Origin of the sequence: Microbacterium sp. NPDC076768 (assembly GCF_040687205.1) — a bacterium.
In the GTDB taxonomy this organism is placed as follows: domain Bacteria; phylum Actinomycetota; class Actinomycetes; order Actinomycetales; family Microbacteriaceae; genus Microbacterium.
In genome coordinates this window covers 1-54,002 of record NZ_JBFBMU010000001.1, presented here as the reverse complement: position 1 = coordinate 54,002, position 54,002 = coordinate 1, and the positions used below count along the sequence as shown (strand labels likewise).

The following is a 54,002-nucleotide window of genomic DNA, read 5'->3' as shown; positions in this document are numbered from 1 at the left end:
CAGCGTCGCACGACAGATACTGCGGCCGGCAGGAGGTGTGGGCAGGATCGAAGAGTGGCGGCTCACGGCGCTGGGCGCGCGGCGGCGTGCTGAACGTGCATGGCGAGCAATACGAGGACGATGAAGAGGATGCAGACCATGAACGAGCAGACACCACCCCTCGCCGTGGCGATCATTCCGGCGCGCGGCGGATCCAAACAGATACCGCGCAAAAACCTGGAGCGCGTCGGCGGCGTCCCACTGGTGGAACGCGCGGTTCGCGCGGCACACGCCGCGGCAGGCATTGACCTGGTCGTGGTTTCCACAGATAATGCCGAGATAGCGGCTGTGGCATCAGCAGCTGGCGCGCGCGTCATCGATCGCCCTGCCGAGATCGCCGGCGACACCGCGACTTCTGAGAGCGCGATTCTGCATGTGCTTGATGAACTCGAGGCGGAAGGCACCCGCGTGGATGTCGTGGCTTTCCTGCAGGCCACCTCCCCGTTCATCCCACATGATGCCCTCGCGCTGGCGGTGCAGGAAGTGCGCGCCGATCGGGCAGACAGCATGTTCGCCGCGCACGAGACCTTCGGATTTCTGTGGCGAGAAGACGCTGAGGGTCATGCCGTGGCGATAAACCACGAGGCCGCTCACCGCCCTCGTCGACAAGACCGAGAACCGCACCACCTCGAAACCGGGGCGTTCTACGTCTTCCGTGCCGACGGGTTCCGCCACAGCAAGCATCGCTTCTTCGGCCGGACCCGGATCGCGGCCGTGCCGGAGTGGACGGCGATCGAGATCGACGATGCAGATCAGCTCCGTGTTGCCCGTGCGCTTGCCGCACTGCATGAGGCGGCAGACCCGATCCGCGTTCACGCGGTGGTGACCGATTTCGATGGCGTTCACACCGACGACACGGCGATCATCGACGATGCAGGTCGCGAGCAGGTGCGAGTCAGCCGCGAAGACGGCATGGGGGTGGCGATGCTGCGCAGGGCGGGTATCCCGATGCTGATTTTGTCGACGGAAGTGAATCCGGTCGTCCGCGCACGCGCTGACAAGCTCCGGGTGCCTGTACTGCACGGCATCGAAGACAAAGAAAAGGCATTGCGGGCCTGGGCGCAGGAAAACGACGTCTCGTTGCGCGACACTGCCTACCTCGGAAACGACGTCAACGACCTGCCGGCCATGCGGATCGTCGGATGGCCGATAGCCGTCGCCAACGCGCACCCCAGCGTGCTCGCCGAGGCACGGATAGTGCTGAGTCGTCGCGGCGGAGAAGGCGCGGTGCGCGAGCTGGTCGAGAGAGTGTTGGCCAGCTGACTGAGGCCGGTAACCCTGGCGTTGTGCGGCGTTCACCCTCGCCCCGTATTCAAGAGGGAGGGGATGAATTCTCGCTCGATGACCGGAGGAACCATGACTGTCAGCATCGGCTCACGTGTGATTGGCGGCGGGCGTCCTGCCTACGTCATCGCCGAAATCGGACTGAATCACAATGGCGATGTAGAGATCGCGAAGCGGCTCATCGACGTCGCGGCGCGCGCGGGTGCCGATGCCGTCAAATTTCAGAAACGTACTCCGGAAATCTCCACCCCCGAGCACATGCGAGATGTTCCGCGTGAGACGCCGTGGGGCGTCATGAGCTACCTCGACTACCGCCGTCGGGTGGAATTCGGGCGCGAGGAATATGTCGCGATTGGCGACCACGCGACCCTGCTGGGGCTGGACTGGTTCGCCTCGCCGTGGGACGTCCCCAGCGTCGATTTCCTTGAAGATCTCAACGTCGTTGCACATAAGGTCGCCTCGGCGAGCCTCACCGATACCGAGCTGCTTACCCGTTTGCGCGAGACGGGGAAGCCCGTCATGCTCTCTACCGGAATGTCGACCATCGAGCAGATCGACCGCGCTCTCGACACTCTTGGCACCGACCGGGTCGTGCTCATGCACGCGACCTCGACGTATCCGTTGGAGCCGGAAGAGGCGAACCTGCGGGTGATCGCCACCCTGCGGGATCGCTATGCCGGAGTGCCCGTCGGCTATTCCGGTCACGAGCGCGGACTGCAGATTTCGCTCGCTGCTGTGGCCATCGGTGCGGTAGCCGTCGAGCGTCACATCACGCTGGACCGCACCATGTGGGGCTCTGACCATGCGGCATCTCTTGAGCCCACAGGACTGGAGCACCTGGTGCGTGACATTCGTGTGATCGAGCGTGCGCTGGGTGACGGAGTCAAGCGCGTGTTTGACAGTGAGCGTGCGCCGATGGCGAAGCTGCGTCGCATCCCGGCATGAGCAACTCTGGTATTCGCGTCGTCGCCATTGCCGACGCAGACTCATTCGTGAAATGGGCGGCATCGCTTCTTGGCTCAGTGCCGGGAGTACGCGCGCACCTGCTTCTGGTGCGCACGCCGCTCACCGTCAGCGGCGAACAGCAGCGCACAGCCCTCGTGGGCAGCAGCTTCGAGTCAAAAGATGTCACCCGAGTGGGTTTCGACGAGCTCTCCGGTTGGCTGGCCGGACAGCGACCCGATGCGGTCGTGCTGGCGGGACGAGGGCCATTCGTGCGGCTGATGGGTCGGGTAATCGACTCGTTGGTGCACCGTCCTGTCGTCATCTCAGGATTTCCGGGGATGGCGATTCCGGCCCAGCGAGGCGCACTCGAATACCGCAAGCACGCTGACCTCCTGGTGCTGCACTCTCACCGTGAAGTGCGCGCCTTCAACGAACTGGGGCGCCGCATCGGCGTGCAGGTGCCGACCGCTCTCGCGACGCTTCCCTTCGCGAAGCGGCGGCAAAGAATACTGCGGCCAGAGCGGATCCGTCTGGATGCTCTCGGGATGCACGGTGGCGGTGCCACGGTCGTTGAACGCCCGGAGCGCACTGCCTCGGAGCTTTCTGCTGCGGTGCGACCGGCCGCCACAGATATCGTTTTCGCCACCCAAGCGATGGTTCCTGCAACGCGCGCGGATCGGGCAGAGATCGCCGCCATGCTCGTTCGCGCTGCCGAGGCAGATTCGCGGCGGAGGGTAGTGGTGAAGCTGCGGTCGCGGCCGGGGGAGTCGGAAGCGCACCTCGAACATGAGCCATATCGAGCGCTGTTACCCGACCGGCTGCCCGAGAATCTCGTCTTCTCCTATGGCTCGATGGCCAGTGCTCTGGATAGAGCGGCAGGGCTGGTCACGGTGAGTTCAACTGCAGCAATCGAGGCGACAGCACTCGGCGTGCCCGTGATCGCCCTCGACTCATTCGGGGTGAGCAAGACCCTGCTCAACACGGTGTTCGTGGGGAGTGGCCTGCTGGGTGGACGCAACGAAGTTGTGGCAGGTCGATTCCGGCATGCGCATCCTGCCTGGCTTCGAGACAACTACTTTCACCCCGAGGCGGAGTCGACCTGGTGGGAACGAGTTGAACAACTTGTCGCGCTGCGCCGAGCCGGAGCGTTGCCAGCCAGACGCGTGCCGGCAGCCCGCGGGGGTGGGATCCACGAGGCCTGGCATCGGGTGAGCGTGCTCGGATCAGAGGATCGCAGTCTGCAAGGTGCTGTGGCGCTTGCCTGGGGTGCGCCTGCCGTGCGGGCGCTCGCCGCGCTCCGCCGAGCCCGAGCCTCAGACGGCGGCACATGGGCAGACCCGTCGACGGATTACACGCTGGAACCGAACCCGTTCGAAGATTCCATCCGTCGCTGAGCTACCCCCAAAACCCAGACCATCCGTGCTGCGCCCCGCGCGTTGCCGTCCGCCACGCGGCAGCCCACACGAATGGTCTGGGTTTTGATGAGGTGCCAGGTCATGGAAAGAAATAGACCTGGCGGGAAGTGTGGGGGTTGGGTAGCGTCGAAGACATCGCGGCGATCCGGGCGGTCCCGGGCCACAGCTCATACCTGATGGCGTTGCGGGTTCGACTCCCGCCGTCGCGTCCAATCGATTGTGAACAAGGTTCCGTTGCGGCGTATTGGCTAACGAGGAAGCTGCCGAAGGCTGTCATCCACAGGAAACGAGACTTCGTAGTAGACCTGCGGCGCGCTCATGTCGCCCCAGTCGTCTTTCTTCACACGAATCCGCAATGGCGATGCCTCGGCGATGCGCACGCGCAACCAGGCGCCGCTCTCCAGCCGCAATTCATGCGGCTCAGCGAGGTATCCCAATCCGCGCCCGTCGAGCACCTCTTCCGCTCGCATCCAGTCCACGACCTCCGTCACCGGCCGGCCCAACAGATCGATAGCGACGAATCCGTCGTCGACGGGCTTGATCCATCCCACTCGCTCGCCGTCTTCCGTGCGGCGGTGCTCGATCCAGTCGGCGTCCATCTGGTCAGTATGCCTGTTGGATGAGAGCGCCGATGGCACCGACATCGTCGTTCGCCTGTGGTGAGTCGGAAGCGTTCGCAGGGTGTCGTCTCTTGGACGAAAGTCTAGTCAGGCCCGTTTTTGCGGCCAGGAGCGCAGGGGAAGATAGACGCATGCCCTCCGCCCATCGTCCAGGTCTTCGCGTCTCGTCGAATCTCACGATTCCTGAGGCTGAGCTGGCGTGGCGCTTTTCGCGATCATCCGGCCCAGGCGGCCAGGGCGTCAACACGGCGGACTCCCGCGTGGAACTCGTGTGGGATGCAGCGCGTTCGAGTGCCCTCACCTCGCATCAGCGCGATCGGCTTTTGGAGCGTTTGTCTGCTCGGCTGGTCGACGGGGTGCTGACGATCACCGCGTCCGAGCATCGCGCGCAGCTGCGCAACAGGGATGCGGCTCGCGTTCGGCTCGCGTCGCTTGTTGCCGATGCGCTGCGTCCCCCCGCTCCACAGCGCCGTGCGACCAAACCGAGCCGGGGATCGAAAGAGCGAAGGTTGAAGGCGAAGCAACGCCGTGGCGACGTAAAAGGCTTACGTCGTCCACCTCACGATTCGTAGCGTCAGTCTTTCCCGCCACCGCGCACGATCTCGAGTCCAGCGCCGGCGAATTGCCGAAGCGTGGCGTCGGGAAGAAAGGCTCTCGTCAGGGCTCCACCGATGCGGGTGAGGTCACTCTCATCGCGGAAGAGCAGGTACATGGTTTCGTACCTGGGGTGGAATTTCTGCTTGAACTTATGCAGTGATCCGAACCCGTAAACCGGCTCCAAAGCCTCGGCGAGTCGATCGCTGAGCACGGCGATCATGCCGGCGTCCGGCGGATAGTCGTGTGCGAGTGGTGCCCCGGAGAGGGACATAATCTGCGCGCCCTCTTCAGAGAATTGCTTTGCGGATGAGCCGATGAGGTACTCCATCACTGGACCGAATCCGCCGTCGCGCCGACGCATCAAATCCAGCGTCCATCCGCGCACGGCACCGTCGTTGCCGTACACAGGCAACCAGGAGAGGAAACCATCGACGTCGCCATTCGGGGCGAGCGCCAGCGCGAGCCGCACATCAGGATCTTCTGCTTCATCAAGGGTGCCAAGGGTGAACCGCATCTCCGGGAGGTCTTTATCGCCCACCCACGCTTCGGAGATTGCGCGCAGTTGCTGTTGCACTCCCCACGACTCCGCTTTCAGATGCGTCATCCGGAAAGTCATTTCTTCACGCCCTGCTTTGTTGAGCGAGGTGCGTACTGAGCTCCACTGCTTGCCGGTGAAGGCGAGTCCTGGCAGGTCGACGATGGTGTCGTCGGCGACCACGATTCTGCGCCAGGTAGACGGCACTGCCGCAAGCGTCGCTTCGTCAGCGCTGAAGAAGCACGGCACCAGGCCGTCTTGTTCTGCGGCCCGGATAAACTCGTTGACCGCTTCTGCGCGCGTCTCCGCTGGCCCAATCGGATCAGCCAGCGCGAGCGCAACGCCGTTCCTCCGCTGGTACGCCACGATGCCGCCAGACACTCGGGCGTAGCTGTTTCCGTCCCAGGTCGTCATCCACGAAAGCGTGCCGCCACCGTGTGTGCGCAACTCGTTCTTCATGTCTTCGGCGGTCGGTGCGGGCTGGATGCCAAGCTTCGCGCGACGGCGGGCACGGAACGCTCGACGTACCCACAAGAGGTACGCGATGACTATGAGCCAGAGGAACCCGTTCGCGAGCGAAAGCTCGGTCTCTCCGTCCCATGTCACATCGAGCTGGGCCTGACTGGTGGAGGTGATCAGCGTCAGCACGAGGGCAGCAACGGCCACGTTGAAGACACCGAGCACAAGCGCGAGCACCCACGCCCAACGTCGCCCTCGCCGCAGCCCGTTAACGAGCAGCAGAATCACGACGAGGTCGATCGCGAGGTCGATGAAACCACCGGATGCGGGGTCTGTCTTACCAAAAGGGCCGTCTGTGGGGACGAAAGCCGTGATGATCTCCACCGCGCTGAGCACGGCGATAGAAAGCACGGCAATCAGCCGTTGCTCGCGGACGGTGGTGTGTCGCACGCGCAGTGACCGGTCAACGACGAGGATCAGCAGCACCGCCAACAGGTGTTCGAGGTCGGCGAGTTTGCCCCAGAACAGCATCGCGATGAACAAAAAGCCGAGCAGAATCAGCCAGCCACGCACCCGCCACGGCGGACGGAAAAGCCCGATGGCTGCGGCCATGCACGCCATCGTGCCCCCAGAGGCTCCGACATCGAGCGCCTGGGCTTGCGTGGCAGCCCATGCCCACGGGAAGGCGGAAAGCAAGAGCAGCACCAGAGCGGTTGCGAAGATCGCGAAGAGCTGGCCGATCCAGTAGTAGGCGAGCGCAACGCGTGAGCCGCGACGGAACTCGAGGTACGCCATGCCCCAAAAACCCGCGATGGTGAACAGATAGACCCACGGCTGGTTCACGAAGAACGTGCCGGTGAGCGGGGTCCACCACTTGCCGTCTGCGAGGTTGGGGAGGCCGTAGGCCACCTGTGAGAAGAGCGCTGAGTTTTCAAAAGGTGCCCAGAGGCCGCTCCAGATCACGCCAGCCGCGAGGATCAGCCCGATCATTGTGAGCGTCGCGGGTATGCGTCGCACCACAGCCAACGCAGGATGCGGCGAAAGGGAGCGCTCCGCTGTCTCAGTCATGCGATCAGCGTAGCGAGGGACTCAGCGGTGCGTCAGCCGCAAGCCTCACTCGGAGCGCAGCGCGTGCCGCAGCTTTGTGATCTCCTCGTCTGTCATGCCGCCGCTGCGAAGATACTCGGCGGCACCACCATGGTTCAGCGCGATCCAGTCGATGGCCGTCTCAATGGCGGAAGCTGGTGCCTCCGTCGCGAGCGCTTTGATGGCAGGAGTGAGCGGAACACCCATTGAGGTGATCAGCCCGGTGAGGGCTTCGGAGAACCCACCAGCGAGGTTCTTCGTCGTCTGCGTGTAATCCCCGACGATTGCGCTGCGTGGTACTTCGGCCAGCATGAGCAGGATCGCGACAGCGAGACCCGTGCGGTCTTTCCCTGCAGTGCAGTGGATCAAAACACCAGGACGATCGGCGCCGAAAGAGCTGAGCACCGTCTGAGCTACCTGGGCGAACTGTGCGGCGTTGTCTTGCAAGATCCCGATGTAGAGCTGTTCCAGCGTCGGAACCTTTTGCAGAATCTCCGCCAGCTGTGTCACGGAGAGCCCTGACTTCCCAGCGGCCGGCAGCATCTGCTTCACCATCTCGTCCATCGCACCGCCCTGCATGGGCAGAGCGAACAGGCGCACACTGCCATCGGTGGGGAGCCGGTCGGGTGCACGATCGCGTTCGCTGTCGGTGCGCAGGTCGATCACCGTGCCGATCTCGAGGTCGTTCAGTGACTGCAGTCCGGCATCGGTCAGAGAGGCGAGGGCATCGGAGCGAAAGATGCGTCCGGATGCGAGGGCGCCGCCCCCTGAAATCGGAAGGCCAGCGACCTCGCGAGCATTGTGTGTTCCTGGCAGTATCGACGTCGTTTCTCTCATCGTTTTGTCCCTCTCCCTGGACTCGATTTCAGCGTATCGGGACGTCGCATTAGCCGTTGACGGCTTTCTCGATCGCTTCTTCCAGGTCGTCCCACTCTTGAAGATCGGCGCGCTGACCGTCGACAAAGAAGGTGGGAGTGCTGTTCACCTCAAGACCCTCGCCATCGGCCTTGTCAGAGAGCACCCGCTCAGCTGTCGCTGGGTCGATTATCGCCGCGTCGTACGCCGCCATGTCCAGCCCCAGGTCTTCCGCGAAGGCTCGGAACACTTCAGGTGTCTCCTCTGAGTTCTCGGCCCACTGCGTCTGAGTTTCAAAGAGGCGGGCGTACATGTCTTCGAATCGATCCTGCTGAGCGGCGGCCTCGGCCGCCAGCGCAGCCTGCATCGAGTTCACGTGTCCAGGCAACGGAAAGTAGCGCACCACGTAGGTGATGTCGCCCTCGTACTTCTCGCGAAGCTCTTCCACGACGGGGTAGAAAGCTCCGCACGCCTCGCACTCAAAATCGAGGAACTCCACGACAGTAACCGCGTCGGCGCCCCCGTCATCGAGCACGTGGGAATCGGTGCGTACCGTCTGTAACGGCTCGCCGCTTGCGGTTGGCGTGGGTTTCGCCTGTTGGTTTATTGCAAAAACGATGCCCACTATTGCCAGGACAACAGCGACGGCGATGGCGATCAGGGTCGCTTTGACAGAGTTCTTCATGGAGTCTCCAAATACACGGGTACGACAGGGAAAAGGTGCCGTGAGTAACGGCGGGATCGCTGCCGAGGTTTCAGGTACGGGAGATCGAGAGCTGCGTGAGAGTGAGGAGCGGGGTAGCGACCTGTGCGCCGGAGCGAGTCAGGTGCGGCGCCGCTATCTGAGGTTCTCTGGACCTCAGCGGCGGGGAAAAACGGCCAAGAATCCGCCGGAACGCCAATACCAACACGAGGCAACCGAGGGCGAAGCAGCAAAGCGCAGTGAGCAGGCCGCCGCTTACGTCAGAAGCAGGTGCGTCAGACACGAGTGCGTCGCTCAGACCAGCGACCGCGAGGTCACCCACGGCGGGTGCCACGCTGTCGGACTGTGAAACACCGACGCTGACGCTCTCTGTCGCGTGTGCGTTTGCGGGGCTGTGGACACTCGTCCAGACTCCCACCAGCACCAAGAGCGCGAGGGCAACGGCGGTGATCACCTGAGTGAGGATCATCCGCTCGGCGCGCGTTCGCGGCAACGAGTCTGGCGGTGAGGGCAACATTTCCCGCGCAGTCTAGCAACGCCGCCTCTGCCTGTTCTGCGTCCGGGCCACCGCTGGGGTGCCTACACTGGAGGGGTGGCGAGACTACTGATCATCGGCGGATTCCTCGCCGCCGTCTTCTGGGTATTCAGCATCGTTGACTGCGCTGTGCAGCCGGCGACGCGGCATCGTGGCGTGTCCAAGCCCGCCTGGATCGCGATCGTAGTGTTGCTTCCGGTGATCGGCGGCGTGCTCTGGTTCGTGATCGGCCGTCGCCGCGCAAACGACTCAGGGACACGCCCCGTAATCGGTCCAGACGATGACCCCGCGTTCCTGCGCAGCATCAACAAAGAAGAGCAGGACGAGCGCATTCGTCGCCTCGAAGAAGAACTCGCCAAGTTGGACGAGGAGACAGACGAGCCCCCGGCCGCGGATCCGCGCCCGTGACCTCGTCGCCAGCGGCAGAAGCCGCGGCACAACTGATCGTCGACCTCGTCGCTCACGGTGTGCGCGACGTCGTTGTCTGCCCAGGCTCACGATCCCAAGCACTTGCGCTCGCCGCGGTGCGCTTCGCTGACGAGGGTCTTCTGCGGGTCCACGTGCGCATTGACGAGCGGGTGGCGGGCTTCACTGCCCTCGGAATCGGTCGAGAGACGGGCGTGCCTGCCGCCGTTGTCTGCACCTCAGGAACTGCCGTCGGAAATCTCTTGCCTGCCGTGATGGAGTCTTTCCACTCCGGCGTGCCGATGCTGTTGCTCACCGCGGATCGCCCCCCAGAATTGCGCGGCGTTGGTGCCAACCAGGCGACTACCCAAGAGGGTCTGTTTCAGCCGTGGGTACGAGACCAGATCGACGCCCCTGTTCCGGGAGATGGCGATTGGTCAGGGTTGGCGGAGCGCGCGGTGGCCGCAGCGGTGGGCGCGCAGGAAGTTCCGCACGCACTCGCCGGGGTGGCGGGCCCCGTGCATCTGAATCTGCCTTTCCGAGAGCCGCTTTCTGGTTCTTTTTCCGACATCGTTGCTGTCGAAGGCCCCGCACCCCGCGTCCTGCGCGCCGAGCCGCATGAGCTTCACCGCGGCCCGCGAACTGTCGTTGTTGCTGGCGCTGACGCCGGCGCTGATGCCGAAGAGATCGCCCACGCCGGTGGCTGGCCACTGATTGCCGAGATTGTGAGTGGCGCTCGTTTCGGTCGGCAGATCGTGCACGGATACCGTCGTCTTCTGTCGCGCGCAGACCTGGGAGCCCGTATCGAACGGGTGGTGGTCTTCGGACACCCGACCCTCAGCCGCGAGGTTGCGGCGCTGCTTGCACGCCCAGAAGTCGACGTCATCGCCGTGCACCGCGGTGGTGAGCAGCTGAATCTGAACCACCGCACTCAAGGGGTGGCCGCGGTGGTCGTCGCGCCAGGAGACGCTGATCGTGCATGGCTGGGCGAATGGCTGCACGCTTCGGCGGCAGAGATCGTCGATCTGTCAGAGCGCGCTCCCGACCCTGAGGCTCTCGCCTCTTCTGACTTCGTGGCGCGGCGAGAAGCGGTCAAAGCAGAGCTCGACGCTGTTCGGCGGCCGCTTGACCGCGATCTTCTCGTCGACGCCGTGTGGCGAGCGACGTGGCCGCACGACCGTCTCGTCTTCGGGTCTTCGCGGTTGGTCCGCGTGGCCGATCAGGTGCTCGGGGGCAAGAAGGTGCCGGTGCACGCGAATCGGGGACTTGCGGGGATCGACGGCACGGTGGCGACGGCTACGGGTGTTGCTGTCGCTAGTCAGGCCGCAGGGGCGCCGGGGGTGACCAGGGTTTTGCTGGGCGACCTCGCGTTTTTGCATGACGTGGGCGCCCTGCTCTTTCCGCCGGATGAGGTTGAGCCGCGGCTACAGGTCATCGTGGGTAACGATGGCGGCGGCACGATTTTTGACTCGCTAGAGGTCGCGGCATCCGCGCGTTCAGACGATCTCGATCGCGCCTTCTACACCCCGCATACGGTGCGATTGGAGCACCTCGCGCTCGCGTACGGCTGGGAATATCAGCGAGTGACCACCCGCACAGCACTCGACCAAGCCTTGACGTCACCGCACGGGGGACGCCAGATCATTGAGGTCCCGCTCGCGCGTTGACTGGCAGGATGTGCATATGAACGCGCACAACTGGACGCAGACACTCCGCGTCGATAGCGGGTTTCGTCTCGCCGACGTCGACCCCAACGCCAAGCCCGGCTATTCAGACGGGAAGTCCGATGGGACCCGTGATCTCGCGACCGGCCTCGAAAAGCTGAACGAGCTGCAAGAGCGCCTGTTCGCGCAGAGTCGAGCAGAGGTGGCCAAAGACGCAGTGCTCCTCGTGCTGCAGGCGATGGACTCCGCTGGCAAGGGCGGCATTGTGCGCCACGTCGTCGGTAGCGTCGATCCGCAAGGGGTGGAGCTTGCGGCATTCAAGGCGCCGACAGAGGAAGAACGTGCACACGACTTCCTCTGGCGTATCGAAAAGCGCCTGCCCGCCGCCGGATTCATCGGGGTGTTTGATCGTTCGCACTACGAAGACGTCTTGATCGGGCGGGTGCGTGAGCTCGCTCCTCCGGCAGAGATCGAGCGGAGATACGAGGCCATCAACGAGTTCGAGGCACGTGTCGTGGCATCGGGAACGCGCATCGTCAAGGTGATGCTGCACATTTCGCCAGATGAGCAGAAGTCGCGGCTGATGGAACGACTTGAGCGTCCGGATAAGCACTGGAAGTACAACCCTGGTGACGTCGACGAGCGGCTGCTGTGGCCGGAATACATGCAGGCGTACCAAACGATGTTCGACCGAACCTCAACGGCAGCAGCTCCGTGGCATGTGATTCCGGCGAATGCGAAGTGGTATGCCCGGCTGGCCGTGCAGGAACTCCTGCTCGCTGCTCTCGAAGACATCAACCCGCAGTGGCCCCTTGCGAATTTCGACGTCGAGGCAGAGAAGAAACGTCTGAAGCACAGCTGACTTTACCCGCCTGCTCTCGCTTGGCCGTCGTCAGGCGAGAGCGTCGACGAGCGGACGGAACTTCACTCGCGTCTCGAGCAGCTCGCTTTCCGGATCTGAACCCGCCACGATCCCGGCGCCCGCGTATGCGGTGACGCTGATCGCCTCGTCGGTGGCGGCGAACTGCGCACACCGCAACGCAATAGCCCACTCTCCGTTGCCTGCGCCATCGACCCATCCGACCGGACCGGCGTATCGACCTCGGTCAAACGGCTCGAGGTCGCGGATCGCGGCGATCGCGGATGTCGTTGGGGTGCCGGCGACAGCCGCGGTGGGGTGCAGAACACGCACAAGATCGAGCGCTGATCCTTCGTCGTTCAGTTCGCCCTCCACGTCAGTCGCGAGGTGAAAAAGGTTCGGCAGCTTCAGTAGAAATGGTTGCTCACTCGCGGCGAGGGCGCGCGTGTGCGGTCGCAATGAAGCAAGCACGCTCTGCACCGCGTACTGGTGTTCGTCCAGGTCTTTGGTGCTGGAGGCGAGGTGCGCCGACGCGGCCGTGTCAGCATCGGCGTCAGCGCCGCGTCCGATCGTTCCTGCCAGCACGCGCGCGGTCACGGTGCCATCGTGCACGGTGACGAGTGTTTCGGGGCTGGCGCCGATGAGGCCGTCTACCGCGAAAGCCCAGGTGTCTGGGTAGCCGGTTGACAGTGCGCGCACGAGGCGGCGCAGATCGGAGCCTCCAGGGATCGTGCCGGTCAGGTCGCGCGCGAGCACGACTTTGCTCAGCTCACCGTTCGCGATACGGGTGAGTGCGCCGCGCACCGAGTCTTGATACCCCTGGGGACTCTGGGCCCCTGGGCCGACAGTGCCTGCCCAGTGCGGACCGTACGGGTGCGTCTGAAGCGTCTCGATGCTGTCCTCAGCAGTGCTGAGGCGAATGCGCGTTTCCCAAAAACGATCGCCGTGCCGCCCGAGCACGTGCGAGGGCACGATGAGCACGCTGTCGGCGGCAGAGTTCTCATCAAACGTGAAAGCTCCAAAGGCGACCAGCCCTGTGCCCGGCAGGTCGACGGCGTCAGAGACTTCCGCTTCGCGAGAGATGGTTGCCCACTTCGCGGTCAGAGTAGCCGCACGCGCGGTGTTGCCGTCGGCGGGTTCGCGCAGTTCCATCAGCGCTTCGCCGACCGCAACGATCCCCTCTCCGCGGCGTAGCCAGGCGAGGGGGTGAGCGGGGTCGGCGTAGGCCAACAGATCTTCGACCGGGTCGATCTCTCGGGTCTCCACGACCAGGTGGGTGGTGTGCACGCAATAAGCCTATGCCGCTGGGGAACACGCGGATTCGCTGGTCGTAGGGTGAACGCATGAGTGATCCACGCCCCGCAGCCGGAACCGAGATGATCATCCAGTGGCGCAAGTGGGACGGGGCGCCGCATTGGCGGCACGAGTGCGTGTATTTGGGGGCAGACCAGTGGGGCGACTGGATCGGCCAACCCGACGGGTGGTCTAGCGCACGGCCCGGCGCCCAATTTTTGGCCGGAGGGCCCAATGTCACGCTGATTCCGGCGAGCGGCGACCATGCGGTCACCGTAAATCGGGGGCATCGCAAAGGCATGCGCATCTACATCGATCTGGGGTGGGACGTTGGCTGGTCCGCCGATCCGCTGCTCGTCACGGGGATCGATATGGACCTCGACGTGGTGCGGGTAGAAGGCGCGCGTGGAACCTGGGTCGATGACCGTGATGAGTGGGCAGAACACAGCGCCCAATACGGCTATCCCGCTGAGGTGATGCGCCACTTGGAAGCGCTCGCGCTCGACCTTGAACAACGCGTACGGGCCCAGGCCGCGCCGTTTGATAATGCAACAGCGGATCCGTGGCTTGATCGGCTCGAAGCCATGGCCCTCGCGCCTAGACTGAAGCCGTGACTTCGAACGATGCAAACCGAGCCGATCTCGGTAAGGACCCGAGCCGCGTGAGCGGCATGTTCGACCAAGTCGCCGCAGGGTATGACCGCACCAACACGGCCTTGACTGTCGGCAACGACGTCCTGTGGCGCGCGGCGACGACCCGCGCGGTTGCGCCCAAGCCGGGGGAGCGAATTCTCGACCTCGGCGCGGGGACGGCGTCATCGTCTGCTTCGCTTGCACGCAGTGGCGCTCAGGTCGTCGCCGCCGACTTCTCACCCGGCATGCTTGCCGAGGGAGAGCGTCGGCACGGAGCCATGCGCAACCTGTCTTTTGTGCAGGCGGATGCGACGGATCTGCCCTTTCCTGATGGCGAGTTCGATGCGGTCACCATGTCGTACGCGCTGCGAAACGTCAACGACCCCAAGAAGGCACTGCGCGAGTTGCTGCGAGTGACCAAACCGGGCGGTCGAGTCGTCATCAATGAGTTTTCCACCCCGCCTGGCGAGTTTTTCCGCGGCGCTTACCGCTTTTACAACGCCCAAGTTCTGCCGCGCGTTGCCCGTGTGGCTGGCACCAACGGCGACGCATATGACTATCTGAACGAGTCGATCCGCGACTGGCCAGACCAGAAACAGCTGGCGGCGTGGATGCGAGAGGCCGGGTGGGTCGACGTCGCCCACCGCAACCTCACCTTCGGCATTGTGGCCCTGCACAGAGCGCGCAAGCCAGAGTGAGTCCGTCAGGCAGAATCGTCACAGCTGACGCAGGTAGGCTGGGGTCGTGACTTCGAGCCCCATTGCCCCGGGTTCGCGACTGGCGAGCCGTCTCGGCTTTAGCGATCGCGTCTTCATCGGCCCTGCCGCCAGACGCGTTGCGCGTGCCATCGAAGACGGCTTAGAGCTGGTCGAGACCGGCTTGGCAGAAGACGTCCGTGTGGCAGACCCGCTGGCCGATGCTGCGAGCCGTTACTTGTATGAGGCTGGTGGTAAGCGCATCCGCCCCGTGCTCACGCTTCTCGCCGCCCAACTGGGAGACGGGAACACCGCAGAGGTGATCGATGTCGCGAAGGCGCTAGAGATCACTCATCTCGGTTCGCTCTACCACGACGACGTGATGGACGGAGCAGACAGACGACGGGGCGTTCCAGCGGCGCACGCTGTGTGGGGTAACAACATCGCCATCCTCACCGGAGACATTCTGTTCTCTCGTGCCAGTCAGCTGATGTCGAAGCTGGGCGAACGTGCGGTTCGTCTTCAAGCAGACACCTTTGAGCGTTTGGTCCTCGGTCAGATGCACGAGACCGTGGGCCCGCAAGAAGACGACGATCCCATTGAGTTCTACATTCGCGTGCTGGCAGATAAGACCGGTTCGCTGATCGCTGCGGCGACACAGGGCGGCGTGATTTTCTCGCACGCTCCTGCGGAGTTCGAAGAACCGTTGCGTCAGTACGGCGAGAAGATCGGCGTGGCCTTCCAGCTGCTCGACGATGTGATTGATCTGTCGTCGAAGCCGGAAGAGACAGGCAAGGTTCCTGGAACCGACCTGCGCGCTGGCGTTCCCACGATGCCGTATTTGCTCTTGAAGGCAGAAGACGATGCAGCTTCGGCGGAGCTTGCCGCACGGATCGATGACGGAGTTGCCTTGATCGCTGACGGCGCTGACCCGGCGATTCTTGACGGCGCACTCAATGAGTTGCGCGACCACGCCGTGACACAAAAGACGCTCGAGCTCGCGCATTCCTGGACTCGCGATGCTGTCGCCACTCTTGAGCCCCTCCCTCGCGGAACTGTGCGAGAGGCGCTGACCCGATTCGCTGAAACCCTCGCCGAACGCTCCAGTTGAACCTTTGCGTGCGACCCGTGTGGTTGCACGTCGGTTGCGACGGCATACGAAAGGACCTTCCATGACCAAGCTCAGACTGGCCATCGTCGGTGCAGGCCCCGCCGGCATCTACGCCGCGGACATTCTGTTGAAAGCCGAGCGCAAGTTCGACGTCTCGATTGACCTTTTCGAACAGCTGCCCGCACCCTATGGGCTGGTGCGCTACGGCGTTGCTCCAGACCACCCGCGTATCAAGGGCATCATCACCGCTTTGCGCGACGTGCTCGATCGTGGCGACATCCGCTTGTTTGGCAACGTGCGCTTTGGTGAAGACATCACCCTCGACGATCTCAAGAAGCACTACAACGCGGTGATCTTCGCCACCGGAGCGATCCGCGATACCTCGATGGAGATTCCTGGCATCGACGCCGTAGCTTCCTACGGTGCTGCGGACTACGTCAGCTGGTTCGATGGGCACCCAGACGTGCCGCGCGAATGGCCACTGGATGCCGCAGCTGTCGGTGTGCTCGGCAACGGAAACGTCGCGCTCGACGTCGCCCGCATGCTCGCCAAGCACGCAGAAGACCTTCTTGTCACCGAGGTCCCCACCAATGTCTATGAGGGTCTCAAGGCGAGCGCGGTTACCGACGTGCATGTGTTCGGACGCCGCGGACCGGCGCAGGTGAAGTTCACCCCACTTGAACTTCGCGAACTCGGCGAACTGCGCGACGTTGACATGGTGGTCTACGACGAAGACTTCGACTACGACGACGCCTCCAAAGCGGCGGTGGCCAGCAACAAGCAGGTCATGGTCATCGATCGCATTCTGCAGTCGTGGCGCAAACGCGACTCCGTCAACAATGCCGGAGGCACCGCATCGCGTCGCCTGCACTTGCACTTCTGGGCGAAGCCTGTCGAGATTCGCAAAGACGAGAACGGTCGGGTCGCTGCCCTTGTCTACGAGCGCACCCAACCGGACGGTCAGGGTGGTGCGATCGGCACAGGCGAGATGCGCGAGGTGCCGCTCCAGGCTCTCTATCGCGCGATTGGCTACTTCGGTTCTCCGCTGCCCGGTGTGCCCTTTGATAAGAAGCATGGCGTGATCCCGAACCGCGAAGGACAGGTGCTCGCGAAGGACTCCAACCAACCGGCCACCGGTATCTACGCCACGGGATGGATCAAGCGCGGTCCCGTCGGGCTCATCGGACACACCAAGTCTGATGCGATGGAGACAGTGCGTCACATCATCAACGACCAGGGCTCATGGTGGCACCCAGAAGACCCGTCCGAAGAGGCCATCCCTGCGCTTCTCGCAGAGCGCGGAGTGCGCTGGACCGACCTCGAGGGCTGGCACCGGCTCGACGAGCACGAGATTGCACTCGGTGCGCCAGACGAGCGCGCACGCGTCAAGGTCGTCCCGCGTGACGAGATGGTGCGGGTTTCGCGCGGCGAGTAGCCGTCGTCAGCGCCGTGGAACACCTCGGCTAGCCTGACAGCAGACGGGAGGTGCGGATGTCCACGTGGAGTCCTGACGTACTGGGCGACGAGTTCCAGCAACTCACGCTCGACCTCGGCACAGACGAGCAGGGGCCAGTTGTGGCCACTTTGGTGCGCGCACTCCCGCGGCAACCGAGCTGGTGGGCTCGCGTGAACGGTGACGCGCCGATGCTCGATGGTGTCGACGTGCTCTACATTCACGGCTGGTCCGACTACTTCTTCCAGAAGAGGTTGGCCCGTTTTTGGACCTCGCGGGGAGCCCGGTTCTTTGCACTCGACTTGCGTAAGTACGGTCGCAGCCTGCGCGAATGGCAGACACCGGGCTACATCACCGACCTCGCCATTTATGACGAAGACATCCATGCCGCTTTGACGGCGATGGGGCGCGAGCCTGGTGAGGCCTCGTCGGATCGCCGACTCATTCTGCTGGGGCACTCCACCGGAGGCCTGACGTTGAGCTTGTGGGCTTCACGTCACCCGGGAGCCGCTGACGCACTGATCCTGAACAGCCCATGGTTGGAGTTCCAGTTCGCGCCCGCGAGGGCGGCGATCGCACCGGTAGTGGAGCTCCAGGCCCGGATTTGGCCGATGGAGGCCGCCCCTCAAATTGACCTCGGCTTCTACACGCGCGCCCAGCAGGAGGTGGCCGACGCAGACGATCCGATGGACCCGAATCCCGCGTGGCGACCAGCCCAGACGATGGCGGTCTACGCCGGATGGCTCCACGCTGTTCTGTCCGGTCACAAGGCAGTGGCCTCTGGCCTATCGATCACGGCACCGGTGTGCGTCTTGCTGTCTGCACGGTTCGTCCCGCCAACGCGGTGGTCCCACGACCTCACATCCGCAGACTCTGTACTTGTCGTGGATGACATCGCCAGGGCGGCGCTCCGGCTCGGCCCCAGCGTCACCGTCGAGCGGGTCGACGGCGCACTCCACGACGTCTTTCTTTCGCGCCATGAGGCACGGGAAGAGGCCTATCAGCGGCTGGATCGCTGGGTGACCGGCTGGTCCGCAGTGCTCTGACCCGCTCTAGACGTAGTACATCGCCCGCACGAGGCGCTCAGCATCATCACCATCGCCACGGTAGACCGCGTCACGGAAGTCCACATACACCTGCTGCATCCGCGGGCGATCGGCCGCGAGAACGACCCAATCGCGAAGATTGCGGAACAGCACCATGCTCGCGTCCTCGATCAGGGTTCTGTGTTGCACGTTGCCGCTGTGCTCGCCCAGGTAGGTGAACAGCGCCCAGCGGGCGGTCGAGGTCCTCGGTCCGCTGTCCAGGGCGGCGTACAGGTCGCCGATGAGGCGAACGACGTGCTCACGCTGGGTTGTCGTCAGCCGCGGAACGGCGAGACGGGCGGCGATGGCTGCCTGGTAGCCAGCAAACTCGAGCGACTGTGCGATGGTCTCTGGCGTTACTGCCGTGACCTCGGTGTACCGGCTTGGGTACATCGTGACCATGCCGAGTCGCTCTAAACGCTGAAGAGCTTCGCGAACCGGTGTACGCGACACGTGTAGTTCTTCGGCAACGTCGACGTCGCGAATGCGCTCGCCAGCCGTGAGATCTCCCTCGATGATCTGTCTGCCGATGTGGTGGAAGACTTCTTCGGCCAAGAGCTGCTTGCTCTCGCCGATACTCGTCGATCCGATACTCGTCGATCCGATAGTCCCCATGGATCTTCCCCCAGTTGTCCTTCTACTCCGCGCGACTCACGAGTCACCCGGGAGGGTAACTAAACCATGAAGTTGCGTCGGACGCCAATAAACCCCATCTGATTTCACGAAACGCGTGGGGGCGCGTTCTGAGATTCAGATGGGCTCTGTCTTGCTCGTGGGTTTCCGTGGCCGGCAGATATTCAGGGTCCGCCGACCACGGAGAACGCGCGCGCATGGAACTACCGCGGCCTCGTCCCCACGAGGGCAAGCTCGCAATCCCGAAATCACGGAGCCGTACGACGGCAGTGCGTCACGCGGCGATCGCGTTCTCGGTCGCATTGAGTCGACCGCTTCCAGTCTTAGGTACGTGAACCCATATATCAGTATGCAATCCGTACCTGTGGATACATCTTGTGCTTACCGGTAGTTGATGAACTGCAAGTCGAGGTCGAGATCGGCACCCTTCAGCAGGGTGATCACCGACTGCAGGTCGTCGCGGCTTTTGGACTGTACCCGTAGTTCGTCGCCTTGGATCTGGCTCTTGACGCCCTTCGGGCCCTCATCCCGGATGAGCTTTCCGATCTTCTTGGCGTTCTCTGATGAGATGCCATCTTTGAGAGAAGAAACGATGCGGAACTCCTTGCCGCTAGCGAAGGGGTCTCCCGCTTCGAGGCTCTTCAAGGAGATGCCTCGCTTAATGAGCTTGGTCTGGAACACGTCGAGCACCGCCTTGGCGCGTTCTTCCGTGCTGGCGATGATGAGGATCTGTTCGCCGCTCCAGGCGATCGACGCGCCAGTTCCCTTGAAGTCGTAGCGCTGCTCGACCTCTTTTCGGGCTTGGTTCACGGCGTTCTCTGCCTCTTGGTGGTCCACTTTCGAGACGATGTCAAATGAGCTGTCAGCCATGCCCAAATCTTACTCGGAGCTGGGTGTTTGGTTCCCAGCGGTGCGACGGCCGTCCTTGGAATGGCGCGCATGGAAGCGTTTTCAGCTCGATCGTCTCGATGCCACACTGTCACAGCTTGATATCGAGGTCGCTTTCCGTTGCAAATCTCGTCAATTTCAATGCATACTGTAAGCGCTTGCAGTACTTGCAGGTGATCAGCACTGAGAGAGGCACACACCAATGAAGGTGAACAAGAGAGGGATCGTCGCCGCAGGCGCCATCGCTATCGTTTCGACTCTGACGCTCGCCGGCTGCTCCACCGGGGCCAGCAACGACGACACCTCCGGCTCCGAGGGAGGCGGCACGCTGACTGTATGGGTCGACGCAGAGCGCGTCGACGCTCTTCAGGGAGCAGCGGACTCCTACGAAGACAAAACAGGGGTCACGGTCGACCTCGTCGGTAAGTCAGTCGACGACATGAAAGACGACTTCATTCAGCAGGTCCCCACAGGCAAGGGTCCTGACGTCGTGATGGGCGCGCACGACTGGCTGGGGGAGCTCTCCACGAACGGTGTTGTTGCGCCGATCGAGCTCGGCGACAGCACAGGAGATTACCTCGACGTTGCCCTGCAGGCGGCGACCTACGATGGCACCGTCTACATGCTCCCGTACGCGGTCGAGAACATCGCGGTTCTGCGGAACGCGGATCTTGTCCCCGCTGCGCCGAGCAGCTTCGACGACATGATCTCCCAGGGCACGTTCGTCGTAGAGCAGGGCACTGAAGGAAATCCGTACCACCTGTACCCGTTCCAGACGGCGTTCGGCGCCCCGGTGTTTGGCACTGACGACTCCGGGAGTTACGACGCCACCGACCTCCAGCTCGGCAACGAGGGTGGCTTCACCTTCGCAGAGTGGTTGGGCGAGCAGGGAGCTGCCGGCGTCCTGAACACCGACATCGACGGCGAGATTGCGAAGCAACAGTTCCTTGACGGTACCGCTGCGTTCTGGCTCACAGGGCCGTGGAACGTGGGCGCGGCTGTCGACGCCGGCATCAACGTGGCGATCGATCCAGTGCCGAGCCCCACCGCAGAGACAGCTTCTCCGTTTGCGGGCGTCAAGGGTTTCTTCGTCAGCTCTGAGTCGAAGAACAAGGTTGCAGCGAACGACTTCCTCGTCAACTACATCGGTACCGAAGACGTTCAGCTTTCCCTGTTCGAGGCAGGCAACATCCTGCCCGCGCTGACAGCAGCGGCTGACTCTGCAGCATCTGACCCGATCATCGCTGGCTTCCAGGCTGTCGGTGAGGAGGCAGTGCCCATGCCGGCGATCCCGGCAATGGGCTCGGTCTGGCAGTTCTGGGGCATCGCAGAGGCAGCGATCATCAACGGAGAAGACCCCACGACCACGTGGCAGAAGCTCGTTGACGACGTAACCGCCGCGATCAAGTAACCACGACCGCATCGCTCCTTGGCTGGGTGGGCTTCGCGGCCCACCCAGCCAAGATCATGACGAGGACGACATGACAGAAACAGTCGAGCGCACCGCTCCGCCGACAAAACGCCAACGCCAGGCCACAAAGATCGCAGAGGCAGCGTCGGGCCCCCTTGGCTGGATCCTGCTGAAGATCTTGCTGCTCGCCATTGTCGACGCGGTCGCGCTCTACGCCGTCTTCGTGCTTGCCGCGAACCGGGAGTGGTTGGTTCTCGGCATTGTCGTGGCAGTCGCCGTCCTCGTCAACTACATCTATTTCTCCCGCAAACGCATCGCAGCGAAGTACCTCACCCCCGGAATCATCTTCCTCATCATCTTCCAGGTGTTTACGCTGCTCTACACGGGCTATATCGGGTTCACCAACTACGGCACCGGCCACAATGGGACCAAGGATCAAGCGATCTCCTCACTCCTGGCCTCTGCACAGGAACGGGTCGAAGACTCCCCGAGCTACCCCGTGACGGTGGTCGAGCAATTCGGCACCTATGGCCTGCTCGCAACTGACCCTGATTCCGGGGATGCTCTGCTGGGTACTGCCGAACAGCCTCTGCAAGAGGTCGATGCTGAGTTCGATAACGGGCAAGCCGTCGCGGTCGATGGGTGGACCACGCTGCCATTGGCGACTGTGTTCACGCTTTCCGAGGAACTCGCAGATCTCTCCGTCCCTTTTAGTGACGATCCCAATGAAGGCAGCCTGCGCGCGCCGGATGGGCAGAAGGGCTACCTGTACGTCTCGACGCTGGCGTACGACGAGTCGGCAGACACCATCACTGATACCCGAACGGGAACCGTCTACGCCGATACGGGGGAGGGGGCGTTCACTGCCGACGATGGGGAGCAGCTGCTCCCAGGGTGGCAAACCACTGTCGGCTTCGACAACTTCGTTCGTGCGGTCACCGACTCATCCATTCGCGGGCCGCTCATCTCGGTCACTCTGTGGACCTTCGCCTTCGCCTTCATCTCGGTGGCGACGACATTCTTCCTCGGTCTCCTGCTGGCGTTGGTCTTCAACAACACGCGGATGCGGTTCCGCAATGGGTATCGGATCATCCTGATCCTTCCGTACGCGTTCCCGATGTTCCTCTCGGCGTTGGTGTGGGCAGGCATGATGAATGAGAGCTTCGGTTTCATCAACCAGGTGATCTTCGGCGGAGCTTCTATTCCCTGGCTGACGGATCCAAATCTCGCGAAGTTCTCCGTGCTGTTGGTGAATCTCTGGCTCGGTTTCCCCTACATGTTCCTGGTGTGCATGGGGGCCTTGCAGGGTATTCCGGAGGATGTGAACGAGGCAGCTGTTATGGACGGTGCCAATCCGTGGCAGGTCTTCCGTCGGATCAAGCTTCCGTTGTTGCTTGTGACGGTTGCGCCCCTGCTCATCTCATCGTTCGCCTTCAACTTCAACAATTTCAATCTGATCTACATGTTGACCAAGGGTGGGCCGAGGTTTACCGACGCCTCAATCCCTGTCGGGCACACCGACATCTTGATCTCGATGGTTTACAAGGTGGCCTTTACGGGACAAACCCGCGACTACGGTCTCGCATCTGCGTTCACTATTTTGATCTTCATCGTGGTCGCGGCAATCTCGATCATCAGCTTCCGCAAGACCAAAGCCCTCGAGGAGCTGAACTGAGATGAGTACGGCTATTCCTGCCACCGAAGAGCAGATTCGCGTGTTGCGCCGACGGAGCTTCGGCACCTGGTTTGCCGACACGGGGTGGCGACACCTCGTGGCGGTGCTCGCGAGCGCGTTCGCCCTCTTCCCCCTGCTGTACGTCTTCTCTGCATCCTTGAACCCGCAGGGGACGCTGACTGGATCAAACCAGCTCTTCTCGGCGATCGGGATCGACAGCTATGTTCGAATCCTCAGCGACCCGCAGAACCCCTACGGCACCTGGTTCTTCAATACGCTCCTGATCGCCGTTGTCACAGGAGCTGCGACCGTGTTCATCGGCGCGTGCGCTGCGTATGCCTTCTCGCGTATGCGGTTCGCAGGACGCCGTGTCGGGCTCGTCACCATCGTGGTTGTGCAGATGTTTCCGCAACTGCTGGCAGTGGTGGCTATCTTCCTGCTGATGTCGACGCTGGGGGACTGGTTCCCCGCGATCGGGCTCAACACCCACACTGGATTGATCATGGTGTATCTCGGGGGTGCTCTCGGTGTGAACACCTACCTGATGTACGGGTTCTTCAACACCATCCCGAAAGAGATCGATGAGGCAGCTCGCATCGATGGTGCGGGTCATGCACGCATTTTCTTCACAATCATTCTGCGGCTCGTGTCGCCCATCCTTGCCGTGGTGGGGCTCCTTTCTTTCATCGGCACAGTGAACGAATATGTCGTCGCGAGTGTGATGTTGGTCGACGTAGAACAGCAGACGCTCGTCGTCGGACTCACCAAGCTTGTTGCCAACCCTCGTTACGCGGACTGGTCAGCGTTTTCTGCGGGGGCGGTGATGGCAGCGATCCCTGTGATGATCCTGTTCCTCTTCTTGCAGAAATACATCGTCGGAGGCTTGACCGCCGGAGCGACGAAGGGCTGAGTGGTGCCGTCGTCGTAGCGCCGGTTGTTGCTGCCATAATCGCGAGCACATCCACGAGATACGACAGCACGGAGCGCGATGCGGCGTTGCTCCCGACGTCTGTGTTGTTCGGCCGTAGCGTTGAGGCATGGCACGTGTGGCTGGGCGCAATCTCGCGATGAGCTGGTTTGTGGGCATCGTGTGCGCCGTCGTTGTCGGTGTGCTCGTGTGGCTGGCCCTTCCGCTGTTGCCGGTGCTTGCCGAGCTTGCGGGTGAGGTATTGCGCAACGCACTTCCTTGATATCCCGCAGAGACGGCCGCTCCTGCGTATGGCGACACGTCGGCATGCCTGCGACAGCGGTCGATTGCGCGGCGGTACCCTCAAGATGCACACATCCGATGAGAGGCGCACCCCATGAGTGACCCCGACGTTCCCCAGCCCGAGAAGCCGGCTGACGTTGACGACGTCGTCGGCAGCGCGAACGCCGGCCTTGACGCCGCCGCCGCCGCAAGTGCGGAAGTTCCCGGCGCAGCTGAGACGCCAGAAGGTGAGACGCGAGACGCGGCTGCCGACGCGAAGGCCGATGCTGACCTCGCAGCCTTCGAGGCAGCAGAGCGCGACCATCCAGGCACTTTTGCGCCGCCGCCTCCCGCCGCTGACTCTGCACCGGTCGAGGAGCCTCGAGTCTGGGCAGACGAGCCGCGCGATGACGTACTGGCAGCAGCTGCACCAGTGAGCGAAGAGAGCATCGACTACGCCGCGCACAGCGACACCGCATACAGCGACACCGCATACAGCGATACCGCGTACAGCAATAGCGCGTCGCCCGCGAGCGCCTCCGGTGACAACGCGGAGACGCGTGTTGTGCCGGCCGAGCCATTGGTAGCGTCGGCCGCCGCCCAGCCTCAGCCCATCTTCGTGCAGGCTCCTGAGCCGCCGCGTGATCGCGGAAACCGCGGCATGGCCGGCGCCGTCGGTTTGCTCGCCACGCTGGTATTCGCCGTGCTCTACCTGGGAGCGGCCCTCGGGCTTGCTGCCATCGCCGGTGATGTGAGCGGCGAGAACATCGGAGAGGCAGCACTCGCTCCGTTGACCACGTGGGGCTACTGGACGCCGGTCGTTGTCTTCTTCCTTGGTTTCTGGCTGCTGGGCGCGGTCATCAACCGCGGACGCTGGGGCCTTTGGGTCGTCTTCGGCATCGTCGTCGGTGTCATCGCCTATGCGGGGCATATCCTCGGTCAGCTCTTCGAGGCGCCGTTCTGGAAGCTCACCGCATCGCAGGGGCTCGACCTGGTCGGTGAGCAGCTTCTCGCTCCGCTGGCGATCGCCGCCTTCGTCTTCGCACGTGAGCTGACCATCTGGTTCGGTGCGTGGGTTGCTCGAAGCGGTGCTCGCAAGATCGAGCTGAACGCCGAAGCTCAGCGCGAATACGAGCGCACGCTCGAAGCCGGCCCTACGCTGTCGAGGTAATTACGAACTCCACAACGCCAAACCCCCGCGGGCCTGAGTCCGCGGGGGTTTCGGCTGTCCTTGCGGTAGTGCTCGCGACCATCAGTTTCTTCGCGCTCGCGATCTTCGGACTGGGTGCCGTGAGCGTGGCGACCGATGCCGACATCATCGCGGTGCCGGGTCTCGGCCAGGCGCCGGGAATCATTGGCATGCTCATGGCCGCAACAGTGTTTGCTCTCCTGCTCTGGGCGAAGGTGCGCAAGCCACATCCTTCATATGTGGCGAGTGTGTCGATCGGTTTGTTTGCGGGGCTTGCCCACCTCGTAGCGGTGTGGTGCACCGTTTTGTTCACTACAGGCGGCGTCGTTCTTGCCACAGCGGTAGCGGGGGATCTCGTGCGCGGCGGTGCGAGTGCGGTTTTGGTGCTTGCTGCTGCGATTGCGGGGTGGGGTGGGATTGCACTTCGTCGCACACGTGCGAGCGCGCCGCGTTGGCCGTGGGAGAACGACGACGAGTAGCGTGCCGCGCACGTGACGCCTCACGGCGCCGCTCGATCCGTGCAAATCGCCCCGCCGATGCGAGCGAAATCGCGGCAGAGATTGACGCCGCGCCGTACCCTTGAACGGTGGAGCGTTCGCTAGAGACGCAGGTCGACCAGGCTGTGGAGGCTTGGTTGCGTTGGGTGCCGCGCTGGGAGCCGGCCACTCATCGCGGTCGTGTCGCGCCTTGCCGTCGCTGCCTCGGATCTCCGATTCTCTCTGCTGCCGGAATCGGAGCCAACACTCCTCATGGCGTGCAACATGGCCTCTCCACTCGGATGAAGACAATCGTCGATCACGCGGTCGCGGACTATACGGCCAGAAACCTGCCCATGCTGCAGCGTGAGCTGGATCACCAGGCGGCGCGCAATCGTGCGCGAAGCTACCGGCCTGCCGAAGACCTCGACCCAGAGTTTGACGGCCTGCCGCTTGATCCTGAGCCCGTGCCAGGAGCACCGTTCTTGTTCACGATCGCCGGGCTGGCAGACGAGTCGGCGGCGGCACTGCCCGCACTGCCACCGCTGACGGAAGAGGCGAAAGCGGCTCTGCGGCAGGAGGTCGCGCTCGCAGACGAGTTTGCGAACATGGTCGGGCGTGAGATCTGCGGCATGCTGTTGCGGCACCGAATCTATATTCAAGCGGCGATTTCACAGCATGTGGAACCACAGATTGAAGCGTTGCTCGCAGAACTCACTGATTCTCTTGACTCGCCCTTCGACCCTGAGGCGCCTTAGCCGCCGATCTAATAGGTAGCGCTCATTTGACCGCTACGCGAAGCCGCATTACAGTTAGTCAGGTGTGTGTACGCCTCGGCGTGCGCGCTGGGCGCTGGCTCCATGGCCGGTTTGCCCCCACGGCATACCCACCACACCAAAAGTCCGTCTGTTCAGGCGTGCCGGTGGGTCATGATGTGAAACCCATCACGCTGTCACCGTGCAGCATTATGAGGAGAGAACGTGCCAACTATTCAGCAGTTGGTTCGCAAGGGTCGCTCGCCCAAGGTCACCAAGACCAAGGCGCCAGCACTCAAGTCGAACCCGCAGCAGGCCGGGGTATGCACCCGCGTCTACACCACTACCCCGAAGAAGCCGAACTCGGCGATGCGTAAGGTCGCTCGTGTCAAGCTTCGCAACGGCACTGAGGTCACCGCGTACATCCCCGGTGAGGGACACAACCTGCAGGAGCACTCCTTGGTGCTCGTTCGTGGCGGTCGTGTCAAGGACCTCCCCGGTGTGCGTTACAAAATCGTCCGCGGCGCCCTGGACACCCAGGCAGTCAAGAACCGTAAGCAGGCTCGTTCCCTGTACGGCGCGAAGAAGGGTTGAGTTAAATGCCTCGTAAAGGTCCAGCCCCGAAGCGCCCCGTCGTCAACGACCCGGTATACGGCGCTCCCATTGTCACCTCGCTGGTGAACAAGATTCTTGTTGACGGCAAGAAGTCCTTGGCAGAGTCGATCGTCTACGGTGCCCTCCGCGGTGTCGAGGCGAAGAACAGCCAGGACGCTGTCGCCACGCTCAAGAAGGCGCTCGACAACGTGCGCCCGACTCTTGAGGTTCGCAGCCGCCGTGTTGGTGGCTCGACGTACCAGGTTCCGGTCGAGGTCAAGCCTCACCGCGCCAACACGCTCGCTCTGCGTTGGCTCGTGAGCTACGCAAAGGGTCGTCGTGAAAAGACGATGACTGAGCGTCTGCAGAACGAGATTCTCGACGCGTCGAACGGCCTTGGTGCCGCGGTCAAGCGCCGCGAAGACACCCACAAGATGGCCGAGTCGAACCGCGCGTTCGCTCACTACCGCTGGTAAACCGTAGGCAGGCTCAGAAACGCATCTGCTTTTCTGAGCCTGCCACCCCCTCTTCGCAGTACGAATACTCGAAACGATAAGGACACTCCTGTGGCACAAGACGTGCTCACGGACCTGAACAAGGTCCGCAATATCGGCATCATGGCGCACATCGATGCCGGCAAGACCACGACGACCGAGCGCATCCTGTTCTACACGGGTGTCAACCACAAGCTCGGCGAGACGCACGATGGCGCCTCGACCACCGACTGGATGGAGCAGGAGAAAGAGCGCGGCATTACGATCACGTCTGCCGCCGTGACCTGCTACTGGAACAAGAACCAGATCAACATCATTGACACGCCTGGCCACGTGGACTTCACGGTTGAGGTGGAGCGTTCGCTCCGCGTCCTCGACGGTGCCGTCGCCGTGTTCGATGGCAAGGAGGGCGTTGAGCCCCAGTCTGAGACCGTTTGGCGTCAGGCCGACAAGTACAACGTCCCGCGCATCTGCTTCGTCAACAAGATGGACAAGCTCGGCGCTGACTTCTACTTCACTGTCGACACCATCATCAACCGCCTCGGTGCCAAGCCGCTCGTGATCCAGCTGCCTATCGGCGCGGAGAACGACTTCATCGGTGTTATCGACCTCGTCGAGATGCGGGCCCTCGTTTGGGCCGGTGACTCGAAGGGTGACGTCACCATGGGCGCCTCATACGAGGTTCGTGAGATTCCGGAAGACCTCAAGGAAAAGGCGGACTCTTACCGTCAGCAGCTCCTTGAGACTGTCGCCGAAACTGACGATGCTCTGCTGGAGAAGTTCTTCGGTGGCGAAGAGCTCACGGTCGCCGAGATCAAGGGCGCTATCCGTAAGCTCACGGTCGCTTCCGAGATCTACCCGGTGCTGTGTGGCTCGGCGTTCAAGAACCGTGGCGTTCAGCCGATGCTCGACGCCGTCGTCGATTACCTCCCGAACCCGCTCGACGTGGGCTCGATCGAGGCGCACGACCCCAAGGACTACGACACGATCATCGAGCGTCACCCCGACGCGAACGACCCGTTCGCTGCTCTGGCGTTCAAGGTTGCGGTGCACCCGTTCTTCGGTCGCCTCACCTACGTTCGCGTGTACTCCGGACAGCTGGACTCCGGCTCCGCGGTCATCAACTCGACCAAGGGCAAGAAGGAGCGCATCGGAAAGATTTTCCAGATGCACGCCAACAAGGAGATCCCGGTTCCCTCGGTTACTGCCGGAAACATCTACGCCGTTATCGGTCTGAAGGACACCACCACCGGTGACACCCTGACCGACCCGACGTCGCCGGTCGTCCTCGAGTCGATGACCTTCCCAGAGCCGGTCATCGAGGTCGCTATCGAGCCGAAGACCAAGGCTGACCAGGAGAAGCTGGGTGTCGCCATCCAGAAGCTCGCTGAGGAAGACCCGACGTTCCGCACCGAACTCAACCCCGAGACTGGTCAGACGACCATCAAGGGAATGGGCGAGCTGCACCTCGACATCCTCGTGGATCGTATGAAGCGCGAGTTCAACGTTGAGGCCAACGTCGGAAAGCCCCAGGTCGCGTACCGCGAGACGATCAAGAAGACCGTCGAGAAGCACGATTACACCCACAAGAAGCAGACGGGTGGATCGGGTCAGTTCGCGAAGATCCAGTTCAACATCGAGCCGCTTGACCTCGACTCCGAGAACACCTACGAGTTCGTGAACGCCGTCACCGGTGGTCGCATTCCTCGTGAGTACATCGGATCGATTGACGCTGGTTTCCAGGACGGTATGGCAGTCGGCGTGCTCGCCGGCTACCCGATCGTCGGCGTGAAGGCGACCATCGTTGATGGTGCGGCTCACGACGTTGACTCTTCGGAAATGGCGTTCAAGATTGCCGGATCGATGGGCTTCAAGGAAGCTCTTCGTCGGGCAAACCCGGTGATCCTCGAGCCGCTGATGGCGGTTGAGGTTCGTACTCCTGAGGAGTACATGGGTGACGTCATCGGTGACCTGAACTCGCGTCGCGGCCAGATCCAGTCGATGGAAGACGCTGCTGGCGTCAAGGTCGTCCGGGCGCACGTCCCGCTGTCCGAAATGTTCGGTTACATCGGTGACCTTCGCTCGAAGACTTCGGGTCGCGCCGTCTACTCGATGGAGTTCAACAGCTACGCTGAGGTTCCCCGCGCGGTAGCCGACGAAATCGTCCAGAAGAACCAGGGCGAGTAGCTAATTTTTCTGGGTTCCCGCGGCGTCTAGCACCGCAAAGCGCCGCGGGTTCCCAGGTCCCCTACAACTTCACATTCCCTCTCTACTAAACTGAGAACCTAACCCGTAGAGAACCGGTCGCAAACCAGTGCCCGGTCACCTTTACAACGACGTCCTGAGGAGGACCCAGTGGCTAAGGCCAAGTTCGAGCGGACCAAGCCGCACGTCAACATCGGAACAATCGGTCACGTCGACCACGGCAAGACCACGCTCTCCGCAGCGATCTCGAAGGTGCTTGCTGACAAGTTCCCGTCCGACACCAACGTGCAGCGTGACTTCGCTTCCATCGACTCGGCGCCGGAAGAGCGCCAGCGTGGAATCACCATTAACATCTCGCACATCGAGTACGAGACCCCCAAGCGCCACTACGCGCACGTTGACGCACCCGGCCACGCCGACTACGTCAAGAACATGATCACCGGTGCAGCTCAGATGGACGGCGCGATCCTCGTGGTCGCCGCTACTGACGGCCCGATGGCTCAGACGCGTGAGCACGTGCTGCTCGCCAAGCAGGTTGGCGTTCCGTACCTTCTGGTTGCGCTGAACAAGAGCGACATGGTCGAGGACGAGGAGATCCTGGAGCTCGTTGAGCTCGAGGTTTCCGAGCTGCTCGAGTCGCAGGGCTTCGACGAGAACGCTCCTGTCGTTCGCGTTTCCGCTCTGAAGGCGCTCGAGGGCGACGAGAAGTGGGTCCAGTCGATCCTGGACCTCATGGACGCTGTCGACTCGAACGTTCCTGACCCGGTACGCGACAAGGACAAGCCGTTCCTCATGCCGGTCGAGGACGTCTTCACGATCACTGGTCGTGGAACCGTCGTCACGGGCCGCGCCGAGCGTGGCACGCTGGCCATCAACTCTGAGGTCGAGATCGTTGGACTCCGTCCGACCGTCAAGACCACGGTCACGGGTATCGAGATGTTCCACAAGCAGCTCGACGAGGCATGGGCCGGCGAGAACTGTGGTCTCCTGCTCCGTGGCACGAAGCGTGAAGACGTTGAGCGCGGTCAGGTTATCGTCAAGCCGGGTTCGGTTACGCCGCACACCGACTTCGCCGGTACTGCGTACATCCTTTCCAAGGATGAGGGTGGGCGTCACAACCCGTTCTACACGAACTACCGCCCGCAGTTCTACTTCCGTACCACCGACGTCACCGGCGTCATCACGCTGCCTGAGGGCACCGAGATGGTTATGCCCGGCGACACCACCGACATCACGGTCGAGCTGATTCAGCCGATCGCGATGGAGGACGGCCTCGGCTTCGCCATCCGTGAGGGTGGACGTACCGTTGGTGCTGGAACGGTGACGAAGATCATCAAGTAAGCATCTGCTTCCTTGCAAAGGGGTCGAGCCTTCGGGCTCGGCCCCTTTGTTGTTGTTGCTGCAGGGGTGGCGCTACCCATTCCTCCTGTGGACGGGCACAATGAATGTGATTCATCCGAGCGGGCGCTGGCTGGCCCACATGAAAGGGGTACGCATGGGTATCGATGATGCTCTCAACAAGGGCAAGGACTTGTACGAGCAGAACAAGGACAAGATCGCGGAGGTAGTAAAGAGCGATCAGGCGGAGGACATCAGCGACAAGGTGCTCGACGGCGTCGCCGACTTCGCGAAGCGACTCGCTCCAGGAGCTGCAGACAAGATTGATGAGATTCGGGACACCGCAGACAAGGAAATCGGCAACGAGTAGCTTGTTTCGCGAATTCGAGTGGCGTCCTGTTGTGGGATGCCACTCGAATTTCTCCTTCGATAGGCGTTTCTGTAGACGAACGTCAACACAGCTCTGGCGGATCCACCACCGTATCGAGTAGCATGATGTAGACCGCCTGGGGATCTTGCGGTCGGGAACGCCGAAGGGGTTCGGCCTTCCGTAATACGCGGTTTTCCGCGATCAATCTGGGGATATGCGATTTTGGGGATCATCGTACGACGCGTGCACTCGTTGCGCCTGAGCGTCATCCTGCCTGCACGGCGGCTTCGTCGCCGTGCCCTTGAACGAGGTGTTCGGCGTCCCTTCACGCTGAACTCCTCGCGTTCGGTGTGCCCCCTCGCACTGAACGCCCTCCCCAAGCGGGGCGAGGCATGGGGATGCCTCGCCCCGCTATCCTCATCTCTCTGACGCGGTTTTGGCATCAGCGATGCGGCAGACACGCGGGCGCGACACGCCCGGGTTTGCGCAAGTGAAATCCGCCGTGGCAGAATAGACAGGTTCGATATTTCGTTGCCGCTGTGCGTGCGACGGATCACTGCCAGGGCAGTGCATAGACGGCGTCACCACATGGATGGCGCAGGGTTCTAGGCCGCGGGTAGCAGAGCAACAACCCGACACTCTTCATTGCAAGTGCCTCTGGCGTGCGCGGGAGAGGGTCGGCATCCGGTCGCTTCATAGCGTTCGGCTGACAGAAAAACAGTGGTGCAGCAGATCGGCTCGTAAGGGTCGTTCTCGTGCCGAGGCGCGAACAGCGCCGACGTGCGTCCAATGCCCCAGGGCCACCCGGCCCAGGACGGTAAGACGCTTAAAGAGAGAGAGCAGACAATGGCGGGACAGAAGATCCGCATTCGCCTGAAGTCGTATGACCACGAGGTCATCGACACGTCCGCACGCAAGATCGTCGACACCGTAACCCGTGCGGGTGCGACTGTCGTCGGACCCGTGCCACTTCCGACCGAGAAAAACGTCGTATGTGTCATCCGGTCACCGCACAAGTACAAGGACAGCCGCGAGCACTTTGAGATGCGCACCCACAAGCGTCTGATCGACATTGTCGACCCGACGCCCAAGGCCGTCGACTCGCTGATGCGCCTTGACCTGCCGGCCGATGTCAACATCGAGATCAAGCTCTGAGGTTCGACATGGCTGACATCAACTCCAAGATTTCCAAGGGCATGCTGGGCACGAAGCTCGGTATGACTCAGGTGTGGAACGAAAGCGGCAAGCTTGTTCCCGTCACCGTGATTGAGCTGGCACCGAACGTGGTCACCCAGGTCCGCACGCCCGAGAAGGACGGCTACAACGCCGTGCAGATCGCGTATGGCCAGATTGACCCGCGCAAGGTGAACAAGCCCCGCTCGGCACACTTCGAGGCAGCAGGCGTTACGCCGCGCCGTCACGTCACCGAGATCCGCACCGCGGACGCCGGCGACTACAACCTGGGCCAGGAGCTCACGGTTGACGGAACCTTCGAAGCAGGCCAGCTCGTCGACGTCGTCGGCACGAGCAAGGGTAAGGGCTTCGCCGGTGTCATGAAGCGTCACAACTTCAAGGGCGTCTCCGCTTCGCACGGTTCACACCGCAACCACCGCAAGCCCGGCTCGATCGGCGCATCGTCGACCCCGAGCCGCGTCTTCAAGGGCATGCGCATGGCCGGCCGTATGGGTGGCGAGCGCGTGACCGTCCTCAACCTCACGGTGCACGCCGTCGACATCGAGAAGGGTCTGCTGCTCGTCAAGGGCGCCGTCCCCGGTGCACGTGGCCGCATCGTTTACGTCCGCAACGCAGTGAAGGGTGCCTGATCATGGCTGACTCGACTCTCGCGCTCGACGTCCTCAAGGCAGACGGCAAGAAGGCTGGCTCGATCGAGCTTCCTGCCGCGCTGTTCGACGTCAAGACGAACATTCCCCTTATCCACCAGGTCGTCGTCGCACAGCTTGCGGCGGCTCGCCAGGGCACGCACTCGACCAAGCGTCGTGGCGAGGTCTCCGGTGCTGGCCGCAAGCCCTTCAAGCAGAAGGGCACGGGTAACGCCCGTCAGGGTTCTATCCGCGCGCCGCACATGACCGGTGGTGGCATCGTGCACGGGCCGAAGCCGCGCGACTACTCGCAGCGCACGCCCAAGAAGATGATTGCGGCCGCCCTGCTGGGCGCGCTGAGCGATCGCTTCCGCGGTGACCGTATCCACGTCATCGAGTCCTTCGGGATCAACGGTGCGCCTTCGACCAAGACCGCGGTGAGCTTCCTGTCCACCGTCGCCTCGTCGAAGAACGTGCTTGTTGTCATCGAGCGGGGCGACGACGTGACGCTGAAGAGCATCCGCAACTTGGATCACCTTCACGTGCTGACGTTCGATCAGCTCAACGCCTACGACGTTCTCGTCTCTGACGACATCGTCTTCACCCAGGCCGCTCTCGAGAGCTTCGTTTCGACGAAGATGAACTCACGCATCGCGAGCAAGGCTGCCAACCAGGAGGTCTCCGCATGAGCGAGCAGGCATCTGTTCTCCAGACGGCCCTGAACAAGGACCCGCGCGACGTCATCCTGAAGCCGGTCGTGTCTGAGAAGAGCTACGGTCTCATTGACGAAGGCAAGTACACCTTCCTCGTTGACCCGCGCGCCTCGAAGACCGAGATCAAGCTCGCTATCGAGAAGATCTTCGGCGTCAAGGTCGCTGGGGTCAACACCCTCAACCGCGTCGGCAAGGCTCGCCGCACCCGCTTCGGCACCGGAAAGCGCAAGGACACCAAGCGCGCCATCGTGACCCTGAAGTCGGGCACCATCGACATCTTCACGGCAATCGGCTGATCCGGGGGATAAGGACAATAATGGCTATTCGCAAGTACAAGCCCACGACCCCGGGCCGTCGCGGCTCGTCGGTGGCTGACTTCGCCGAGATCACACGATCGACGCCGGAGAAGTCGCTGCTGCGCCCGCTCTCAAAGACCGGTGGTCGCAACAACCAGGGTCGCATCACGACCCGTCACATCGGTGGTGGCCACAAGCGCCAGTACCGTGTCATCGACTTCCGTCGTAATGACAAGGATGGCGTCAACGCCAAGGTCGCTCACATTGAGTACGACCCCAACCGCACCGCACGCATCGCGCTGCTGCACTACTTCGACGGCGAGAAGCGTTACATCCTCGCTCCGGCGAAGCTGAAGCAGGGCGACGTTGTCGAGTCGGGTTCCGGCGCTGACATCAAGCCTGGCAACAACCTCCCGCTGAAGAACATCCCTACGGGTACGGTCATCCACGCAATCGAGCTTCGCCCAGGCGGCGGCGCAAAGATGGCGCGTTCGGCTGGTGCTTCGGTGCGTCTGGTCGCTAAGGAAGGCAACTTCGCTCAGCTGCGTCTGCCCTCCGGCGAGATCCGCAACGTCGATGCGCGCTGCCGCGCGACCATCGGCGAGGTTGGCAACGCCGAGCAGTCGAACATCAACTGGGGTAAGGCTGGCCGCATGCGCTGGAAGGGCGTCCGCCCGACAGTCCGTGGTGTCGCCATGAACCCGGTCGATCACCCGCACGGTGGTGGTGAAGGTAAGACCTCTGGTGGCCGTCACCCCGTTTCTCCTTGGGGTCAGGCTGAGGGTCGTACCCGTCACGCCAACAAGGAAAGCGACAAGTACATCGTGCGTCGTCGTAACGCCGGCAAGAAGCGTAAGTAGGAGTAAGAGAAGATGCCTCGCAGTCTTAAGAAGGGCCCCTTCGTCGACGATCACCTGCTTCGCAAGGTAGTCGTGCAGAACGAAGCTGGCACCAAAAACGTCATCAAGACCTGGTCACGTCGTTCCATGATCATCCCGGCCATGCTGGGTCACACGATCGCGGTTCACGATGGACGCAAGCACATCCCTGTGTTCGTGTCTGAGACCATGGTCGGTCACAAGTTGGGCGAGTTCGCGCCCACCCGCACCTTCCGCGGCCACGAGAAGGACGACAAGAAGGGGCGGCGCCGCTAATGGTCGAATCGATCGCACGCGTGCGACACATCCGCGTGACCCCTCAGAAGGCTCGTCGTGTCGTTGCGCTCATCAAGGGCAAGCAGGCCCAGGAAGCTCTGGCGATCCTGAAGTTCGCGCAGCAGAGCGCCAGTGAGCCGATCTACAAGCTTGTTGCGTCGGCTATGGCCAACGCGCAGGTGAAGGCTGATCGCGACGGCGAGTTCCTCGACGAGCAGGACCTGTACGTAGCTAACGCATACGTCGACGAGGGAACAACGCTGAAGCGTTTCCAGCCCCGTGCACAGGGTCGCGCTTTCCAGATCAAGAAGCGCACGAGCCACATCACGGTCGTGCTCTCGACGCCTGAGGCGGCTCCGGCCGTCACGAGCGACAGCAACAAGAAGGCGAGCAAGTAATGGGACAGAAGGTAAACCCGTACGGCTTCCGTCTCGGTATCACGACGGACCACGTCTCGCGTTGGTTCTCTGATTCGACGAAGCCGGGTCAGCGCTACGCCGACTACGTCGCCGAAGACATCAAGATCCGTAACCTGCTGAAGACGCAGCTTGACCGCGCCGGTGTCTCGAACATCGAGATCGAGCGCACGAAGGACCGCGTCCGCGTAGACATTCACACTGCCCGTCCCGGCATCGTGATCGGTCGCCGTGGTGCGGAAGCAGAGCGCATCCGTGGAGACCTCGAAAAGCTCTCCGGTAAGCAGATTCAGCTGAACATCCTCGAGGTCAAGAACCCCGAGGCTGACGCTCAGCTCGTTGCACAGGGCATCGCCGAGCAGCTTTCTGCTCGTGTGGCGTTCCGTCGTGCAATGCGTAAGGGTCTGCAGGGCGCTCAGCGCGCCGGCGCCAAGGGCATCCGTGTCCAGGTTGCTGGTCGTCTGGGTGGCGCCGAGATGAGCCGTTCCGAGTTCTACCGCGAAGGTCGTGTGCCGCTGCACACCCTCCGCGCGAACATCGACTACGGCTTCTACGAGGCTCGGACCACGTTCGGCCGCATCGGCGTCAAGGTTTGGATCTACAAGGGCGACCTCACCGCAAAGGAGCTCGCTCGCGAGCAGGCCAATGCGCCCAAGGCTCGTCGTGACGACCGTGGTGGCGACCGCCGCCGTGCCCCGCGCAACGAGGCACCTGTTGCAGAAGGAGCGTCGGCATAATGCTCATCCCCCGTAAGGTCAAGTTCCGCAAGCAGCACCACCCGGGTCGCTCGGGTCAGGCTACCGGCGGCACGAAGGTCTCCTTCGGTGAATACGGTATCCAGGCGCTTACGCCCGCTTACGTGACGAACCGTCAGATCGAGTCCGCTCGTATCGCGATGACCCGTCACATCAAGCGTGGTGGAAAGGTGTGGATCAACATCTACCCCGACCGTCCACTCACCAAGAAGCCTGCTGAAACCCGCATGGGTTCCGGTAAGGGTTCCCCCGAGTGGTGGGTCGCCAACGTCAAGCCGGGCCGCGTCCTCTTTGAGGTCGCGGGTGTCGACGAGGAGCTCGCTCGCGAGGCCCTGACCCGTGCAATTCACAAGCTGCCGTTGAAGGCACGCATCATCAAGCGCGAGGAGGGCGACGCGTAATGGCGATCGGCACCAAGGAGCTCGCTCCGGCAGAGCTCGACACATTCGAAGACCAGCGCCTCGTTGAGGAGCTGCGTAAGGCCAAGGAGGAGTTGTTCAACCTCCGTTTCCAGTCGGCCACAGGCCAGCTGGAAAGCCACGGCCGCATTCGCGCCGTCAAGCGCGACATTGCACGTCTTTACACCGTGATCCGCGAACGCGAGCTGGGCATCCGTGCGACGCCCGCTCCGGTCGAGGCTCCCGCCAAGAAGGCGACTAAGTCGAAGGCGAAGAAGGCGGATTCCGCCGCCGAAAAGGCCGTGGACCCTGCTGAGCCTGTCGAAGCAAAGGAAGAGGCTGAGTAATGGCCACCAAGAAGGAAGCGACTGCGGAGACGCAGGCCGCAGGACACGAGTCGGCAGCACACGATGTGCGCGACTCCGCAGCCCGCGGTTACCGCAAGGCCCGTCGTGGCTACGTTGTCAGCGACAAGATGGACAAGACCATCGTTGTTGAGGTTGAGGACCGCGTAAAGCACCCGCTTTACGGCAAGGTCATCCGCCGCACCTCGAAGGTCAAGGCGCACGATGAGGCGAACTCCGCCGGTATCGGCGACCTGGTCATGATCAACGAGACCCGCCCGTTGAGCGCCACCAAGCGCTGGCGTCTGGTGGAGATTCTGGAGAAGGCCAAGTGATTCAGCAGGAATCCCGACTCAAGGTCGCCGACAACACTGGCGCCAAAGAGCTGCTCACCATCCGCGTTCTCGGTGGCTCGCGCCGCCGTTACGCCGGCCTGGGTGACACCATCGTCGCAACCGTCAAGGACGCGATCCCTGGTGGCAACGTCAAGAAGGGCGACGTCGTCAAGGCGGTCATCGTCCGCACCAAGAAGGAAACGCGCCGCTCTGACGGTTCATACATCAAGTTCGACGAGAACGCCGCAGTGATCCTGAAGAACGACGGGGAGCCCCGCGGCACCCGTATCTTCGGACCGGTCGGTCGTGAGCTTCGTGACAAGAAGTTCATGAAGATCGTCTCGCTGGCGCCGGAGGTCATTTAATCATGGCGAAAATCAAGAAGGGTGACCTGGTTCAGGTCATCACCGGTGCAACGCAGGAGCGTGGCGGCGACCGTGGTAAGCAGGGCAAGGTGCTCGACATCCTTGCTGACAAGAACCGCGTGATCGTCGAAGGCGTGAACTACGTCACCAAGCACACCCGCGTCGGACAGACGCAGCGTGGCTCCAAGACCGGAGGCATCGAGACCGTCGAAGCCTCTATCCACATCTCGAACGTGGCGCTCGTGGACCCCTCCACCAAGAAGCCGACGAAGGTCGGTCACCGGGTGGAAGAGCAGACGAAGGACGGCGTCAAGCGCACCGTCCGTGTGCGCTACGCGAAGACCAGCGGTAAGGACCTCTGATGAGCACCGACACTGCCGCGCCGGCTGGCAAGATCCAGCCGCGCCTGAAGCAGAAGTACAACACCGAGATCAAGAAGGCGATGCAGGAAGAGTTCGGTTACTCGAACGTCATGCAGATTCCTGGCCTGGTCAAGGTTGTCGTGAACACCGGTGTCGGCGAGGCAGCTCGCGACAGCAAGGTGATCGATGGCGCGGTCGACGATCTCACCAAGATCACCGGCCAGAAGCCGATCGTCACGAAGGCCCGCAAGTCCATTGCGCAGTTCAAGCTGCGTGAAGGTCAGGCCATCGGCGCACACGTCACCCTTCGCGGTGACCGTGCGTGGGAGTTCGTGGATCGTCTCGTCTCGCTCGCATTGCCCCGTATCCGCGATTTCCGCGGCCTCTCGGGCAAGCAGTTCGACGGCAACGGAAACTACACCTTCGGTCTCCAGGAGCAGAGTGTGTTCCACGAGATCGATCAGGACAAGATCGACCGAGTTCGCGGTTTCGACATCACTGTCGTCACCACGGCGAAGACGGACGACGAGGGTCGGGCATTGCTCCGTCACCTCGGCTTCCCCTTCCGCTCGGAAGACGCGAAGGCGTAACGCTTTGACAGGCTCAGAGACCTTTTGGTCTCTGAGCCTGTCGTTCGGTCACTGAGCATGTCGAAGTGGCCGTACAATTGAAGATTGCGTGTCATCGCAGGCCGTCTGTCGTGTAACGGCAGCCGGAACCTCATGAACAAAGGAAACTAACAATGACAATGACAGACCCGGTCGCAGACATGCTGACCCGTCTGCGCAACGCGAACTCGGCGCACCACGATTCCGTGACCCTGCCGTCGAGCAAGCTGAAGACGCACATCGCTCAGATCCTCCAGCAGGAGGGCTTTATCGCTGGCTGGGAGACCTCCGCCGCTCGCGTCGGGGAAAACCTGACGCTGACGCTGAAGTACGGCCAGAACCGCGAGCGCTCGATCGTAGGCATCAAGCGTGTCTCGAAGCCTGGCCTCCGCGTTTACGCAAAGTCGACGGAGATCCCTACGGTTCTCGGCGGTCTCGGCGTAGCCATCCTGTCCACCTCCTCCGGTCTTCTCACCGACCGTCAGGCTGAGCAGAAGGGCGTGGGCGGAGAAGTTCTCGCCTACGTGTGGTAATTCGAAATGTCGCGTATTGGACGACTTCCCATCGACGTTCCTGCGGACGTGACCATCTCGGTCAACGGCCGTGAGGTCGCGGTGAAGGGCCCCAAGGGTGAGCTCACCCTGACGGTGGCCAACCCCATCGAGGTCGCGGTCGAGGAGAACCAGATTCTGGTTTCTCGCCCCGACGACGAGCGTGAGTCTCGGTCGCTTCACGGCCTGACCCGCACGCTCATCAACAACAACATCATCGGCGTGACCCAGGGCTACACCAAGGGTCTCGAGGTTGTGGGTACCGGTTACCGCGTGCAGCAGAAGGGCAGCTCGGTTGAGTTTGCTCTCGGCTTCTCGCACCCGGTTCTCATTGACCCGCCCGCCGGCATCACGCTCACGGTCGAGGGCACCACGAAGCTCACCGTCAGCGGGATCGACAAGCAGGCTGTCGGCGAGGCAGCTGCCAACATCCGCAAGATCCGCAAGCCTGAGCCGTACAAGGGCAAGGGTGTGCGTTACGCCGGCGAGGTCGTGCGTCGCAAGGCCGGAAAGAGTGGTAAGTAACCATGGCTCTCAAGTCAAAGTCTGACGCCCGCGCGCGTCGTCACGCCCGCCTTCGCAAGAAGGTTGTGGGCACCGAGGCGCGTCCGCGTCTCGTCGTCAACCGCTCGGCCCGCCACGTCTTCGTGCAGCTGGTCGACGACAGCAAGGGTCACACCGTGGCGTCGGCATCGACGCTCGAGACCGACCTGCGCTCGCTCGAGGGTGACAAGACCGCCAAGGCCCGCAAGGTTGGCGAGCTGCTCGCCGAGCGTGCGAAGGCTGCTGGCGTTTCCGAGGCAGTGTTCGACCGTGGCGGCAACCGCTACGCAGGTCGTGTCGCCGCCATCGCCGACGGCGCCCGCGAGGGGGGTCTGGCACTGTGAGTGACAACAAGGAGAACGAAGTGACCGAAGCGGCTGCTGCCACTTCCGAGACGGCTGCCGGCACCACGCAGGCTGAGCCGGCTCGCGATCAGCGTGACGGACGCCGCGGCGGCCGTGACCGCAACCAGGGTGGCCGCGACCGCAACTCGCGCGACCGTGGTGACAACCAGTTCCTGGAGCGCGTCGTCACCATCAACCGCGTTTCGAAGGTCGTGAAGGGTGGTCGTCGCTTTAGCTTCACCGCACTCGTGGTCGTCGGAGACGGTAACGGTCTGGTGGGCGTTGGCTACGGCAAGGCTCGTGAGGTCCCTCTGGCGATCTCGAAGGGTGTTGAAGAGGCCAAGCGCAACTTCTTCCGCGTGCCGCGCGTCGCCAAGACCATCCCGCACCCCGTGCAGGGTGAGGCGGCCGCTGGTGTGGTCCTGCTTCGTCCGGCCGCTGCCGGTACCGGTGTTATCGCCGGTGGCCCGGTTCGCGCCGTGCTCGAGTGTGCAGGTATCCACGACGTGCTGTCGAAGTCCCTCGGTTCGTCGAACACGATCAACATCGTGCACGCGACGGTGACAGCCCTGAAGCAGCTTGAGGAGCCTCGTGCAGTTGCTGCGCGTCGTGGCCTTGAGTTCGACCAGGTCGCCCCTGCGCGTCTCGTGCGCGCCGAGGCCGACGCCATCGCCGCACAGAAGGTAGGTGCCTGATGGCCGCGCGACTGAAGGTCACGCAGATCAAGTCCAAGGTGAGCGAGAAGCAGAACCAGCGTGACACGCTGCGCAGCCTCGGTCTCAAGCGCATCGGTGACAGCACCGTTCGCCCCGACGACGCGCAGACGCGCGGTTACGTCAAGACCGTCGCACACCTCGTCAAGGTTGAGGAGATCGACTAATGGCTGAGAAGAACGAGGCCGTCGAGGCCGAGAAGGCCCCGAAGAAGGCTGCAGCTCCTAAGGCTGCCGCTGAGAAGAAGCCAGCAGCGAAGAAGGCTCCGGCCAAGACCTCCGCTGCTGCAGCTAAGGCTGAGGCTCCGGCCAAGAAGCCTGCTGCAAAGAAGGCAACGCCCGCGAAGGATGCTCCGGCATCCCGCCCCGGCGTGCTGAAGGTTCACCACCTGCGTCCCGTCCCCGGAGCCAACACCGCTAAGACTCGCGTCGGCCGTGGTGAAGGTTCCAAGGGTAAGACTGCTGGCCGTGGTACCAAGGGCACCAAGGCGCGCAACACCGTTCGCGTTGGCTTTGAGGGTGGGCAGATGCCGCTGCACATGCGCACCCCGAAGCTGCGCGGGTTCAAGAACCCGTTCCGCGTTGAGTACCAGGTTGTAAACCTGGAGAAGCTCGCGGAACTGTACCCCAAGGGTGGCGACGTCACCACGAGCGACCTGGTCGCAAAGGGTGCCGTTCGTAAGAACGAGAAGGTCAAGGTTCTCGGCGGCGGCGACATCGCCGTGAAGCTCACCGTTTCGGTCGACAAGGTCTCGGGTTCTGCCGAGCAGAAGATCGTGGCGGCCGGCGGATCCGTCAAGTAACCGCTACACAAGAGGGGCCGGAGATTCTCCGGCCCCTCTTGTGGTTGCACACCCCGAGACCTCTTTCTGGGCCCGCATTGAGTGGGTTCGGAAGCGGTGGCGAATTCTGGGAACTCCGGATTGCGTTACCCTGGTCTTTCAGCCGTCCTTCGGGAATCGGCAACCTTTTCAGGAGGAACGTCCTTGTTTAGCGCCATCGCGCGGATCTTCCGCACCCCCGACCTCCGTCGGAAGATCGGTTTCACACTCGCCATCATTGCGATCTACCGACTCGGCTCGAACGTGCCAGCGCCGTTCGTAGACTTCCCGAACGTCGAGGAGTGCCTCGCAGCTAATGCCGGCACGGAAGGCCTGCTTGGCCTGGTCAACCTCTTCTCCGGCGGTGCGCTGCTGCAGCTGTCGATCTTCGCGCTCGGCGTCATGCCGTACATCACCGCGACGATCATCACGCAGCTGTTGCGCGTCGTTATCCCGCACTTCGAGGCGCTGCACAAAGAAGGCCAGGCAGGTCAGGCCCGCCTCACGCAGTACACGCGCTACCTCACCATCGCTCTTGCGCTGTTGCAGTCGACGACTCTCGTGACCGTGGCGCGTAGCGGGCAGCTCTTCGGCTCGACCGATCTCGCTGCATGTCAGCAGCTACTGACCAATGACGTGTGGTGGGCGCAGCTGCTCATCATCATGACGATGACCGCCGGAACCGGCCTCATCATGTGGTTCGCGGAGCTTGTGACAGAGCGCGGTATCGGCAACGGAATGTCGTTGCTCATCTTCACTTCCATCGCAGCCACATTCCCTGGCGCGATGGCACTCATCTGGCAGACCCGCGGGTTCGAGGTGTTCCTGCTTGTCTTGCTCGTGGGAATCGTCGTCATCGGGCTTGTCGTCTTCGTTGAGCAGTCTCAAAGACGAATCCCTGTGCAGTACGCGAAGCGGATGGTGGGTCGACGCACCTACGGTGGCACGAACACCTACATCCCGATCAAGGTGAACATGGCCGGCGTGATCCCTGTGATCTTCGCCTCGTCGCTGCTCTACATCCCCGCACTCATTGCGCAGTTCAACACACCCCAGGACGGATCGACTCCGGCCGCCTGGGTCACCTGGATCAGCGCGAACTTCACGACGGGCGATAGCCCGATCTACATGCTCACGTACTTCCTGCTCATCATCGGGTTCACGTACTTCTACGTCGCGATCACGTTCAACCCGGTTGAGGTTGCAGACAACATGAAGAAGTACGGCGGGTTCATCCCCGGTATCCGTGCAGGACGGCCGACGGCCGAGTACCTCGACTACGTGCTCACCCGCATCACGCTTCCTGGTTCTCTGTACCTCGGTCTGATCGCGCTCATCCCGCTCATCGCACTGGCCACCGTTGGCGCTAACCAGAACTTCCCGTTCGGTGGCGCTTCGATCCTCATCATCGTGGGTGTCGGACTTGAGACGGTCAAGCAGATCGATGCGCAGTTGCAGCAGCGCCACTACGAAGGGCTTCTCCGATGACGATTCGAAACGCTCAGCACGAAGGTGCACGACTTCTGATCGTGGGCCCGCAGGGTTCAGGCAAAGGCACACAGGGCGTGCGCATTGCCGAGTCCTTTGGCATCCCGGTCGTCTCAACCGGCGACATCTTTCGCGCGAACATCAAAGAGGGCACGCCGCTCGGCCAGCAGGTGACAGCGATCCTCGACAAGGGCGACCTGGTCCCGGACGAGCTCACCAGCGCGATCGTGCGCGACCGGCTGTCGCAGAGCGACGCCGCCCAGGGATTCCTGCTCGATGGCTACCCCCGCAACACCGCACAGGTGGAGCACCTCGAATCGTTCCTTAAAGATCAGGGAGAGGCGCTCGACGCTGTGATTCTTCTGGATGTGCCGCGCGAGGAGAGCCTCTCACGTCTCACGTTGCGCGCAACCGAGCAGGGGCGCTCCGACGACACACCTGAGGCTATTGGGCACCGTCTGGACATCTACGAGCGCGAGACCGCGCCGATCCTCGAGGTCTACGGCACTAGGGGCATCGTCGACCGCATTGACGGTGTGGGTTCGCTTGATGACATCACTGCACGGATCTTTGCCGCGCTGGAGGCGCGAGGCCTCCGCGTAGCAGCTTCTGCTTCCTGAGATGTTTCGGCGCTCGATCTACAAGACTCCCGCTCAGTTACGAGCGATGGTGGAGCCAGGCCTCATCACTGCTGCGGCGCTGAACGCCGTCCGTCCGCTCATCGTGGCAGGCGCGACGACCCTGGAGCTTGATGCAGTCGCGAATCAGACGATCCTCGCGCGCGGCGCAGAATCGAACTTTCAGATGGTGCGTGGCTATCGCCACACCACGTGCATCTCTGTCAACGATCAGGTCGTTCACGGCATCCCTGGCGGACGGGTGCTGCAGCCCGGCGACATCGTCTCAGTGGACTGCGGAGCGCAGTTTCAGGGCTGGAATGGCGATAGTGCGATCACGGTTGTCATCCCTGACCCTGAGCGCCCTGAGCTGGTCGCACAGCGCCAGGAGCTCTCGCGTGTGACCGAGGGCTCGATGTGGGCTGGCATCGCCGCAATGGCGACTGTCGAGTCGATTGATGAGATCGGCGCTGCAATCCAGGGATATATCGAAGCCCAAGGGGTTTCGGCTGTTTCGGGGGAGCCATACGGAATCCTGCGCGAGTATGTGGGTCACGGCATCGGCCGCAAGATGCACGAAGCGCCCAGCGTTTTCAACTACCGCACGCTCGATCGCGGACCCGATGTGAAACCAGGACTGGTGCTGGCGATCGAACCTATGGTCACCGCCGGGGGAGACGCGACCTTCATCGAAGAGGACGACTGGACCGTCACGACGGTCGACGGCACAGACGGCTCCCATTGGGAACATAGTGTCGCACTGCATGATGGTGGTATATGGGTGCTCACTGCGCCCGATGGCGGAAGAGCCGGACTCGCCCCTTTCGGGGTTGAGCCTCGAGAGATCGGAAAGTAATGGCAGCGGCGAAGAGCAACACGAACTGGTTCGCGATCGGCGTCTCGATCGCCGTTGTTGTAGTACTGGTGGCGATCGCTGGGGTCGTCGTGCTCCTGAACAATCAGGCCACTGCACCCGGCGCGACGCCGGCCGCAAACGACACCTTCAACGCCGAGGAAGGCGCGGTCTCCTTCGGTGATGGCGAAGACACCATCGCGGTATTCGTGGACTTCCAGTGCCCGGCGTGCCAGGCATTTGAGACGCAGTTCGGCGCCGACATGGAAGCAGCGGCTGCTGACGGACGCATCACGCTGGAGTACCACCCAATCGCGATTCTTGATCGGTTCTCCCAGGGGACCGACTACTCCTCTCGCTCGGCAGGTGCAGCTTTCTGCGTCGCCGAGTCCAATCCTGAGGCGTACCTCGACTTCTCCAAGGCGCTGTTCGATAACCAGCCGGCAGAGAACTCGTCTGGTCTGACGAACGACGAGATCGCAGCATTCGCCACTCAGGTTGGTGCTGATGATGCGGTGTCCTGCATCACAGACGAGACGTACCGCAAGTACGGCGCAGCGCAGGCCCAGTCGAACGAGATTGCTTCAACGCCGACAGTCGATGTCAACGGCACGCGGCTCAACTTGCAGGACCCGACAGACCTGCAGAAGTTCACAGACCTGATCAGCTGATCAGGAGGCTTGCCGCCCCGCGCGGTCAAGTTGCCTGATGGCACCGAAGCGTCTAACATAGATCTTTGGTGCCTCTGTGCCTTGATTCGGCGTGTCCGATCGGCATGGCACCAAACCCATCCACCCACCGCAGATCGACCGATCTGCAGAAGCGTCAGCGAGGCTATGGCTAAGAAAGACGGTGTCATCGAGATCGAGGGCGTGATTTCCGAGGCTCTGCCCAACGCAATGTTCCGCGTTGAGCTCAGCAACGGACACAAGGTCCTGGCAACGATCTCCGGCAAGATGCGGCAGAACTACATCCGTATCATCCCCGAGGACCGTGTGGTCGTGGAGCTCAGCCCCTACGACCTAACCCGCGGCCGTATCGTCTACCGCTACCGCTGATCGGTCGAGAAGTAACGGCTGTCTGGGCCCTCGACAGGCTCAGGGACCCACGCAGTACGAAGACAGCGAATAGGAAAAATCATGAAGGTCAACCCCAGCGTTAAGCCCATCTGCGATCACTGCAAGGTGATTCGTCGTCACGGCCGCGTCATGGTGATCTGCAAGAGCAACCCGCGTCACAAGCAGCGCCAGGGCTAAGTCCTGGTTGCGCGGCATCGCTCGCGCACATCTCACAACTGAAAACACGCAACGGCAGGATCAGAACTCGCGCAAGCGGGGGACACCTCGGGCGGAGGCCCGGGCACCGATCCTGTTCCATACCTCCACAACACCCAGGAGAACCGCATGGCACGTCTTGCCGGCGTTGACATCCCGCGCGACAAGCGCGTGGTGATCGCCCTTACCTACATTTACGGCGTCGGCCGTACCCGTTCTGTCGAGATCCTCAAGGCTACTGAGATCGACGAGAGCATCCGCGTGAAGGACCTCAGCGACGAACAGCTGATCACCCTCCGCGACCACATCGAAGGTACCTACAAGGTGGAGGGTGACCTGCGCCGCGAGGTCGCCGCAGACATCCGCCGCAAGGTCGAGATCGGCTCCTACGAGGGCATCCGCCACCGTCGTGGTCTCCCGGTCCGTGGTCAGCGCACCAAGACCAACGCCCGTACCCGCAAGGGCCCGAAGCGCACCGTCGCAGGCAAGAAGAAGGCCCGCTAAACGCGGCCTCAGGGACTAGGAGAACACTTTCATGGCTGCACCCAAGGCCGCCGCGCGCAAGCCGCGCCGCAAGGAAAAGAAGAACATCGCGCTGGGCCAGGCCCACATCAAGTCGACGTTCAACAACACGATCGTTTCGATCACCGACCCGTCTGGCGCTGTTATCAGCTGGGCATCCTCCGGTGGCGTGGGCTTCAAGGGCTCCCGCAAGTCGACTCCCTACGCCGCAGGCCTCGCCGCAGAGTCGGCCGCCCGTCAGGCTCAGGAGCACGGCGTCAAGAAGGTAGACGTTTTGGTCAAGGGACCGGGCTCGGGTCGCGAGACCGCGATCCGTTCGCTGCAGGCCGCTGGCCTCGAGGTGGGTTCGATTCAGGACGTCACCCCGCAGGCGCACAACGGTTGCCGTCCGCCGAAGCGCCGTCGCGTCTGATTCGCGTGTTGAGCCGCTCGGCGCCTTGATGGCACGAGCGGCTCAATGCCCGCATTCGGGCATCGACTTCTAAAACTCAAAACCTCACCACACCACATGTCATATAGCGGACATGTGATCGAAAGGAACACAGAGTGCTTATTGCACAGCGTCCCACACTGACCGAGGAAAAGATCGTCGAGAACCGTAGCCGGTTCATCATCGAGCCTCTGGAGCCCGGCTTCGGATACACGATCGGCAACGCGCTTCGCCGCAGCCTGCTTTCGTCGATTCCCGGTGCTGCTGTCACCAGCGTTCGCATCGACGGCGTGCTGCACGAGTTCAGCACTATCCCCGGTGTGAAGGAGGATGTCACTGAGATCATCCTCAACATCAAGCAGCTTGTCGTCTCGTCAGAGCGCGATGAGCCCATCACGGCTTACCTGCGTAAGACCGGTTCTGGTGAAGTCACCGCCGCTGACATCTCGGCTCCTGCCGGTGTTGAGGTACAGAACCCTGAGCTCGTCATTGCCACGCTGAACGAGACCGCGAAGTTCGAACTCGAACTCACGATCGAGCGTGGCCGTGGCTACGTTTCGGGCACGCAGAACCGCAACGAGTACGCAGAGGCCGGTCAGATTCCGATCGACTCGATCTACTCGCCGGTCCTCAAGGTCAGCTACCGCGTCGACGCGACCCGTGCTGGGGAGCGTACCGACTTCGACAAGCTCATCCTTGATGTCGAAACGAAGTCGTCGATCAGCCCCCGCGACGCTGTCGCTTCGGCTGCGAAGACGCTCACCGAGCTGTTCGGTCTCGCACGCGAGCTGAACGTCGAGGCTGAGGGTATTGAGATCGGCCCGGCGCCGGTGGAGGCAGTGAACTCCAGCGAGCTGTCGATGCCGATTGAAGACCTTGACCTTTCGGTGCGTTCTTACAACTGCCTGAAGCGTGAGGGCATTAACACCGTTTCTGAGCTCGTCGCCCTTTCGGAGACGCAGCTCATGAACATCCGCAATTTCGGCCAGAAGTCGGTCGACGAGGTGCGCGACAAGCTCATCTCGCTCGGTCTGTCGCTCAAGGATTCGGTGCCCGGTTTCGACGGCTCCCACTTCTACGGCGGCAGCGAAGACGAGTCCTTCTGATACCCGACCTTTCTGACCAGGAGCTAGACGATTATGCCCAAGCCCACTAAGGGTCCCCGCCTCGGAGGCGGCCCCGCACACGAGCGCCTCATGCTTGCCAACCTCGCAGCGGCGCTCTACACCCACAAGTCGATCAAGACGACCGAGACCAAGGCCAAGCGCCTTCGTCCGCTCGCTGAGCGTCTGATCACCTTCGCCAAGCGTGGCGACCTGCACGCACGCCGTCGCGTGCTGTCGGTCATCGGTGACAAGGAAGTCGTGCACGTCCTTTTCTCCGAGATCGCACCGCTCGTTGCTGACCGTGAGGGCGGCTACACCCGCATCACGAAGGTTGGCAACCGTAAGGGCGACAACGCTCCGATGGCCGTGATTGAGCTCGTTCTCGAGCCCGTCACGCCGAAGGCGAAGTCGACCAAGAAGGCCGCTGCGCCGAAGGCAGAGAAGGCTCCCGTTGAGGAAGCCCCTGCTGAGGAAGTTGCCGAGGCTGGCGCTGAGTCGCAGGCCGAAGGCGAAGCAGCCGAGGCTGCCGCTGAGGAAGCTGTCGAGAACAAGTCCGAGTAAGGACTTCACTCACGAAGAAGCCCGCCACCCTTTCGAGGGTGGCGGGCTTCTTCGTGTTTCGTGCGGGCTAGCGCGCGCGGAGGTCCTTGCGCAGGATCTTGCCTGACGCAGACTTGGGGATGAGATCGATGAACTCGACCCGGCGCACCTTCTCGTGTGGCGCGACGTGAGTGGCGACATGGGCCATCACGGCCTCCTCGTCGAGTTCGGCGCCCGGCTGCCGCACGACGTATGCCTTGGGGATCTCCTGCCCGTCTTCGTCGGACACTCCGATCACCGCGGCATCAGCGATGCCAGGGTGCTCCAAGAGCACTGCCTCCAGCACGGCTGGGGCTACCTGGTACCCCTTGTACTTGATGAGCTCTTTCAACCGATCAACAATTCGGTAGATGCCATCGGCTGTCACCGTGGCGACGTCACCGGTGTGCAGCCATCCCTCGTCGTCCAGCATTTCTGCCGTCGCGTCTGGGCGGTTCAGGTACCCCTTCATCACCTGGGGGCCACGTACCCAGAGTTCCCCTGGTTCGCTGGCGCCTTCGGGAGGAACGATGATGTCGTGACCTGATTCGGGGTCGACGAGTCTGGCTTCGGTGTTCGGAACCAGCGGCCCGATGCTCGAGCGGTCGACATCGAGACTGCGGTCGGAGATGAGGTTGACTGCGGGGCTGGTTTCGGTCATGCCATAGCCCTGCGTGACGATGCATCCGAGGCGATTGGCGACGGCGGAGGCGAGCGCGCCGTCCAATGGCGCGGCCCCGGAGAAAATGACCTTGATTGACGAAAGGTCGTACTCGTCGATGATGGGGTGCTTGGCGAGTGCGACGGCGATCGGGGGAGCAACGAATACCCAGGTGGTGCGATGCTCTGCGATGATGCGCAGGAACTCTGGCAGGTCGAACCGCGGCATCGTGACCAGCCCCGCGCGCTGATGGAGTGCGAAGTTGAGTAGCACAGTCATGCCGTAGATGTGGAAGAAGGGGAGCACGGCCAGGAGGCGATCGCTGGCACCGACGCTGAGCACGTGTTCGCACTGCGCTACGTTCGCTACGAGATTTCGGTGCGTGAGCATCACGCCCTTTGGCCGCCCTGTTGTGCCCGAGGAGTAGGGGAGTACAGCGAGGTGCGTCGTTGGGTCGAAAGAAACCTCCGGCGCAGGGTGTCCTTCCATGAGGAGGTCGCGAAGAGATGGGTGACCATCTGCGCCGTCCAACACGATGACGTGGTCGGCAGGGAGACCCTGACGCTCGGCAGCGACCAACGCTCCGGGAAGATGGGGGGAGACGGTGATGAGCCAGGTGGCCCCTGCATCGTCGAGCTGATTGGCGATCTCATCCGCTGTGTAAAGAGAGTTGATGGTGGTGGCTGTCGCTCCGGCGCGAAGGATGCCGTGGAATACGGTGGCAAATGCGGGCACGTTCGGGCAGAGCACACCCACCGTGCTCCCAACGCCCACATCGCGCGCCGCGAGAGCGCCAGCGAACAGGTCGATCTGCGCGACCAGTTGGCGGTACGTGGTCTCAGCTCCGCTGACGCCGTCAACGATTGCGACGGTGTCGAGCTCTGCATCTCCGAGACCAGCGAAAAGGTACTCATGAATCGAGACTTCTGGGATCTCGACATCTGGGTAGGTGCTGCGCGTCATAAGATCTCCTTCGATCCTGCGAGTCCGACGTCGTCGTCGAATGCGATCCAGTGTCGCACACAATGGCACCGCGTCCCAGGGTAATTTGCGTCTGAGTTCGGGTGGCACGGAGGCCGAGAGTAGGCTGATCCGGTGAACGACGTACAGGCTGGGACGAGAGGGCCACGAGCCTACGTAACGTTCATCGGAATCGGACTCCTCGCCGGCCTCCTCTCCGGGCTTTTCGGCGTCGGCGGCGGCACAGTCATCGTCCCGTTGCTGGTGCTGCTGCTCCACTTCGACCAGCGCCTTGCGGCAGGAACCTCCCTGGCGGCAATCGTGCCTACTGCGAGCATCGGAGTTATCTCCTACGCGACGACGGGCTCTGTCGCCTGGGTTCCCGCACTCATTCTGGCGGCGGGCGCCGTCGTTGGAGCGCAGATCGGTACCAAGCTCTTGCCGCGCATTTCGCAGACGGCGTTGCGGTGGGGGTTCGTCGGATTCCTGGTCGTCGTCATCGTCAGCCTGTTCTTGGTCATTCCCTCCCGGGATGCTGTGTTCGAACTCAGCTGGCTCACCGGTGTCGCACTGGTCGCCGTGGGGATTGGCACCGGGGTGCTGGCGGGGCTCATTGGGGTTGGCGGCGGTGTGATCGTCGTCCCCGTGCTGATGCTGGCATTCGGCACAAGCGACCTGGTCGCCAAAGGCACCTCGCTGCTGATGATGATCCCGACCGCGATTTCTGGGACCGTCGGAAACCTTCGCAATCGCAATGTCGATATCCGAGCCGCTCTCCTGATCGGACTCTCCGCATGCACCACGACGGCACTCGGCGCATGGCTTGCGACAATCGTTGATCCGACACTTGGCAACATGCTCTTCGCGGCATACCTCGCGGTTATCGCGATACAGATGGCTATCAAAGCAATCAGAGGTCGCAAGCGCCGCTGATTGTGGTGGGTCCTCGGTAGGATCGAGGGGTGGCAGTGAACCAAGACTTGATCGGCCGGGAATTCCCGCCGACCGCCCCGTACCTCGTCGGCCGTGAGAAGGTGCGCGAGTTCGCTCGCGCCGTCTTTGCCGACGCCCCTCAGCACACCGATGTCGACGCTGCTCGCGCAGCAGGGTTCGACGATGTCGTGGCGCCACCGACGTTCGCGATGGTCGTCCAAGACCTCACGCTGCAGCAGCTGCTCGCTGAGCCTGACTCGGGAATAGTGCTCGCGCGCACTATCCACGCCGAACAGCGTTTTGCTTACACGCGACCCATCGTGGCAGGGGACGAACTCACCGCGCAGTTGCGAGTCACCGGTATCCGGATGATGGGCGGCAACGCAATGATCACGAGTGCCGCTGAGGTTGTCGACGCTGACGGAGCCCATGTCGTTACGGCAACGAGCGTGTTGCTCGTCGGCGCGGAGAGCACAGACAAAGGAGAGGCCGCCTGATGGCGTACACCGTCGGAGACGTGATCGCAGAGCGTACCGTGCACCTCACGCGCGAGTCGCTTGTGCGATACGCCGGGGCGTCGGGGGACTTCAATCCCATCCACTATCGTGATGATGTCGCTGAGTCCGTTGGGCTGCCTGGCGTACTCGCCCATGGGATGCTCACGATGGGGATCGTATCGTCGGTTGTGGTCGCCGCGCTCGATCCAGCGGCGCGCATCCTTGACTACGGAGTGCGCTTTACGAAGCCTGTCGTCGTGCATCCAGTTGATGGTGCAGACGTCCGCGTCGTTGCCACAGTGGGTGCTGCCGATAACGAGGTCGCTCGTATCGACCTGAAGGTGACTTCTGGCGAGACGACGGTGCTCGTCAAAGCACAGTTGCGAGTCGCTGTCTGATGCGGTCCTCTGATGCGTGAGATTGAAGCAGTCCGCCTTGCTGAGCTGACCACCCTGCGTACAGGAGCGGCCCCTGAGCGGATGCTGGAGGCGACGACAACTGCTGGACTCGTCGAAGCTCTGCGCGATACCTGGGCGCGGGGCGACGAGTGGTTTGTGCTCGGCGGTGGCTCCAACCTCTTCGTCGGCGATGAGCCGTTCGAGGGCACCGTCATTCGTGTGCGCACAGAGGGCATCGAAGAGCTGCCGTCTCCGCATCAGGGGCGTATTCGTCTGCGCGTGCAGGCAGGCCACGGCTGGGACGCCCTTGTTGCGTACGCTGTGGAGCGCGGATACGCGGGCCTTGAGGCCATGAGCGGAATCCCCGGAACCGTTGGGGCCTCTCCTGTGCAGAACATCGGCGCCTACGGCCAAGAGATCCAGGAGACCCTGGTTGAGGTTGAGCTGATCGATGAGGCGACGGGTGAGATCTCGACGGCGCCCGCTGCCGAGCTGGGCCTGGGATTTCGTACGTCTGTGCTCAAACACCACCACGGAGGTGTGCCGCTCCGGCGCGCAGTGATTCTCTCCGTCACCGTCGACCTGGTTGTCGCAAGCGAGCGCATTGTGCGCGGCGAGCAACTGCGTCGTGCTCTGGGGCTCGTGGATGATGCTCCGGTGCCGCTTCGCTGGGTGCGCGAACGCATTCTGACGACTCGCGCGTCGAAGGGGATGCTGCTGGACGCGGACGACCCAGACACACATGGCGTCGGCTCTTTCTTCCAGAATGCCGTAGTGCCTGCGCCGGTAGCGAGGGCTCTCCCCCCGGAGTGTCCACGTTGGCCGATCGCCCCCGATCTTGACGCGGTGACGGTGATCCCGCTGGCTGCGTACGAGGGGCAGGTGCCCCCTTCCAAGCCCGCCACGGTCTCTGACGTAAAGGTGAGCGCGGCGTGGTTGATCGAGCAGGCAGGCATTCGCAAGGGTTTCAAGCTGCCGCACTCGCGCGCCTCGGTGTCATCGAAGCATGCGCTGGCGCTCACCAACCGCGGGGGTGCGACGGCAGGAGAAGTGGCCGAGCTCGCGCGGTTTATCCAGAGCCGGGTACACGCCGAGTTCGGGCTGGTGCTCCAGCCGGAGCCGGTACTCGTCGGCGTCGAACTTTAGGCCTGAGCCTCTCGCGAGTACACTCGCGGCATGAGCGGACTCACACCGTACCTGTTGTTTCCCGGTAACGCTGCAGAGGCGTTGAATCACTATCAATCTGTGTTTGGCGGCGAGCTGCAGCTGGTCGATTACGCCACAGCCGGGCGGCACGACGGGCCAGGCGATGCGATTGCGCACGGGCAGTTGACCGGACTCGTTGCACTCGCTGCGGCTGACGCGGGAGCTGACGACGACGCTGTGCAGATGAGCGGTATGTTCCTCTCGCTGCTCGGCACTTCCGACGCCGCCACCCTCACTGGCTGGTTCGATCGACTGGCGCAGGATGGTCGCGTGATCGACGCACTGCAGCAGCGTCCATGGGGCGACTTCGACGGCACCCTCATCGACCGCTACGGCATCCGCTGGCTCATCGGCTTCCACCCCGAAGACTGACCCGAGACCCCGGGTAAGCGGGGAAAACACCCCCAGGTGGCGCACAACAGCGGGCGGTTTGTTCGGAAAAAGGGGGGTGAGC

At 62.6% G+C, this 54,002-nt stretch carries 69 protein-coding genes and 1 tRNA gene (1 of these 70 running past the window's edge); 61 read left to right on the top strand and 9 right to left on the bottom strand.

Going from position 1 to position 54,002, the window contains the following annotated elements:
- The 5 genes from AB0O87_RS00350 to AB0O87_RS00330 all read left to right on the top strand — a co-directional run.
- Positions 1-124, top strand: partial view of a polysialyltransferase family glycosyltransferase gene (locus AB0O87_RS00350; protein WP_363510470.1) — the final stretch only. 1,220 nt of this gene lie to the left of the window's left edge; the window shows 124 of its 1,344 coding nt (coding positions 1,221-1,344); its start codon lies off the left edge, out of view; it ends in the stop codon at positions 122-124.
- A gap of 14 nt (positions 125-138) precedes the next feature.
- Entirely contained in the window at positions 139-1,302 is a 1,164-nt protein-coding gene (locus AB0O87_RS00345; protein ID WP_363510467.1) for an acylneuraminate cytidylyltransferase, read from the top strand.
- 93 nt (positions 1,303-1,395) lie between these two features.
- Positions 1,396-2,268, top strand: a complete 873-nt coding sequence (locus AB0O87_RS00340; protein ID WP_363512827.1) for an N-acetylneuraminate synthase family protein — start codon at positions 1,396-1,398, stop codon at positions 2,266-2,268.
- Positions 2,265-3,662 carry a DUF6716 putative glycosyltransferase gene (locus AB0O87_RS00335; protein WP_363510465.1) on the top strand — a complete coding sequence of 466 codons (1,398 nt, stop codon included), beginning with the start codon at positions 2,265-2,267 and terminating at the stop codon, positions 3,660-3,662. The genes AB0O87_RS00340 and AB0O87_RS00335 overlap by 4 nt, the downstream gene beginning before the upstream one ends.
- 157 nt (positions 3,663-3,819) lie before the next feature.
- A tRNA-Met gene (locus AB0O87_RS00330) sits at positions 3,820-3,895 on the top strand.
- 36 nt (positions 3,896-3,931) lie between these two features.
- Here AB0O87_RS00330 and AB0O87_RS00325 read toward each other — a convergent pair.
- Positions 3,932-4,327, bottom strand: coding sequence for a hypothetical protein (locus AB0O87_RS00325; protein WP_363510462.1), 396 nt, complete (start codon positions 4,325-4,327; stop codon positions 3,932-3,934).
- Between the two features lie 107 nt (positions 4,328-4,434).
- Here AB0O87_RS00325 and arfB point away from each other — a divergent pair, with 107 nt between their 5' ends.
- Entirely contained in the window at positions 4,435-4,875 is a 441-nt protein-coding gene (arfB, locus tag AB0O87_RS00320; protein WP_363510460.1) for an alternative ribosome rescue aminoacyl-tRNA hydrolase ArfB, read from the top strand.
- A 2-nt stretch (positions 4,876-4,877) separates the two neighbouring features.
- Here the strand turns inward: arfB and AB0O87_RS00315 are convergent, their stop codons facing one another.
- The 4 genes from AB0O87_RS00315 to AB0O87_RS00300 all read right to left on the bottom strand — a co-directional run bounded on the left by AB0O87_RS00315 (position 4,878) and on the right by AB0O87_RS00300 (position 9,055).
- Complete coding sequence (locus AB0O87_RS00315) at positions 4,878-6,962, bottom strand: DUF2156 domain-containing protein (RefSeq protein WP_363510457.1); 2,085 nt, start codon at positions 6,960-6,962, stop codon at positions 4,878-4,880.
- Between the two features lie 45 nt (positions 6,963-7,007).
- A complete protein-coding gene (locus AB0O87_RS00310; protein WP_363510454.1) occupies positions 7,008-7,817 on the bottom strand; it encodes a tyrosine-protein phosphatase in 810 nt (269 codons plus the stop codon).
- A gap of 49 nt (positions 7,818-7,866) precedes the next feature.
- Positions 7,867-8,520: a thioredoxin domain-containing protein gene (locus tag AB0O87_RS00305; protein WP_363510451.1), complete on the bottom strand. Its 654-nt coding sequence runs from the start codon at positions 8,518-8,520 to the stop codon at positions 7,867-7,869.
- Positions 8,521-8,590: 70 nt separating this feature from the next.
- A complete protein-coding gene (locus AB0O87_RS00300) occupies positions 8,591-9,055 on the bottom strand; it encodes a hypothetical protein (protein WP_363510448.1) in 465 nt (154 codons plus the stop codon).
- 75 nt (positions 9,056-9,130) lie between these two features.
- On the opposite strand from AB0O87_RS00300, the gene AB0O87_RS00295 reads away from it, so the two are divergent.
- Genes AB0O87_RS00295 through AB0O87_RS00285 form a run of 3 tightly spaced genes read left to right on the top strand, consistent with a single transcriptional unit; the run spans position 9,131 to position 12,004 of the window.
- Entirely contained in the window at positions 9,131-9,481 is a 351-nt protein-coding gene (locus AB0O87_RS00295; RefSeq protein ID WP_363510446.1) for a PLDc N-terminal domain-containing protein, read from the top strand.
- Positions 9,478-11,145, top strand: a complete 1,668-nt coding sequence (gene menD / locus AB0O87_RS00290) for a 2-succinyl-5-enolpyruvyl-6-hydroxy-3-cyclohexene-1-carboxylic-acid synthase (RefSeq protein WP_363510443.1) — start codon at positions 9,478-9,480, stop codon at positions 11,143-11,145. Before AB0O87_RS00295 ends, menD begins: the two co-directional genes overlap by 4 nt.
- Positions 11,146-11,161: 16 nt before the next feature.
- Positions 11,162-12,004, top strand: coding sequence for a polyphosphate kinase 2 family protein (locus tag AB0O87_RS00285; protein WP_363510440.1), 843 nt, complete (start codon positions 11,162-11,164; stop codon positions 12,002-12,004).
- Between the two features lie 30 nt (positions 12,005-12,034).
- Here AB0O87_RS00285 and AB0O87_RS00280 read toward each other — a convergent pair whose 3' ends face one another.
- The gene (locus AB0O87_RS00280) at positions 12,035-13,288 is read right to left on the bottom strand and encodes an isochorismate synthase (protein ID WP_363510437.1); all 1,254 of its coding nucleotides are present in this window, start codon (positions 13,286-13,288) and stop codon (positions 12,035-12,037) included.
- Positions 13,289-13,344: 56 nt separating this feature from the next.
- On the opposite strand from AB0O87_RS00280, the gene AB0O87_RS00275 reads away from it, so the two are divergent.
- The 5 genes from AB0O87_RS00275 (at position 13,345) to AB0O87_RS00255 (ending at position 18,231) form a co-directional block, all read left to right on the top strand.
- On the top strand, positions 13,345-13,908 hold the full coding sequence (locus AB0O87_RS00275) for a DUF402 domain-containing protein (protein WP_363510434.1): 564 nt from the start codon (positions 13,345-13,347) through the stop codon (positions 13,906-13,908).
- Positions 13,905-14,624 carry a class I SAM-dependent methyltransferase gene (locus tag AB0O87_RS00270; RefSeq protein WP_363510431.1) on the top strand — a complete coding sequence of 240 codons (720 nt, stop codon included), beginning with the start codon at positions 13,905-13,907 and terminating at the stop codon, positions 14,622-14,624. Before AB0O87_RS00275 ends, AB0O87_RS00270 begins: the two co-directional genes overlap by 4 nt.
- 46 nt (positions 14,625-14,670) lie before the next feature.
- Positions 14,671-15,732, top strand: a complete 1,062-nt coding sequence (locus AB0O87_RS00265; RefSeq protein ID WP_363510428.1) for a polyprenyl synthetase family protein — start codon at positions 14,671-14,673, stop codon at positions 15,730-15,732.
- A gap of 61 nt (positions 15,733-15,793) precedes the next feature.
- Entirely contained in the window at positions 15,794-17,167 is a 1,374-nt protein-coding gene (locus AB0O87_RS00260) for an FAD-dependent oxidoreductase (protein WP_363510425.1), read from the top strand.
- Positions 17,168-17,223: 56 nt separating this feature from the next.
- A complete protein-coding gene (locus AB0O87_RS00255; RefSeq protein WP_363510422.1) occupies positions 17,224-18,231 on the top strand; it encodes an alpha/beta hydrolase in 1,008 nt (335 codons plus the stop codon).
- Between the two features lie 6 nt (positions 18,232-18,237).
- Here the strand turns inward: AB0O87_RS00255 and AB0O87_RS00250 are convergent, their stop codons facing one another.
- Entirely contained in the window at positions 18,238-18,885 is a 648-nt protein-coding gene (locus AB0O87_RS00250; protein ID WP_363510419.1) for a GntR family transcriptional regulator, read from the bottom strand.
- A 399-nt stretch (positions 18,886-19,284) separates the two neighbouring features.
- Positions 19,285-19,773 (bottom strand): YajQ family cyclic di-GMP-binding protein, encoded by a 489-nt coding sequence (locus AB0O87_RS00245; RefSeq protein ID WP_363510417.1) that lies wholly within the window; start codon positions 19,771-19,773, stop codon positions 19,285-19,287.
- Positions 19,774-19,993: 220 nt separating this feature from the next.
- Here AB0O87_RS00245 and AB0O87_RS00240 point away from each other — a divergent pair, with 220 nt between their 5' ends.
- The 42 genes from AB0O87_RS00240 to rplQ all read left to right on the top strand — a co-directional run bounded on the left by AB0O87_RS00240 (position 19,994) and on the right by rplQ (position 48,875).
- Complete coding sequence (locus AB0O87_RS00240; protein WP_363510414.1) at positions 19,994-21,202, top strand: maltose ABC transporter substrate-binding protein; 1,209 nt, start codon at positions 19,994-19,996, stop codon at positions 21,200-21,202.
- A gap of 70 nt (positions 21,203-21,272) precedes the next feature.
- Positions 21,273-22,877 (top strand): ABC transporter permease subunit, encoded by a 1,605-nt coding sequence (locus AB0O87_RS00235; RefSeq protein WP_363510412.1) that lies wholly within the window; start codon positions 21,273-21,275, stop codon positions 22,875-22,877.
- A 1-nt stretch (position 22,878) separates the two neighbouring features.
- The gene (locus AB0O87_RS00230; RefSeq protein WP_363510409.1) at positions 22,879-23,787 is read left to right on the top strand and encodes a sugar ABC transporter permease; all 909 of its coding nucleotides are present in this window, start codon (positions 22,879-22,881) and stop codon (positions 23,785-23,787) included.
- A gap of 127 nt (positions 23,788-23,914) precedes the next feature.
- Positions 23,915-24,067 carry a hypothetical protein gene (locus AB0O87_RS00225; protein ID WP_363510406.1) on the top strand — a complete coding sequence of 51 codons (153 nt, stop codon included), beginning with the start codon at positions 23,915-23,917 and terminating at the stop codon, positions 24,065-24,067.
- Between the two features lie 114 nt (positions 24,068-24,181).
- Positions 24,182-25,237 carry an ABC transporter gene (locus tag AB0O87_RS00220; RefSeq protein WP_363510403.1) on the top strand — a complete coding sequence of 352 codons (1,056 nt, stop codon included), beginning with the start codon at positions 24,182-24,184 and terminating at the stop codon, positions 25,235-25,237.
- Between the two features lie 68 nt (positions 25,238-25,305).
- Entirely contained in the window at positions 25,306-25,734 is a 429-nt protein-coding gene (locus tag AB0O87_RS00215; protein WP_363510400.1) for a hypothetical protein, read from the top strand.
- A 107-nt stretch (positions 25,735-25,841) separates the two neighbouring features.
- Positions 25,842-26,489, top strand: coding sequence for a spermidine/putrescine ABC transporter substrate-binding protein (locus tag AB0O87_RS00210; RefSeq protein WP_363510397.1), 648 nt, complete (start codon positions 25,842-25,844; stop codon positions 26,487-26,489).
- Between the two features lie 222 nt (positions 26,490-26,711).
- Complete coding sequence (gene rpsL, locus AB0O87_RS00205; RefSeq protein ID WP_042538704.1) at positions 26,712-27,080, top strand: 30S ribosomal protein S12; 369 nt, start codon at positions 26,712-26,714, stop codon at positions 27,078-27,080.
- Between the two features lie 5 nt (positions 27,081-27,085).
- On the top strand, positions 27,086-27,556 hold the full coding sequence (rpsG, locus tag AB0O87_RS00200) for a 30S ribosomal protein S7 (protein ID WP_033106048.1): 471 nt from the start codon (positions 27,086-27,088) through the stop codon (positions 27,554-27,556).
- Between the two features lie 90 nt (positions 27,557-27,646).
- Positions 27,647-29,761: an elongation factor G gene (gene fusA, locus AB0O87_RS00195; protein ID WP_363510393.1), complete on the top strand. Its 2,115-nt coding sequence runs from the start codon at positions 27,647-27,649 to the stop codon at positions 29,759-29,761.
- Positions 29,762-29,929: 168 nt separating this feature from the next.
- Positions 29,930-31,120, top strand: coding sequence for an elongation factor Tu (gene tuf, locus AB0O87_RS00190; RefSeq protein WP_363510390.1), 1,191 nt, complete (start codon positions 29,930-29,932; stop codon positions 31,118-31,120).
- A 154-nt stretch (positions 31,121-31,274) separates the two neighbouring features.
- Entirely contained in the window at positions 31,275-31,487 is a 213-nt protein-coding gene (locus AB0O87_RS00185; RefSeq protein ID WP_363510388.1) for a hypothetical protein, read from the top strand.
- A gap of 846 nt (positions 31,488-32,333) precedes the next feature.
- Positions 32,334-32,642 (top strand): 30S ribosomal protein S10, encoded by a 309-nt coding sequence (gene rpsJ / locus AB0O87_RS00180; protein ID WP_017201594.1) that lies wholly within the window; start codon positions 32,334-32,336, stop codon positions 32,640-32,642.
- A gap of 8 nt (positions 32,643-32,650) precedes the next feature.
- Positions 32,651-33,310 (top strand): 50S ribosomal protein L3, encoded by a 660-nt coding sequence (gene rplC, locus AB0O87_RS00175; protein ID WP_363510385.1) that lies wholly within the window; start codon positions 32,651-32,653, stop codon positions 33,308-33,310.
- Positions 33,311-33,312: 2 nt separating this feature from the next.
- On the top strand, positions 33,313-33,996 hold the full coding sequence (gene rplD / locus AB0O87_RS00170) for a 50S ribosomal protein L4 (RefSeq protein WP_363510382.1): 684 nt from the start codon (positions 33,313-33,315) through the stop codon (positions 33,994-33,996).
- Entirely contained in the window at positions 33,993-34,316 is a 324-nt protein-coding gene (gene rplW, locus AB0O87_RS00165) for a 50S ribosomal protein L23 (RefSeq protein ID WP_053097484.1), read from the top strand. The genes rplD and rplW overlap by 4 nt, the downstream gene beginning before the upstream one ends.
- Before the next feature lie 20 nt (positions 34,317-34,336).
- The gene (rplB, locus tag AB0O87_RS00160; protein ID WP_363510379.1) at positions 34,337-35,176 is read left to right on the top strand and encodes a 50S ribosomal protein L2; all 840 of its coding nucleotides are present in this window, start codon (positions 34,337-34,339) and stop codon (positions 35,174-35,176) included.
- Positions 35,177-35,188: 12 nt separating this feature from the next.
- On the top strand, positions 35,189-35,470 hold the full coding sequence (rpsS, locus tag AB0O87_RS00155; RefSeq protein WP_017829205.1) for a 30S ribosomal protein S19: 282 nt from the start codon (positions 35,189-35,191) through the stop codon (positions 35,468-35,470).
- Complete coding sequence (gene rplV, locus AB0O87_RS00150; protein ID WP_363510376.1) at positions 35,470-35,868, top strand: 50S ribosomal protein L22; 399 nt, start codon at positions 35,470-35,472, stop codon at positions 35,866-35,868. Before rpsS ends, rplV begins: the two co-directional genes overlap by 1 nt.
- On the top strand, positions 35,868-36,623 hold the full coding sequence (gene rpsC / locus AB0O87_RS00145) for a 30S ribosomal protein S3 (protein WP_363510373.1): 756 nt from the start codon (positions 35,868-35,870) through the stop codon (positions 36,621-36,623). Before rplV ends, rpsC begins: the two co-directional genes overlap by 1 nt.
- Positions 36,623-37,042 carry a 50S ribosomal protein L16 gene (gene rplP / locus AB0O87_RS00140; RefSeq protein ID WP_017829203.1) on the top strand — a complete coding sequence of 140 codons (420 nt, stop codon included), beginning with the start codon at positions 36,623-36,625 and terminating at the stop codon, positions 37,040-37,042. Before rpsC ends, rplP begins: the two co-directional genes overlap by 1 nt.
- Positions 37,042-37,386, top strand: a complete 345-nt coding sequence (rpmC, locus tag AB0O87_RS00135; RefSeq protein WP_363510370.1) for a 50S ribosomal protein L29 — start codon at positions 37,042-37,044, stop codon at positions 37,384-37,386. The genes rplP and rpmC overlap by 1 nt, the downstream gene beginning before the upstream one ends.
- Positions 37,386-37,718 (top strand): 30S ribosomal protein S17, encoded by a 333-nt coding sequence (gene rpsQ, locus AB0O87_RS00130; RefSeq protein ID WP_363510367.1) that lies wholly within the window; start codon positions 37,386-37,388, stop codon positions 37,716-37,718. Before rpmC ends, rpsQ begins: the two co-directional genes overlap by 1 nt.
- Positions 37,715-38,083, top strand: a complete 369-nt coding sequence (rplN, locus tag AB0O87_RS00125; protein ID WP_363510363.1) for a 50S ribosomal protein L14 — start codon at positions 37,715-37,717, stop codon at positions 38,081-38,083. Before rpsQ ends, rplN begins: the two co-directional genes overlap by 4 nt.
- Before the next feature lie 2 nt (positions 38,084-38,085).
- A complete protein-coding gene (rplX, locus tag AB0O87_RS00120; RefSeq protein WP_363510360.1) occupies positions 38,086-38,445 on the top strand; it encodes a 50S ribosomal protein L24 in 360 nt (119 codons plus the stop codon).
- On the top strand, positions 38,445-39,035 hold the full coding sequence (rplE, locus tag AB0O87_RS00115; RefSeq protein WP_363510357.1) for a 50S ribosomal protein L5: 591 nt from the start codon (positions 38,445-38,447) through the stop codon (positions 39,033-39,035). The genes rplX and rplE overlap by 1 nt, the downstream gene beginning before the upstream one ends.
- A 152-nt stretch (positions 39,036-39,187) precedes the next feature.
- Positions 39,188-39,586, top strand: a complete 399-nt coding sequence (gene rpsH, locus AB0O87_RS00110; RefSeq protein ID WP_363510354.1) for a 30S ribosomal protein S8 — start codon at positions 39,188-39,190, stop codon at positions 39,584-39,586.
- Positions 39,587-39,592: 6 nt separating this feature from the next.
- A complete protein-coding gene (rplF, locus tag AB0O87_RS00105; RefSeq protein ID WP_363510351.1) occupies positions 39,593-40,129 on the top strand; it encodes a 50S ribosomal protein L6 in 537 nt (178 codons plus the stop codon).
- Positions 40,130-40,131: 2 nt separating this feature from the next.
- Positions 40,132-40,491, top strand: a complete 360-nt coding sequence (gene rplR / locus AB0O87_RS00100; RefSeq protein WP_017201578.1) for a 50S ribosomal protein L18 — start codon at positions 40,132-40,134, stop codon at positions 40,489-40,491.
- The gene (gene rpsE, locus AB0O87_RS00095; protein ID WP_363510347.1) at positions 40,488-41,186 is read left to right on the top strand and encodes a 30S ribosomal protein S5; all 699 of its coding nucleotides are present in this window, start codon (positions 40,488-40,490) and stop codon (positions 41,184-41,186) included. The genes rplR and rpsE overlap by 4 nt, the downstream gene beginning before the upstream one ends.
- Positions 41,186-41,371, top strand: coding sequence for a 50S ribosomal protein L30 (gene rpmD / locus AB0O87_RS00090; protein WP_067121122.1), 186 nt, complete (start codon positions 41,186-41,188; stop codon positions 41,369-41,371). The genes rpsE and rpmD overlap by 1 nt, the downstream gene beginning before the upstream one ends.
- Positions 41,371-42,006 (top strand): 50S ribosomal protein L15, encoded by a 636-nt coding sequence (gene rplO / locus AB0O87_RS00085; protein WP_363510344.1) that lies wholly within the window; start codon positions 41,371-41,373, stop codon positions 42,004-42,006. The genes rpmD and rplO overlap by 1 nt, the downstream gene beginning before the upstream one ends.
- Positions 42,007-42,189: 183 nt before the next feature.
- A complete protein-coding gene (gene secY / locus AB0O87_RS00080) occupies positions 42,190-43,512 on the top strand; it encodes a preprotein translocase subunit SecY (protein WP_363510341.1) in 1,323 nt (440 codons plus the stop codon).
- Complete coding sequence (locus AB0O87_RS00075; RefSeq protein ID WP_363510338.1) at positions 43,509-44,132, top strand: adenylate kinase; 624 nt, start codon at positions 43,509-43,511, stop codon at positions 44,130-44,132. Before secY ends, AB0O87_RS00075 begins: the two co-directional genes overlap by 4 nt.
- 1 nt (position 44,133) lies before the next feature.
- Positions 44,134-44,985 carry a type I methionyl aminopeptidase gene (gene map / locus AB0O87_RS00070; RefSeq protein WP_363510336.1) on the top strand — a complete coding sequence of 284 codons (852 nt, stop codon included), beginning with the start codon at positions 44,134-44,136 and terminating at the stop codon, positions 44,983-44,985.
- The gene (locus AB0O87_RS00065) at positions 44,985-45,653 is read left to right on the top strand and encodes a thioredoxin domain-containing protein (protein ID WP_363510333.1); all 669 of its coding nucleotides are present in this window, start codon (positions 44,985-44,987) and stop codon (positions 45,651-45,653) included. Before map ends, AB0O87_RS00065 begins: the two co-directional genes overlap by 1 nt.
- A gap of 165 nt (positions 45,654-45,818) precedes the next feature.
- Positions 45,819-46,040, top strand: coding sequence for a translation initiation factor IF-1 (infA, locus tag AB0O87_RS00060; RefSeq protein ID WP_017201569.1), 222 nt, complete (start codon positions 45,819-45,821; stop codon positions 46,038-46,040).
- 81 nt (positions 46,041-46,121) lie between these two features.
- The gene (gene rpmJ, locus AB0O87_RS00055) at positions 46,122-46,238 is read left to right on the top strand and encodes a 50S ribosomal protein L36 (RefSeq protein WP_005050492.1); all 117 of its coding nucleotides are present in this window, start codon (positions 46,122-46,124) and stop codon (positions 46,236-46,238) included.
- Positions 46,239-46,385: 147 nt separating this feature from the next.
- Complete coding sequence (rpsM, locus tag AB0O87_RS00050) at positions 46,386-46,760, top strand: 30S ribosomal protein S13 (protein ID WP_363510330.1); 375 nt, start codon at positions 46,386-46,388, stop codon at positions 46,758-46,760.
- Positions 46,761-46,791: 31 nt separating this feature from the next.
- Positions 46,792-47,190 (top strand): 30S ribosomal protein S11, encoded by a 399-nt coding sequence (gene rpsK / locus AB0O87_RS00045; RefSeq protein ID WP_314841173.1) that lies wholly within the window; start codon positions 46,792-46,794, stop codon positions 47,188-47,190.
- Positions 47,191-47,324: 134 nt separating this feature from the next.
- Positions 47,325-48,314 carry a DNA-directed RNA polymerase subunit alpha gene (locus tag AB0O87_RS00040; protein ID WP_363510327.1) on the top strand — a complete coding sequence of 330 codons (990 nt, stop codon included), beginning with the start codon at positions 47,325-47,327 and terminating at the stop codon, positions 48,312-48,314.
- 33 nt (positions 48,315-48,347) lie between these two features.
- Entirely contained in the window at positions 48,348-48,875 is a 528-nt protein-coding gene (gene rplQ, locus AB0O87_RS00035; protein ID WP_363510324.1) for a 50S ribosomal protein L17, read from the top strand.
- A 67-nt stretch (positions 48,876-48,942) separates the two neighbouring features.
- On the opposite strand, the gene AB0O87_RS00030 is transcribed toward rplQ, so the two are convergent.
- Positions 48,943-50,517, bottom strand: a complete 1,575-nt coding sequence (locus AB0O87_RS00030) for an AMP-binding protein (protein WP_363510321.1) — start codon at positions 50,515-50,517, stop codon at positions 48,943-48,945.
- Positions 50,518-50,649: 132 nt separating this feature from the next.
- On the opposite strand from AB0O87_RS00030, the gene AB0O87_RS00025 reads away from it, so the two are divergent.
- The 5 genes from AB0O87_RS00025 to AB0O87_RS00005 are packed head-to-tail and all read left to right on the top strand — an operon-like array spanning position 50,650 to position 53,920.
- Positions 50,650-51,447: a sulfite exporter TauE/SafE family protein gene (locus AB0O87_RS00025; RefSeq protein ID WP_363510318.1), complete on the top strand. Its 798-nt coding sequence runs from the start codon at positions 50,650-50,652 to the stop codon at positions 51,445-51,447.
- Between the two features lie 29 nt (positions 51,448-51,476).
- Positions 51,477-51,944, top strand: coding sequence for a MaoC family dehydratase N-terminal domain-containing protein (locus tag AB0O87_RS00020; protein ID WP_363510315.1), 468 nt, complete (start codon positions 51,477-51,479; stop codon positions 51,942-51,944).
- Positions 51,944-52,342 carry a MaoC/PaaZ C-terminal domain-containing protein gene (locus tag AB0O87_RS00015; RefSeq protein ID WP_363510312.1) on the top strand — a complete coding sequence of 133 codons (399 nt, stop codon included), beginning with the start codon at positions 51,944-51,946 and terminating at the stop codon, positions 52,340-52,342. The genes AB0O87_RS00020 and AB0O87_RS00015 overlap by 1 nt, the downstream gene beginning before the upstream one ends.
- Before the next feature lie 12 nt (positions 52,343-52,354).
- Complete coding sequence (locus AB0O87_RS00010; protein WP_363510309.1) at positions 52,355-53,488, top strand: UDP-N-acetylmuramate dehydrogenase; 1,134 nt, start codon at positions 52,355-52,357, stop codon at positions 53,486-53,488.
- A 30-nt stretch (positions 53,489-53,518) separates the two neighbouring features.
- Positions 53,519-53,920: a VOC family protein gene (locus tag AB0O87_RS00005; RefSeq protein WP_363510306.1), complete on the top strand. Its 402-nt coding sequence runs from the start codon at positions 53,519-53,521 to the stop codon at positions 53,918-53,920.
- Positions 53,921-54,002 lie beyond the last annotated feature (82 nt).

Coding starts and splice junctions, on each gene's coding strand:
- rpsK (WP_314841173.1), top strand. CDS start 46,792: ATGGCTGCACCCAAGGCCGCCGCGCGCAAGCCGCGCCGCAAGGAAAAG.
- AB0O87_RS00305 (WP_363510451.1), bottom strand. CDS start 8,520: ATGAAGAACTCTGTCAAAGCGACCCTGATCGCCATCGCCGTCGCTGTT.
- AB0O87_RS00340 (WP_363512827.1), top strand. CDS start 1,396: ATGACTGTCAGCATCGGCTCACGTGTGATTGGCGGCGGGCGTCCTGCC.
- map (WP_363510336.1), top strand. CDS start 44,134: ATGTTTCGGCGCTCGATCTACAAGACTCCCGCTCAGTTACGAGCGATG.
- rplF (WP_363510351.1), top strand. CDS start 39,593: ATGTCGCGTATTGGACGACTTCCCATCGACGTTCCTGCGGACGTGACC.
- rpsM (WP_363510330.1), top strand. CDS start 46,386: ATGGCACGTCTTGCCGGCGTTGACATCCCGCGCGACAAGCGCGTGGTG.
- rpmC (WP_363510370.1), top strand. CDS start 37,042: ATGGCGATCGGCACCAAGGAGCTCGCTCCGGCAGAGCTCGACACATTC.
- AB0O87_RS00300 (WP_363510448.1), bottom strand. CDS start 9,055: ATGTTGCCCTCACCGCCAGACTCGTTGCCGCGAACGCGCGCCGAGCGG.
- AB0O87_RS00005 (WP_363510306.1), top strand. CDS start 53,519: ATGAGCGGACTCACACCGTACCTGTTGTTTCCCGGTAACGCTGCAGAG.
- rpmJ (WP_005050492.1), top strand. CDS start 46,122: ATGAAGGTCAACCCCAGCGTTAAGCCCATCTGCGATCACTGCAAGGTG.
- AB0O87_RS00335 (WP_363510465.1), top strand. CDS start 2,265: ATGAGCAACTCTGGTATTCGCGTCGTCGCCATTGCCGACGCAGACTCA.
- rplX (WP_363510360.1), top strand. CDS start 38,086: ATGGCGAAAATCAAGAAGGGTGACCTGGTTCAGGTCATCACCGGTGCA.
- AB0O87_RS00255 (WP_363510422.1), top strand. CDS start 17,224: ATGTCCACGTGGAGTCCTGACGTACTGGGCGACGAGTTCCAGCAACTC.
- rpsJ (WP_017201594.1), top strand. CDS start 32,334: ATGGCGGGACAGAAGATCCGCATTCGCCTGAAGTCGTATGACCACGAG.
- AB0O87_RS00285 (WP_363510440.1), top strand. CDS start 11,162: ATGAACGCGCACAACTGGACGCAGACACTCCGCGTCGATAGCGGGTTT.
- rplR (WP_017201578.1), top strand. CDS start 40,132: ATGGCTCTCAAGTCAAAGTCTGACGCCCGCGCGCGTCGTCACGCCCGC.
- AB0O87_RS00230 (WP_363510409.1), top strand. CDS start 22,879: ATGAGTACGGCTATTCCTGCCACCGAAGAGCAGATTCGCGTGTTGCGC.
- AB0O87_RS00245 (WP_363510417.1), bottom strand. CDS start 19,773: ATGGCTGACAGCTCATTTGACATCGTCTCGAAAGTGGACCACCAAGAG.
- rplC (WP_363510385.1), top strand. CDS start 32,651: ATGGCTGACATCAACTCCAAGATTTCCAAGGGCATGCTGGGCACGAAG.
- AB0O87_RS00310 (WP_363510454.1), bottom strand. CDS start 7,817: ATGAGAGAAACGACGTCGATACTGCCAGGAACACACAATGCTCGCGAG.
- rplB (WP_363510379.1), top strand. CDS start 34,337: ATGGCTATTCGCAAGTACAAGCCCACGACCCCGGGCCGTCGCGGCTCG.
- rpsC (WP_363510373.1), top strand. CDS start 35,868: ATGGGACAGAAGGTAAACCCGTACGGCTTCCGTCTCGGTATCACGACG.
- rplD (WP_363510382.1), top strand. CDS start 33,313: ATGGCTGACTCGACTCTCGCGCTCGACGTCCTCAAGGCAGACGGCAAG.
- rpsH (WP_363510354.1), top strand. CDS start 39,188: ATGACAATGACAGACCCGGTCGCAGACATGCTGACCCGTCTGCGCAAC.
- AB0O87_RS00235 (WP_363510412.1), top strand. CDS start 21,273: ATGACAGAAACAGTCGAGCGCACCGCTCCGCCGACAAAACGCCAACGC.
- AB0O87_RS00030 (WP_363510321.1), bottom strand. CDS start 50,517: ATGACGCGCAGCACCTACCCAGATGTCGAGATCCCAGAAGTCTCGATT.
- rpmD (WP_067121122.1), top strand. CDS start 41,186: ATGGCCGCGCGACTGAAGGTCACGCAGATCAAGTCCAAGGTGAGCGAG.
- AB0O87_RS00010 (WP_363510309.1), top strand. CDS start 52,355: ATGCGTGAGATTGAAGCAGTCCGCCTTGCTGAGCTGACCACCCTGCGT.
- rpsQ (WP_363510367.1), top strand. CDS start 37,386: ATGGCCACCAAGAAGGAAGCGACTGCGGAGACGCAGGCCGCAGGACAC.
- AB0O87_RS00220 (WP_363510403.1), top strand. CDS start 24,182: ATGAGTGACCCCGACGTTCCCCAGCCCGAGAAGCCGGCTGACGTTGAC.
- AB0O87_RS00015 (WP_363510312.1), top strand. CDS start 51,944: ATGGCGTACACCGTCGGAGACGTGATCGCAGAGCGTACCGTGCACCTC.
- rplQ (WP_363510324.1), top strand. CDS start 48,348: ATGCCCAAGCCCACTAAGGGTCCCCGCCTCGGAGGCGGCCCCGCACAC.
- rpsG (WP_033106048.1), top strand. CDS start 27,086: ATGCCTCGTAAAGGTCCAGCCCCGAAGCGCCCCGTCGTCAACGACCCG.
- AB0O87_RS00075 (WP_363510338.1), top strand. CDS start 43,509: ATGACGATTCGAAACGCTCAGCACGAAGGTGCACGACTTCTGATCGTG.
- AB0O87_RS00250 (WP_363510419.1), bottom strand. CDS start 18,885: ATGGGGACTATCGGATCGACGAGTATCGGATCGACGAGTATCGGCGAG.
- rpsS (WP_017829205.1), top strand. CDS start 35,189: ATGCCTCGCAGTCTTAAGAAGGGCCCCTTCGTCGACGATCACCTGCTT.
- rplW (WP_053097484.1), top strand. CDS start 33,993: ATGAGCGAGCAGGCATCTGTTCTCCAGACGGCCCTGAACAAGGACCCG.
- arfB (WP_363510460.1), top strand. CDS start 4,435: ATGCCCTCCGCCCATCGTCCAGGTCTTCGCGTCTCGTCGAATCTCACG.
- AB0O87_RS00225 (WP_363510406.1), top strand. CDS start 23,915: ATGGCACGTGTGGCTGGGCGCAATCTCGCGATGAGCTGGTTTGTGGGC.
- rplE (WP_363510357.1), top strand. CDS start 38,445: ATGAGCACCGACACTGCCGCGCCGGCTGGCAAGATCCAGCCGCGCCTG.
- AB0O87_RS00345 (WP_363510467.1), top strand. CDS start 139: ATGAACGAGCAGACACCACCCCTCGCCGTGGCGATCATTCCGGCGCGC.
- rplO (WP_363510344.1), top strand. CDS start 41,371: ATGGCTGAGAAGAACGAGGCCGTCGAGGCCGAGAAGGCCCCGAAGAAG.
- infA (WP_017201569.1), top strand. CDS start 45,819: ATGGCTAAGAAAGACGGTGTCATCGAGATCGAGGGCGTGATTTCCGAG.
- AB0O87_RS00315 (WP_363510457.1), bottom strand. CDS start 6,962: ATGACTGAGACAGCGGAGCGCTCCCTTTCGCCGCATCCTGCGTTGGCT.
- rplV (WP_363510376.1), top strand. CDS start 35,470: ATGGTCGAATCGATCGCACGCGTGCGACACATCCGCGTGACCCCTCAG.
- AB0O87_RS00185 (WP_363510388.1), top strand. CDS start 31,275: ATGGGTATCGATGATGCTCTCAACAAGGGCAAGGACTTGTACGAGCAG.
- AB0O87_RS00260 (WP_363510425.1), top strand. CDS start 15,794: ATGACCAAGCTCAGACTGGCCATCGTCGGTGCAGGCCCCGCCGGCATC.
- AB0O87_RS00065 (WP_363510333.1), top strand. CDS start 44,985: ATGGCAGCGGCGAAGAGCAACACGAACTGGTTCGCGATCGGCGTCTCG.
- AB0O87_RS00240 (WP_363510414.1), top strand. CDS start 19,994: ATGAAGGTGAACAAGAGAGGGATCGTCGCCGCAGGCGCCATCGCTATC.
- rplP (WP_017829203.1), top strand. CDS start 36,623: ATGCTCATCCCCCGTAAGGTCAAGTTCCGCAAGCAGCACCACCCGGGT.
- AB0O87_RS00325 (WP_363510462.1), bottom strand. CDS start 4,327: ATGTCGGTGCCATCGGCGCTCTCATCCAACAGGCATACTGACCAGATG.
- AB0O87_RS00275 (WP_363510434.1), top strand. CDS start 13,345: ATGAGTGATCCACGCCCCGCAGCCGGAACCGAGATGATCATCCAGTGG.